Below are 56,117 nucleotides of genomic sequence, written 5' to 3'. Positions count from 1 at the left end.
ACCTGCTTCGGTTTTTGAGTCCGGTCGCAGATCATACCCCACAAGGGTTGGACAAGAATGGCCACGATGGGTGCCACAGACATGAGCATGCCAATCTGTCCCCCGCTGAGACCCACTGCTTCAAAATGAAGCCCCAGCATGGGAAACAGAGCTCCAAAACCAAAAAAGACGAATAAAAAATAGAAGCTGATATGAACTGCGTACATAACAACCCGCTTTCTATTGATGATGTTTAATTAACTTTCCACGCGAGGCCTGGTCGGATCACATACGGTCTTCTGCACGTTGTCCGGATCCACCTCATGTAATTTAAGCAAATAATAGCACTCTTCCCTGGCCATATGATCGGCCATGAGCGGCATCAAAGTGCCCAGCCGGCGGCAATCCAAACGCATCTCTTTTAACTCTTCCAAGAAATTATAGAATAAGGTGATTTCAAGGGATGTCTCCTTGTTAAAGGCTTGCAGTGAGGGAAAAAGATCCTGCCGGGCTCTGATAAAACCAGCCATTTCCTGCGCTTTGATATAAAAATCCTTAAACGTTTTCTCAAACTTCTCTGCTGTTTTCACCCATTTGGACTCCACCGGGTCCAGCTCACCTTTCACCCCGGCGGCATGACCCGCAGCATCCAGGAGCCAAAGCCGATGATGATGAACAGGATGCAGCTTTGGTGGAACCTCTCCCCGCATCAGATGAGACAAGATGCGTATATATTCCTCCAGTTCATTGACCATATGGTTGATAAAACTAGGTGGAAGCGCAATCTTGACCTGACAATCCAAATGTCTGCTAATCAAATCCAGTTTATAATTTCGAAATTGCTCCGTCAATGGATAAACACGATAGGCCAAATGCTGCCACTGATTGGCCGACTGTTCCCCCATCTGCTGTGCTTCTGCTAATAGAGAGTCAAAAGCATGGATAAAAGACTGAGCCTGCTTGATAAGCTCAGATTCTCCCGGAGACAACGTGTCAAAGATGAAACGGGCATGATCTCCAAGCACCTGTAACCAGAAACGGTGTTCAAACACACTTTGATGAGCATAGTTCAACACAGTCACCTTCCTTCATTGATTCGATGTTAGCTTATGTGCCTTAGCCCAGAAGTGTGACATGTGCTGAACTTTTGGTCAGCCGAACTTCAGACAACCAGTTTATCCCCCAACATGTTTTCAATGACATGAGCCACCCCATCTTCGTTGTTGGTCCGGGTAACGACATCGGCCAGCTGCTTCACTTCACGAGGAGCGTTGCCCATCGCAACCCCTGTCCCGGCCAGTTGTAACATTTCCAGATCATTGTAATAATTACCAAAAGCCAGCACCTCATCAGCACTAATTCTAAATTGCTGTAAAAGGTAACGCAATGCATTGGCTTTGGTGGCCTGGGGATGAATGACATCAATAAACGTTTCCCCGCTGCGGATAATACTCCAGTCTGGGAAGCGGGGCATGATCTCCTTCATCACCTGATCTAGCCGGTACGGCTGATCAGTAAGTGTCAGCTTTACGATAGGGTCAGTCAAGGAACAAATATCATCCACAACCACCGGCTCCACAAAAAACTGTTTGTAAAGCGGAAGAAACTCTTCTCTTAACTGTTCAACATACATATCAAAGGCCGTATTGATATCAAAATGAACGTTCCGGCTCCGGCAATAACTGACAATAGGCAAAAGCTCTTTAGCCTTAAAGCCCACTTGTTGCTCTGCAGTGTTGTGGACAGGATTATAAATGACAGCCCCGTTATGGGTAATAATAGGGTCCGTTAGCTGTAATACTTCAATTAAAGGATCACAGGAGCGGGGCCCCCGTCCAGTGGCTAGAACCACTTTGACTCCTTTTTCTTTTATCTTAAAAATGGCTTCTTGTGTACGTTCACTTAACCCATGATCATCGTGCAGCAAGGTGCCGTCCACATCAATGGCCAGTAATTTAATTTTCATAGAACCTCCGCCTTTCTCCACTCCATCTTTTTCCCTAAAAAATCATTATACCATAAAAAAGGGAGCGTCATCTTGTTCGCTCCCTTGACAACTTCCTTTTGATCCAGTATTGCTTCCGTTCTTCCCCTCTTTACCCGTAAAATGGACGGGGACCGCGCGGACCGCAGTTCACATTCACATTATGATAGCAGTCCTGATAACTCTCGCTGAAAGTGTCACAGCAATAATGCTCGCAAACATGGTGGGTCACATGATGCACATGAGTAGGATAAACATGCTTGATGGGATAACGAATCACGCGATGCCGTTCAAGATAACGCGTCGGATGCACCACACGCCGGGTCGGTGCTACACGTGTCGGAACGCCAGGAGGATAAGGTGCCATGTACGGACCCATCCTTCCAGCTCCTGGTCCTGGCGCAAACATTGAAGGACTCATGAACCCTGCCATATGGGGCCGCATGCTCTTTGGGGGGTGGTACCCTTTTTTGGGCAGTTTCTCCATAGTGACCATGTACCTCCTTTAAATGTGTGATCACTATAGTTGTATGTTAGCCCCTCACCCTTTGTCCTAGTCAATCATACAACTTGGGTTGTACACCCAAAAATTAGATAAACAACCAGCTGCAAGTGCCTATGCCTCGTCTTTGTTCAGCCATTCATCTGTCTGACGGAGCACGTCACCCACCTTGCCCTCAATCAACAGATCAGCCTGAGGGTCTAATAACGTGTCATGCAGATTAACAATGGCCAGCTTCGCTCCCGCGTCTTTTGCTTCCATGGGCAGCATATTAGCCGGAGACACCTGCAGGCTGGAACCAAGCACAATAAACAACTCCGCTTGGCGCGCCTCGTCAAATGCTGCTTCAATCGCCTGTGTGTCCAGCATTTCACCAAACAAGACAATATCAGGTCTTAAAAATCCGCCACATCGGGGGCAAACTTCTCCCTTGTCCTGCAAGTAACGTTTGGCATCGGTTCTGTGCCCGCAGTCCATGCAATATAATTCGCGCAACGAGCCGTGCAGTTCAATCACATCGTGGCTGGCTGCCTGGTGGTGGAAGCCATCCACATTTTGAGTGATAATCCGCTGCACAAATCCTTGGCGCTGCCAACGTGTCAACACATGATGCCCGGCATGGGGCTGGTACTTATCCACCTCTTTAATCCTCCAGCGATAAAAATCAACAAAATCTTCCCGGTTATGTCTGATGGCATGAACACTGGCAATCTCCTGTGGATCACGCCCGTACCACAGCCCTTGGTTGGAACGAAAATCCGGCAATCCTGATTCCGTGCTCATGCCGGCTCCCGTTAAAACTACAGTGTGCTGTGCCTCTTGCAGCCATTCAACCAAGGTCTGAATTAAATGCTGTGCCATACTTTCATCACCCCTGTAAAAGCTGAACTTCCTCCTCAGTTAATTCACGGTACTCCCCCGGCTCTAAATGTGCATCCAGTGCTAAGGGACCCATCTTGGTCCGTTTGAGATAAATCACACGTTTGCCCACAGCCTCAAACATGCGCTTAACCTGATGAAACTTGCCTTCCACAATGGTCAGCTCCACCCTGGATTGTTCACCGCTGTCGATAATATGCAATTCAGCCGGCAGCGTATGGTACCCGTCGTCGAGGGTCACACCCGATTTGAAAGCGTCCACGTCTTCATCCGTCACTATGCCCTCTATCTCGGCATAATACACTTTAGGCACGTGACGTCTGGGAGATAACAGGGCATGGCTTAACTTGCCGTCATTGGTCAAGAGCAGCAGTCCCTCCGTATCCTTGTCCAACCGCCCGACCGGAAACAGATCATAAATCAAATATTCCGGGTCTAAAAGATCCAGCACAGTGGTATGGGACGCATCTTCCGTGGCGGAGATGACGCCTTGGGGTTTGTTGAGCATTAAGTAGATATACGGCCGGTATTCCACCGTGACCCCTTGGAACTGAACATGATCAGTGTCTGGATCAACCTGTGTTTTGCCATCTTGCACCACGCTGCCGTTAACGGTGACAACACCGGCTTTCAGCCATTTTTTGACCTCTTTTCGGCTGCCATAGCCCATATTGGCCAGCAATTTATCCAACCGCATGTTTTCACCTCCTAGGTCAACCAGCGCCAGGCTGGAGGATAAGCATTTTTCAGAATGCCCTGAACCTGCTTGCCCCAGCCCAGCGGAAAACGGTCCACACAAACCAGTTTCCAACCCTTCTCTCCCTGTAAGGAGAGTGTCTCACCTTTCAAATAGCGCAGCAAGGTTTCATCCTCCACAGATAAGGACACTGTTTTAATCACATCCGCCATTTCTAAGCCCATCGCCAAAGCCTGGCTGGGGACAAAGCGGTTCTTCTTTATTTCACCCAAGTACCAGCCCGATTTGACCACTCTTAATCCTTGCAGGGAAGGCAGCCCTTCAGGTTTGACATACAAATGCTGTTTAAAAGAGACCAGCCTGCCGTCCATCATCTCTTCAAATGGCCTCACACATACATCCTTTTCAAACTGCCTGAAATCCTGCAATACCTTTTCTGGAACAGGGGTTGCTTGCTCAGATTGATACATTTCTGGCTCCCCGTCCGTTTTGCGCAATAAGGCCAAAAAGTGCCCTTCTCCCCGCACATGATGGGGCCACAATCTGGCCGTTCTTGCCAGCTGCTCTTTGATATTCCCGGGTAATTCGTCTTGACTGACCCACTCCGGTCTTCCTGGTTGAAAACCGGAGACCATGGTCAAATCCTCCACTTCAAACTGGGGATAGCGGGAGAGAAAACGGCCGATCTGAGCCTCATTTTCTTCCGGGGCAAAGGTGCAAGTAGAATACAGCATTAAGCCGCCTGGCTTCAGCATGCGGGCCGCCTGGTACAAAATGTCCCGTTGCATAACCGCACAGGATTCAATGTTATGAGTTTCCCAGCTTTTCACCATTTCCGGGTTCTTACGGAACATGCCTTCCCCGGAACAGGGCGCATCTATGATAATCTTGTCAAAATAGGCACCAAACACATCAGCCAGACGTTCCGGGGTTTCATTTGTCACTATGGCATTACGAACCCCAAACAGTTCCAGATTTTTAACCAGCGCTTTAATCCGTTCTGCACTGATGTCATTGCTGACCAAAATCCCCTGTCCGGCCAGGCGGGCAGCAATCTGAGTGGACTTCCCGCCAGGAGCCGCACACAAATCAAGCACTCTGTCACCCGGTTCGATGGGAATCATTGCCGCCGGAGCCATGGCACTCGGCTCCTGAATGTAGTACAATCCCGCATGATAATAAGGATGTTTGGCCGGCCTCTCTTGCTCTCTGTAATAAAAACCCTCTGGCACCCAAGGAATGGGGGTCAGGTGAAAAGGTAAGGCCTGCCGGGCTTCCTCAACCGTCCATTTTAACGTATTGATACGCAACCCGTAATGTCGTTCCTGTTCATACGACTGAAAAAACGCCTCCGCTTCCCTACCCAAAAAATGCTGCATCCGCTGCTTAAACAAAGGAGGTAATGCCATACCGTGTTCCCTCTTTCCAGTGCTGTTCTATATTCGGTCTGCTTCATGCTTCTTTCACTAGTATACTCTATTTTGGAAACAGAAAAAAAGCTGAATCCCTGAGGATTCAGCCCCTGAACAGGAACAGCGTCAGTATGAAGACGACTAGCTGTAAACACGTGTTTCTGCCCCGTCTCTAGTGTTTAAGCCGGCTGGCAAGCCATGCTCCGGCTGATCGTTGTAGTCAAAATGGTATTCATCAATGACATCATTGTCATATTGCATCGTAATGGTGACTGTGTCAAAATAGGCTTCTTCTTCCAGTTCATCAATCAGGTGATAAGCGATTTGTTCCCGCAGACGCCTGTCCCTTGGGTTGTCAAACTCAACCAAAACGGTGACTTCGTCATTGCTAAGATCTGCCGTGGCCGTCCCCAGACAGATACTCTCCCCCTCCGTTTCCTCATAAATATCATAGATCAACAGATCGTTATCTTCCCTGATCAGGTCAAAAGTGAGTGCATAGTCCTCAACATGGTCAATGTCGAGGTAAACCTCCTCTTCTTCCATCCCTTCCTCAATCAGATCCTCACGGGTCAGCTCGATAGCGGCAATCTCTTCCCCATCCACATACATCACAAAAGCAAAGCTTTCCACCTCTTCGGGATCAAAGTCGGACACAATCAGCCGGGCCACTGTATCAATCTCGGTATCCGTCGGTTCATAGTCCCACAGCACTTCTCCGGTCACATGATCCCGTGACATATAGACCACGGCTTCGGCAGCCAAGTCATGATTTTCGTCATGAATCTGATACTCGACACGATGGCGGGTTTCACGCATCACACTCAAATGAAACTCCTGTGCTTGCTCTGCTTCTTCGACCCATTCTTCCTCATCCAATACCTCTTCCACAATATCATCAGTGGAGATGACATAATCAAAATCACTGTAGGTGGAGGTGATCATGCATTCCTCGACCTGCAGGGCTTCAATCAAATCCTCAATATGCTCATGCATGAACAGGTCGATTTCTCCTTTTTCATCCGGTTCCAGCATCTCTTCATCCAGCTGGATCATGCCCCACAAGGCATCATTCTCGCGATATACCATGATAAATGAACCCACATAGCAGTCATCCAGCATAATGCTGGCAGCCTGGCCGCCAGGTGTCATCAGCTCAGGTCTCAATGTAATGCGTCCCATCATTGTCCCTCCTTATCATTAAAAGAACTATCCTTCCCAGTTTTGGCACACTAACTATGTTTGATGTATAGTAAAATTGCCCTGTTCCCATCAAAGCCGTCATGCTTGGCTTTGTTATTTTTTGCATTAAGCGTACCTAAATGTTTAAATAAGACATAGCATTGTCATCCTGTAAAAAAGCGAAGGAGGGACAACATGAGATTAATTGTCAAGCTGTTAGCGGGGATTATCGGTGGGATGCTGATTGGTTTGTATGCGCCGGAGTTTTTGTCCAGAATGTTTGTTACTTTTAAGGTTATTTTTGGCCAATTTATTGGCTTTATCATCCCGCTTATCATTGTCTTCTTTATTGCCAGCGGTATATCTGGACTGGGAAAACAATCAGGGAAAATGTTGGGTCTCACGTCAGGACTTGCCTATTCGTCCACCCTATTGGCAGGGATTTTGGCTTTCGTGGTGGCCATGACTGTTATCCCTCTGTTGACAGGTTCAGGGGGACAGCATGGTGAGGAGGGTGCAGGCCTTGAACCCTTGTTTGAACTGACGATTGAGCCAATTGTAGGTGTCATGACCGCCTTGATTACCGCTTTTGTATTTGGCATTGGCATGACCAGAGTAGAAAGCCCTGTTCTTAAACAGTTTTTCGATCAAGGAAAAAATATCGTCGAACTGCTGATTAAACGCATCATTATCCCCCTGCTTCCGCTGTACATTGCCGGGGTGTTTGTTGATCTGGCAGCGGAAGGATCCGTTTTCCACACATTACGGGCATTCGGCATTGTGTTGCTGCTGGCTGTCCTCACCCACTGGGTCTGGCTGCTGATTCTGTATACAGTAGCAGGGACACTGACTGGCCGGAATCCTTTCCGCGCTCTCAAAACCATGCTTCCTGCTTATTTTACGGCCATTGGAACCATGTCCAGTGCGGCGACGATCCCAGTGACGTTGCGTCAGGCCAAGGAAAACAAAGTAAAAGAACATGTGGCTGACTTTGCTATTCCGTTATCTGCCACGATCCATTTATCTGGCAGCACCATTACTCTTGTCCTTTGTTCAGTCGCTGTGATGATGCTGTCAAGTGGTCTGGGCTTGCCCACTCTGGGCACCATGCTGCCTTTTATTATGATGCTTGGGGTGATCATGATCGCAGCCCCCGGTGTTCCCGGCGGGGCCGTGATGGCTGCACTGGGCCTGTTAAGTACCATGCTGGGCTTTGACGAAGCTGCCTTGGGATTGATGATCGCCTTATATATGGCCCAGGACAGCTTTGGTACGGCTTGCAATGTGACGGGTGATGGCGCTTTGGCGCTTGTGGTGGATAAATATTCACTGTAAGCGCAACAGGCAGATAAAACTGGAAATTAGCACAAAAAAATGGGGGGAGCCTTCTGCCCCCCTTTAGTCGTCTACCCATTTTAAATGATTATCAAGGTTGATCAGGATAGACGTCCAAACCAATTGTGGTATATCACCATAGACTGATGTCGAATACACATTCACACATTGGAGGAGATACCATGCATCGTCCGTTTCCTGGCCATCCCCACGCTCATGGAGAGGAGATCCGCCAACAGCAACCCCCTGTCGGTCAGCAACCACAATTTTTTCCTGGTATTCCCGGAGTCCCCTGGGTCCCCGACGGTGACCTTCCCCGGCGTGTACGCCGGCTTGAATCAGAAGTTGACCGTCTGATGCGCAGAGTTGACAGTTTGGACCGCCGGGTCAGACGTTTGGAAGGCGTCTACTCTCCCTGGGGAGAATAATTAATTTGCAAGGGCGTAAAAAGCTCCCGGTTCATTGGGAGCTTTTTCTCATACCAAAAACTAGGCGCTGTCAATGACTTACTCAAACTTGTTGGGATCACCGTCAAACGGTTGTTCAGCTACTTTAATGGAGTCAGTCGGGCAGCCTTCGAAAGCATCTTCCAGATCTTCTTCTAATACATCGGGAATTTCAACCGTTCCTGTGTTTTCATCAAGGATGTTTTCGGCCAATCCTTCATCGTCATAGTCGAAGATATCCGGCGCAGCCGCTCCGCAGGCCCCACAGGCAATACATGTCTCTTTGTCTACAATCGTATATTTTGGCATGAAAAACCCCTCCTCCAATATAACATACGTTTAAATACCACAATCTTATCTTAACGATAAGAAAGAGTGCGATCTAAATTTTATTGTAGTGCATTTTTTTCCTGATGGCAAATATTAATTTGTCCTTTTAACCGGGAAATACACAGATTTTCGGCTGATCCAGAACCTTCCACATTCACGCTTTCCCCCTTGCCTCGCGCATAAATGCAAAGAGAGCAGCCATATTAAAAAGTAAACTGCAAACAAGAAAGGGGATTGCAATGGAACCGGTCTGGATGAACGCCTATCATTGCTTGTATGACCGTTCGTTTGAACAATATGTGGATCAATTGCCAGCTGCCGAGCAGTTGCATGACGAACTGCAACAGCGCAACTACATGTTTTACTGGCTTCACTATCCGGTGCAGGAAGAAGTAATGTTAAAGGCAGGCGAAAGTCACCTGCTTGAATTGGTCGGTGCTTGCTACACCAAAGAAAATGGCAATCCCATTCAAATAGCCCGTTTTTACCGACACACCCATACTGGAGACAACGACTTTATCATGGTAACCGAGAACGGCAAGGTGAAGGACGGACTCACTTTTGAACAGATGATTGAAGCTGGAAGCAGCTTCAGCCCCATTCAGGATGATTTAAAATAGACATTTTATTCCACTCGGTTGGTTAGGGTACCTATAGGCTCTATGGTAATGGATACCTCATCTCCTGCTTTAAGTAATTTGGGAGGGTTAAATCCCTTGCCGACACCGCTTGGAGTTCCGGTAGCAATCACGTCCCCCGGCTCAAGGGTCATGCCGGCCGAAATCGATTCAATCAGCTCAGCAACCGGGAAAATCATATCCTGAGTTGAACTGTTTTGACGCACTTCCCCATTTACAATGGTTGTGATGTTCAGCTGCTGCGGGTCTTCGATCAGTGATTTGTGGACAATGACAGGCCCAAAGGGTGCAAAGGTATCCAAAGACTTGCCTTTAAAGAATTGCTTATGCCTGCTTTGTAAATCCCGGGCTGTGATATCGTTTAAAATAGAATAGCCAAAAACATACTCCAAAGCTTCGGACGCTGGTATATTTTTGCCCCATTTTCCTATCACAACCGCCAATTCGCCTTCGTAATCGAGCTGTTCGGTAATGTGAGGATGGGAATCAATACTAGACCCTTGTCCGATTAATGAAGTATGTGGTTTGGTAAAAAACACAGGATATTTTGGAATGGCACCAGGGTCCTGATTGGACATCTCCAAAGCGTGTTCAGCATAATTTTTGCCTACACAGATCACATTTTTAGGCGGTTTTATGGGTGGTAAGATCTTCACCTCATCCCATGCATACGTCTTGGCATCCCCTTGTTTAAACCATTCCTTCACTTCTGCTAAGGCTGGATCTCCCCCTCGGATGACATCCAACAGCCGGGCATAACCGCTTCCTGTTCCGTCCACAACGGTGTCACTGTTATGCACAATTCCCCATTTTTGCTCGTTGTCAGTGGTCAGAAAAGTAATAAATTTCATCTCATGGCACTCCTTTCAGCTACCTCTCTTCTAATTCTGTACACGAACCAATTATATTGTACAATATGATGAAGGAAAGGAGTTGTCTTGATGTCACAATCCCATACTCTGACCACAACACATCATCACAATACGAGCAACGAAACTCCCCGCCTGTGGGGAGATAAGCGTTATCATACATGGAACTATCACCTGCGCCAAACGTTTGGACAAAAGGTGTTTAAAGTATCTTTGGATGCCGGCTTTACCTGTCCCAACCGGGACGGCAAAGTAGCCACTGGCGGCTGTACGTTCTGCAGTGCCCGTGGTTCTGGTGATTTTGCCGGTGACCGCCGGGACGATCTGCTCACCCAATTTGAAAAGGTGAAGACCAATATGCACAAAAAATGGCCAGAAGCTAAATATATCGGCTACTTTCAAGCCTACACCAATACCTACGCTCCTGCCGAAGAACTAAGAGACATGTATGAGGCCATCTTGGAACAGGATGGGGTGGTAGGCTTGTCCATTGCCACCCGGCCGGACTGTTTGCCCGATGATGTGGTGGCACTTTTGGCTGAATTGAATGAACGTACCTACCTGTGGGTTGAACTGGGCTTGCAAACCGTGCACAACAAGACCGGTGAGCTCATTAACCGGGGGCATGATTACAAATGTTATGTGGAAGGTGTGGAGAAACTGCGCCAACACAACATCCGGGTATGCTGCCACATTATTTACGGTTTGCCCCAGGAAACCGATGAAATGATGCTGGAGACCGCCCGGGAAGTGTCCAAGCTGGATATCCAGGGATTGAAAATTCACCTGCTGCATGTGCTGAAGTTTACGCCGATGGTCCGCCAATATGAGCAAGGACTGCTCCAATTCCTGGAAAAGGACCAATATGTTAACCTGGTGGTTAAAACGTTGGAAATGATGCCCCCGGAACTCATTATTCACCGTGTTACCGGAGATGGGCCAGGTGATCTGTTAATCGGCCCCATGTGGAGTGTGAATAAGTGGGATGTGCTTAATAGCATCGATCGGGAATTGAAGAATCGTAACACCTGGCAAGGCAAGTTATGGAACCCGGCTATCCGCCTGGAGCAGAAGAAGGTGGTACAAAAATGAACATCCCAAGTATCTTACCTTTTACCCATACCCTGATTGAACAGGTGGCGGGGCCGGGGGATCTGGTGGTCGATGCCACCATGGGCAATGGCCATGATACACTATTCTTGGCCCGGCTTGTGGGTTCCACAGGAAAAGTGCTCGCTTATGACGTGCAACAAGAAGCGCTGGAAAACACCAGAAAACGCTTGAAAGAGGCTCACTGCCTCTCTCAAGTCCAGCTTTTACATAAAGGGCACGAAACTGTGGAAGAAGAACTGAACTGCCATGATCAGCCGCTGAGCGCAGCCATGTTCAATCTAGGCTACCTCCCTGGCAGTGACAAAACAGTGGTCACCAAGCCGGAAACGACACTGACTGCTTTGCATACTTTAGCCCGTTATCTTAAGCCCGGGGGCTTGATCACCCTCGTCATCTACAGCGGCCATGCTGAAGGTAAATTAGAACGGGATATTTTGCTTGCCGAACTTGGCCAGTGGGACCAGAAGCAGTACCATGTCCTAAAGTACCAGTTTATTAACCAGCAAAATAATCCCCCGTTCTTAGTAGCTATTGAAAAGCGATGATGTGCTTAAGATCCTTTCAGCAACCATATTTTATGTTACTTCGTTCCTCTAGTTTTTATTTCGCCAACGAAAAGGCCCATTCTCGGAATGGTTCTTTCAACTGGGACTACAGGCGGCAGGTTGGTCGACTGCGGCAATATTAGTCTCACTAAGAGATGAGAAGATGTATCCTGATCTTCATAAAATATTTGTCCCTACTTTAATTTAAATAATAGGTATAGATTTTTTGTGTAAGTTTACCTTACACATTTTTTTATTTATTCTTAATCCACTTGCTTCAGCGGGGTTTTGTGACAAAGTTTTTGTTAGATTTTCTGACAAAAATAGTACGTCCTCCCTCCTTTTTTTGCTATCATAAACATAAACTGAAATAGAGCTGATTCAGAGGTGAGACAACATGTCCTATAAAACAAAAAAAGTGATGCCCATTGGCATCGTCAGTGAATTAACAGGGTTATCCCCCCGCCAAATTCGTTATTATGAAGAAAGGAAACTGATCTTCCCCGAGCGGTCGGCGGGTGGGACACGCAAGTATTCGTTTCTCGACGTGGAACGTTTGATGGATATTGCAGAAAAAATGGAAGATGGTTTGCAGACCTATGAGATTCGCCGCATGGAAAAACAGAAAAATCAAGAAGAATTGCGCCGGGAAATGTTAAGGGGGCAACTTAATGCTGCTTTCAGACAGAGGAAGTGAGGGCATAGTCCTTATTTTTTAAAGCGGCTGGCCATCCGTTGCTTCAAATGTTTTACCTTTTCCTGGATCCTTGTTCCTATTTTCTCGGTCTCTTCCTTATCTGTTTTTAAACTGATCACCTCTTGCTGAGCACTCAAAGTGGCAATCACCCATTCCCCCTCTTGCAGTTCCCCAGGCACCTGCTCCAGGGGAACGTGCAGTTCTTTCTCCTCTTCACCCATCAGTAAAACTACATACCTGTCCTCAATGCGGTCCACAACTGCTTTTACCTTATGGTCGTCCATCAAATCACCTCCTCTCATAGTCGACACTGAACTCAGCACCATCAGTGATAACCCAGATGGTGCCATGTTCCGCCGTTCCGTACAAGGGGATATTCAATGAAGAGATGAGTTGAACCACTTCCCTGTGTGGATGCCCATAAGAATTATCTTGTCCCGCCGAATAAATGGCCACCTTGGGCTTTACCGCCTGCAGAAATTCTTCCCCATTGGAAGTGCTGGAGCCGTGGTGGCCAAGCTGAAAAATATCAGCCTGAAGTTGATGCCCTCTGGCGATCATCTCCTGCTCTGATGCTTGTCCGGCATCACCGGTAAACAGAAGGGCCACCTCGCCATAGACCGCCCGAATACTGATCGATCCCTCGTCCAAGTCGCCCGTCAATGTTTCAGGATGAACCACTTCAATCCGGAGTGAGCCGATCTCAAATGTTTCCCCCGCACGGGGCTCATAGTAAGTCGCATCTGACTGTAAAATAGCTTCCACTGCCCGCTCAAATGTCCGTGTGCTGTGCGTATCCCCACTCATCCATACTTCCTGAACGGGAAATTCAGCCAGTACCCGGTCCAACTGGCCAATGTGGTCGGCATGTGGATGGGTGCCGATTATCAAATCAATATACTCCACTCCCACAGATTTTAAATATGGGACAACGTCATCCCGGTCATGACGCCCGGCATCAATCAGCACAGTAAAATCAGGCCCCTCTAACAAAGTTGCGTCACCCTGATCCACATCGATAAAATGGGCGATCATGTTACCTTCAAACCGTTCAAGAACCGGATCCGTGTCATGATCCACCAGCATGACCACTAAGCCAGCAAGAACAAGGACAAACAAATATGTATAACGCTTCATTTTCTGCTTCATAACTAACATCCTCCCGAATCTATGAATCTTTTATCATTTTATCACACTGTTTCATTTTACTGGATTTACCGTAGGGCTGTGGATTCATTTTTGCTGAAGACGTCAAGCTTCCTGATATTTTTCTCGAAGGATGTATAGGCAGCACCAAATCTAGCATCATTTAAGGGAGGTTTTAAAAGATTCACCATGAGACTCATCGTGTCTGCATTCTTGGCCACGGCCCTTGTCTTGGTAGCCATACCTGTGACAAGTCATGCTTCGTTCGGAAATCAGACCTTGCAGAAGGGTATGTGGCACGAGGATGTAAAAAAAGTTCAAGAGTACCTGATGACCAAGGGGCTTTTCCCTTACCATACCCCAACCGGCTATTTTGGTTCCATCACAGAAGATGCGGTCATCGAATTTCAGGAAAAGTACCGTCTACAAGTGGATGGCATCGTAGGGTCTGAAACAAAACGGTCCTTGCAAGTGATCCGCCCCGGTGATATGGGCAAACATGTTTCCTACATTCAGCACCAATTGAAAGATTTAGGCTATTACAGGCAAGCGGTTGATGGCATCTACGGATCGGGGACTGCCAGTTCAGTCCGAGAGTTCCAACAGGATAACGGACTGGCTGTCGATGGGATTGCCGGTCCCAAAACCAGGACTGCCCTGAATAAACAATCTGATCCTAAAACCCATGCAGGTAAAACATTGACGGTGGAAAGTACCGCTTATACAGCCGACTGTCAAGGTTGTTCAGGCATCACCCGCATGGGTATCAATCTTAACAAATACAAAGATGCCAAAGTTATTGCTGTCGATCCCCGTGTGATTCCTTTGGGCTCTGTCGTCGAAGTGGAAGGCTATGGACGAGCCATTGCCGCAGACACCGGCGGTGCGGTCAAGGGTGAGCTGATAGATGTCTTCATCCCTGATGAAGGTGAGGCCCGCCAATGGGGACGTCAGAAAGTGCAAGTGAGGATCATAGAGTAATTAGGAATAAATTTAACAGTTGCAGCAACAGAGACAGCTACGTGCAATAAAAGAGCTGCTGCTGAGCAGCAATGTGGCCCTGTCCCGGTGCTCATCACCTGAACAGGGCCGCCATTCTAGTTAAGGAGCTGCTCTGTTTATACTTGATCTTTTTTCCCCACTTCAAAGGGCTTGATCTTCTCCCCTTGTCCCGGACGGCCGGGAATCCCTTCAAACTCAATGTCCCCTTCCAGATCATTCGTAAAAGCGGGGTGTTCCATCTCATCCACCCTCATTTGCTGTGTCCTTTTCCGCTTTTGGTCTCCTTTTTTGCCACCCATGTGCCCCCTCCTTTCACAGGCCGGACTCAGCACCAGCCGTTTTTCTTCAGTTTTTGCTGTGCGTGATAAAGTATACCTCCCATATGCATTAAAGGGGACGGCCAGCCGACTGAAGCAGCCCCCTGCTACGATTTCTAGCAAGTAATGATTCATCATATATGTCGGGCCAAAACCTCCATGTGTACGGCGGCATCATCGTCAACGGTCAAATGAGACCGATAGACTGCAGAAAAATAATCACCAAGGCCACCGGAATGACATAGCGGATGAGCATTCGCCACAGCGGAAATACTTGAAAGCGAACACCCTCCTGCTCCACTTCTGCTTTGACTTGTTCCGGTTTCCAGCCCCAGCCCAAAAACAACGCCAACAGCAGACCCGCAAAAGGCAACAATACAGACGCAGCCAAGAAATCGAACCAGTCAAAAACAGTTCGGTCAAGGAGTGTAGCATCGGCCCAAGGACCGAAGGACAGCGCACATGGCAAACCAACCAGGAGAACGACCAGCCCTGCTAGCCATGTGGCTGTCACGCGCCGCAATGCCCAACGTTCATGGACATAAGCCACAACCACCTCTAGAAGTGAAATGGCAGAGGTGAGTGCAGCCAGGAAAACACAGAAGAAAAACAGAGCAGCAAACAATCCCCCCAGGGGCATATTGGAAAAAATAGCTGGAAAAGTGACAAACACCAAATCCGGTCCCCGTCCCGGGTCAATCCCAAAATGAAAAACTGCTGGAAAGATAATGAGACCAGCGATTACTGCAACAAGTACATCAAGGAAAACAATTCCCCCGGCATTCGCCGGAATATGAGTATTGGTCCGGCAGTAACTTCCATAGGTGACATAGAGCCCTGTTGCCAAGCTTAGACTGAAAAAGGCTTGTCCCAGGGCAGCCAAAACAACAGTAGACGTCACACTGGAAAAGTCAGGTCTTAAGAAGAAAGCCAGCCCTTCTCCACCTCCAGATAAAGTCAAACTGCGTACAGCCAGGACAAGGAGCAACACAAACAAAACAGGCATTAAAATATTATTCCACCGTTCAATTCCTTGTTTAACGCCTTTAGCCACAATCAAGCTGACAATGATCATCAGTAATGACTGCCAAATAACTGGGGCAAATGGATGGGAGATAAACGAGCCAAATGCTTCCCCATAATTGGATTTTGTACTCGTTAATAACCGGCCCGTAGCGGCCAGAATAAAGTAATATAATGTCCATCCTGCAACCACTGAATAAAAACACAGGATCATAAAATTACTGACAATACCCAACAACCCTGTAACATGCCATGGCTGTTCGGGGCGAATGGCCCTATAACTATCCATGGCATTGGCCCTCCCCTTGCGTCCAATGGCAATTTCCCCAATCATCAGAGGCAAGCCAATGAGCAATACAAATCCTAAATAAATAAGGACGAAGGCGGCTCCTCCTCCCTCACCCGCCACAAACGGGAAGCGCCAAATATTCCCTAAACCGATGGCCGATCCCGCTGCAGCCAGCATAAACCCAAGTCGAGTTCCCCATTCTTCTCTGGTGTTAATCATGCTGTAAACTCTCCCTCATTAATAATTTTACTTTAGTACTATAAAGCGTATAAGCATTAAAGCGGATGTGTATAATCTTATCACATTAACTCCCTCTGCAAAAGAACTATTTTTTAATGAGAATTTATTTTTACTTTACTACGCTGATAAGCATAAAAAGGAAGGCTATCAGGAAAACTAAACCAAAGAATAGACTTGATGATGAGGGAGGAAAAATTAGGAATGCCATTCTATCGTTGTCCTTCTTGTCAGGCTCGGAGCCGATTTAATGTGATCGAGCAGGTTGTTACACCAATTAAGGTGGACTTAGAGACAGGTCAAGCACATGAATTGAACGAGCTTGATCCCTTTCATCTGCCTTATCAGGGGCCAGACAAACGCATCCAATGTGCCAGTTGCGGACTAATTGAAGACGAACTGCAGTTTATCAAGAGAGCGGTAGCAAATATCAAATAGACAGGGTGGATAAGCTCAACCCTGTAGTTTTTTCATAAAATAATACTTTAAAAATGATTAAAGACTGTGCTATACTTGTAGACAATATTATTTAATTTTTTTGACAATAACTTAGAGTAGAGAGAATGTTTAGGAGTGGGAGGTATAGCATTGGCTGAGCGAGTTTATCTCTATGATACAACCTTACGGGACGGGACACAGGGTGAGGGAATCAGCCTGTCCGTAGAAGATAAGTTAAAAATCGTACGTAAACTGGATGAGCTGGGGATTGATTACATCGAAGGCGGATGGCCGGGAAGTAACCCCAAAGATATGGCCTTTTTTGAAGCAGTCAAAAATGTGAACCTGTCTCATGCCAAAATCACTGCCTTTGGCAGCACGCGCAGGCCAGGTATTGCTGCAGCTGATGATGCCAATTTGAAAAAAATATTAGAAAGCGGCGCACAGACGGTTGCTATTTTTGGAAAAACGTGGGATTTTCATGTGACGGAAGCTTTGCAGACCACCCTGGATGAAAACCTTTTCATGATTTCTGAATCGGTCCAATTTTTAAAAGGAAACGGACTGGAAGTGATTTTTGATGCTGAACATTTCTTTGACGGTTTTAAACGAAACCCTGATTATGCCCTCAAAACGCTGCAAGCTGCGGCAGCGGCTGGGGCCGATTGTGTCACTCTGTGTGACACCAACGGAGGTTCATTACCCCATGAGATCGAAGCCATTGTCCGGGAGGTGGCCAGTCACTTATTAGTACCCATTGGTATCCACTGTCACAATGACGGAGAACTGGCGGTAGCCAACACATTAGCCGCTGTCCGGGCCGGGGCTCGTCACGTGCAGGGCACCATTAACGGTTATGGAGAACGGTGCGGCAATGCCAATTTGATCTCAGTTATTCCCAATTTGCAGCTGAAACTGGGATATGACTGTATTCCGGAAGAACATCTGAACACCTTGACCTCCATTTCCAATTATGTTCATGAAGTGGCCAACCAAGTGCCCCCAAGCCACCAACCTTTTGTTGGTAAAAGCGCTTTTGCCCATAAAGGTGGCATTCATGTCAGTGCCGTACTGAAGCATCCGGAAACCTATGAGCATATTCCCCCAGAGTCGGTCGGCAACAGACGGCGAGTACTTGTCTCTGAACTTTCCGGCCAGAGCAATGTTCTGTATAAGGCTAAAGAGTGGAACTATGACTTTGACAAGCACCGCAACCGGTCCAGAGAGATTATTAACACGATCAAGGAAAAGGAACACCAGGGCTATCAATATGAAGCTGCCGAAGCCTCGTTAGAACTCCTGGTCAAACAAGCAGTGGGAGAACTGAAGGATTACTTTACACTTGATCACTTCAAAGTATTCGTCGAGAAAACAGGAAGTGAAACGTTGACCACTGAAGCGGTGATCAAACTCCTTGTCAACGGCCAAGTGGTGCATACCGCCGCTGAGGGAAACGGACCGGTCAATGCCTTGGACCATGCCCTGCGTAAAGCATTGGAAGAGTTTTTCCCCATAATAAAAAATATGTACCTGTCCGATTACAAAGTGCGGGTCTTAGACGAAGCAGATGCCACCGCCTCCAAAGTACGGGTGCTGATTGAGTCCTCTGATGGCAAGGAAAAATGGAGCACCATTGGAGTCTCCACCAACATTATTGAAGCCAGTTGGTACGCCTTGATCGACAGTGTCCGTTACTACTTCATGAAACATGAAGATGCATTGAAAGACTGTCCCGCCTATCAACTGCACACCGTAAAATCCTGACGATCAAAAACCTGGAAATCATTATCAGCGAAAGGCACGGTCATCAAAAACAGACCGTGCCTTCTTGCTTGGCACCGTGTTACAATACGATTGATGACACCATCTGAAAAGGAGCACAGAGATGACATACGATGTAATCATTATTGGCGGAGGCCCCTCTGGTCTGATGGCCAGCATTGCCGCCAGCGAAGCAGGAGCCAACGTGTTGCTGGTAGATAAAGGAAGCAAATTGGGGCGTAAGCTGGCCATTTCAGGAGGAGGACGCTGCAATGTGACCAACGCAGGTGATATAGAGGAGATTATCAAAAACATCCCTGGCAACGGCCGCTTTTTGTACAGCTGTTTGGCCACGTTCAATAACCGGGACATTATCCGTTTCTTTGAAGGCCTGGGTATTAAATTGAAAGAGGAAGACCGCGGACGCATGTTTCCTGTCTCAGATAAGGCCAAAGACGTGGTCAATGCCTTGGTCCGTCAAGTGCGCAAACAAGGGGTTGAGATACGGGTGAATGCCCCTGTCAAGCGAGTGTTATATCAAGGGGATCATGTCAAGGGTGTTGAATTGAAAAATGGAGAGATCATTGGAGCCTCCACCGTTATTATCGCCACAGGCGGAAAATCGGTTCCTTACACCGGTTCAACAGGAGATGGCTACGCCTGGGCACAAGAAGCCGGCCACACCATCACGGACCTGTATCCCACCGAAGTGCCCATTACATCAGAGGAGCCTTTTATCCGCAACAAAGAGCTTCAAGGCCTGTCTTTGCACAATATTACCCTTAGCGTGTGGAACCCCAAGGGCAAAAAAGTGATTGAGCATGAGGGGGATATGATCTTCACCCATTTCGGCTTGTCCGGACCGGCTGCTCTGCGGTGCAGTCAATTCGTTGTTAAATTGTTAAAGAAAGAAACAATCCATACGGTCCTGTTAACCATTGATCTGTTTCCGGACAAACCTGCCTCTCTAGTTGCGGAAGAGATACTCAAGTTGGCTGCAAAACAGCCGAAAAAAGCCATCAAAAACGTATTAAAAGGCAATATCCCCGAGCGGATGATTCCGCTCCTGCTGCGAAAAGGGGATCTTGAAGAGGATCTAACGTATGCCCATTTGCCCAAAAAGAAGCTCACTGAGCTGGCTCAGTTGATCAAACGGTTTCCGGTGCAGGCCAACGGCACACTCTCTATCGAAGAAGCTTTTGTGACAGGCGGAGGGGTCAATCTGAAAGAGGTCGACCCTAAGACCATGCAGTCTAAGTTGATGAACGGCTTGTTCTTTTGCGGGGAGATACTGGACATTCATGGTTACACAGGCGGGTACAACATTACGGCCGCTTTTACCACAGGGTATAATGCCGGCTTGAATGCAGCCCGGCAGGCCATTCGGGTGGACCGGGATGTTGTTTCTCAATAAGATTGTCCGCGTCCTTCCCACTTTCTTTTTCTTATGTTGAATTTCATTGTGATCATGCTAATTGGCAAACAAAACCCCTTAGCAGAAAATGGAATCAACTAATCCTCACTTGACAACTTGGAATAATATGATAAATTATCTTAGTGATATTTTTACAGATGGAGGATAGGAATATGACATCATTATTTGTTATATTAAATGTTGTTATAATGATAGCTCTTATTTTTGCACTATATCTGATGCAAAGCAAAAGGGTTTCATTTTCCAAACGTGTTTTTGCCAGTCTTGTTCTGGGCCTTATCTTTGGCTTTGGCCTCCAGTATGTATATGGGCCGCAGTCAGAGATCATCGCTACATCAACGGACTGGTTTAATATTGTGGGAACTGGCTATATTCGCCTGTTGCAAATGATCGTCATGCCTTTAATTTTCATATCTATTTTGATGGCCTTTACCAAACTGAAACTATCCAATCATTTAGGCAAAATTAGCACCTTGGTGATCGGCATTCTGGTTGGAACCACCGCCATCGCCGCCGCTATCGGTATCGCTGCAGCTGTCGTTTTTGACCTGGAAGCAATTCAAATTGAACAGGGTGAGTCAGAAGCCCAGCGGGGGGCTCAGCTGGAAGAAACTTATGCCGAGATTGAAGGACAGACGCTTCCTCAACAAATTGTTGCCCTCATCCCATCCAATCCGTTTTTGGACTTGACCGGGACCCGTCCTACATCCACCATTGCGGTTGTAATTTTTAGCATCATTTTGGGTATTTCATATCTAGGCTTGAAACGGAATCAGCCGGAGCACGCTGATCTGTTTGCCACAGCCGTCGAGGTGCTCTATTCCCTCATCATGGGTGTCGTGAAGATGGTGATCCGCTTGACACCATACGGTGTATTGGCCATTATGACACGAACGGTGGCTACGAGTGACTTAAGTGCGATCCTCAGCTTAGGCAAGTTTGTCACTGCATCTTATGTGGCATTGATTGCTATGTTCCTTGTTCATCTGTTGCTGCTTTTAGTGAATGGTTTAAATCCCGTCACCTATGTCAAAAAAGCATTTCCGGTCCTTGCCTTTGCCTTTACGTCACGGACCAGCGCAGGCGCATTGCCCCTGAATATCAGCACCCAAAAGCGCTTGGGCGTATCGGACGGGATTGCCAATTTAGCAGGTTCATTTGGACTTTCTATCGGCCAAAACGGATGCGCCGGCATCTATCCGGCCATGCTCGCCGTCATGATTGCCCCGACAGTGGGTATTGATGCCTTAACTCCGTCATTTTTGCTGATGCTGATTGTTGTGGTGGCCATCAGTTCCTTTGGTGTGGCTGGAGTGGGAGGCGGCGCCACTTTTGCAGCGATTATCGTTTTATCGGTGATGGATTTGCCGGTAGCCCTGGCCGGTCTGATGATCTCAATTGAGCCGCTGATTGACATGGGCCGGACTGCAGTTAATGTAAGCGGAAGCATGACATCCGGCATTCTGACCAGCAAGCTGACCGGGGATCTAGATACTAACATGTATCATGACCATAACCAAACACTGGAAGTGCAAGCCTAAAAACCCGCATGTCCTCCGCTGTGACAACTTCAGATTTATTCTATGCATCACTGGTTACCCTGCTTCTCTAGCGGGGTTTCACTTTTACTATTTCCAGGCTTTTGCTATACTAGTTTCAACCTGTTGATAGACCTACCATTCTGCACGGGGAGAGGAGAGACATCATGCTGAAAGCCATCTTTTTTGATTTAGACGACACGTTGCTGTGGGACGCCAAATGCGTGCAGGAAGCCTTTGAGGCCACTTGTCAGGAAGCTGCTGAAAAATACGGGATTAATCCAAAGGAATTAGAAGAGGCTGTCCGGAAACAGGCACGCCAACTTTACGCCTCATATGAAACATATCCCTTTACCCAAATGATCGGCATTAACCCTTTTGAGGGACTGTGGGGGGATTTCAAAGCAGGAGAATTGGAAGGTTTTAAAAAGCTGCGTGACATTGCCCCTGTCTACCGGAAACAAGCTTGGACTGCAGGCTTAAGAGCGCTGGGTATCGATGATCCGGACTATGGCCACTATCTGGCTGAGCGCTTTCCGGCTGAACGGCGCAAACGTTCCATCGTTTATGACGAAACGTTTGAGGTACTGGACGAGCTGAAAGACAACTATAGATTGCTGCTTTTAACCAACGGTTCACCTGACTTGCAGCGTGAGAAACTGTCTGCCCTTCCCGACCTGACCCCATACTTTGAACACATTGTCATTTCCGGTGACTTCGGCAAAGGAAAGCCTGACCCCTCTATTTTTAAGCATGCTCTTGATTTGATGGCCTTAGAAAGTCATGAAGCCGTCATGGTCGGGGACAACCTGATGACAGATATCCTCGGATCCTCGCGGGCAGGAATGAAAAACGTGTGGCTAAACAGGAAGGGCAAAGAAACCCACCCTGAAGTAGTCTCAGACTTTGAAATCAAAAGTTTAATCGAGCTTCCGCCACTGGTCCAAAAGTTGTCTTCATAAATGAATGATTAGTCTCAACAAAGTCTTACATGTTAATTCAATAAAAATTATCAGTGGTGAAGGCTGAGCTGTTAGAAGTTAAAACGGATGTTAAAAGGCCGGATGAAGAGACCTCCCATGTACCTCTAAACATGGGAGGACTTTTTTTTGACTGGGAAATCTATGAACTTTTCACCAGCCATAGTGAATATCATGGATATGTGAATCATTTTACAGTTATATAGAAAAATGTATTGAAATCGATTTGTACAAAATTCCCTCAGGAGAGATCAAAAATGCGAGATTTATCACATGTTGCTTGGGCTGATATCAAAGGAGGTCCTCTTGCTCCAAACATTAAAGGGATTGTCACCTTTAAATCGGTTCCGGGGGGCACCAATGTTTCCGTTGAAGTGTCAGGATTACCCCCTTATCGTCCAGGAGGGAAAAAACATCCCCCCATTGGCCCCCATGGATTCCACATCCATGAATTTGGAACATGTGAAATTGGAAATCCCAAGAATCCATTCCTGGAGGCAGGTCAACACTGGAATCCAACCAGACAGCCGCATGGAAACCATGCCGGTGACTTCCCTGTATTGTTTTCTAATAACGGGTATGCGAAAATGTGTTTCTTTACGAACAAATTCAAAGTGCCTCAGGTCATAGGCAAGTCCGTTATTATCCATCAAAATCCAGATGATTATCGTACCCAACCCGCTGGGGATTCCGGCAAACGCTTGGCCTGTGGTGTTATCGTTGCTGGCTGGCCCAACTCATTTTAACTGATTTTATTTTTACTATTCTGATCTCTATACCATTTTATCGTCTCTCTGACCGCTTGTTCGTGAGGGGTGACCTGCTCACCAAACCGGGTTTTGTACTTGTTGTGGTTAACCACAAAGGGACGCTCAAATTGGTAATATATTTCTTTTAACTCCCTCATCTCTTGGTTGAACAGGCCTAGTGCATGTAAAATCAACCTGTTTGCGATACGGTATGAAGGAGAATTGCCAAGTTCTTGGCAAATTTTTTCTATCATTGCTCTCGTTGTCATCGTTTCTGCACTGGGAATATGCCAAATCTCACCTAGGGATTCTGTTCTTGTCCCTAATGTCACTAATCCTGCTGCAAAGTCATGAATGTATATGTATGTGTGAGGAGTATCAATATTACCAAATATATCGACAGACTTATCTTTAAGAAGATGCTCAAAAACCCTGTATCCTAACGCTGAATTGCGAACCCGGGGGCCATAAAAGTCGGAACCCCTGCCAATCGCAGCCCTGATATTCCCCTTGTTGTGCTCCTCGATCACGAATGTGGCAATGTCTGCTCTTATTCTGGTTTTTTTCCCAACCGGACGATAAAGCAGGGTTTCCACGAGTTTACCATGAGACGGTCCGTAGGCGTATAAGTTGTCAGCATAAACCAATATGGTGTCACTGTTACGAAGCGCCTGTATCACATTGTTCATAATGGTCTTTAATTTTCCCCACTGCGGGTAGGGCAACCCAATACAATGATAGACCACATCCACTTTTTTAATGATCTCAAGGGGGATTGTTTCTTTTACCAAATCACACTTGATCACTTGCACCTGCTCCGGCACATCCGCCTGGCCACTCTGGTTGACCATCATCACCTGCTGACCTTCAAGTAATAATCTCTCCATAACCGACATCCCTAATGGCCCTGTGCCAAGGACGAGATTGGTCTTCCCTTTTTCCCCAGTCATCTTTACAGCCTCCTTGTTAGATGTTAAGTTTTTCTATATCATGTTGATACCGCTCTAGTAAACGCTGTAGTACTTGGCAACAAAATCTCTTGCCATACATCCAGAAACCGTTCTTTATCCCCAAGTTTCCAACTCCCCCCATCACAGGCTGAACAGTTAGAACAATTGACACAGTCCCACACTAGTTTAATGACAGACATTAAAGCTGATGGTTTCGTCCATCAAGCCATTATGGATCAATTGACCTTTCAAAATAAACCGATTCGTCACTTATCCAGAAAGTTAAAAGAGTACGAAACGTTATACCAAGATTTACTCGGCCAGCAGGACGAACAAGCAGAACTGAGCAAGGAGATTACAGAAAGATTGTCCCTGCAGGAAGCCTTCCACGAAACCATTATGAAACAGTTGGACGAACAAAAAACAAAGAACCAAAACATTCTGGACCAGATCGATCAGTTAAGGTCATCTTTAGGTGAGAAAGTGACCGACATCTGTGAAAAGCTTGAATCCATCTATCAGCTCATCTCAAACAATGTCATCGGTAACATTATAAAAGTTTTTCTTTGCTTGGATAGTAAGGATAATCCATTTGTCTCTGAACCCGTTGAACAGCTTCATGTCCAGCCAGTTCCTCCAGCATGTACAGGCCTAAATCAATAGATGTGGCCACTCCGCCCCCTGTTATAATGTTACCGTCCTTTACAATTCTCTTTTCTACAACTTGAGCACAATAAGGACTTAACAAAGTATAGGCGTTGGGATGAGTGGTCGCCTTCTTTCCTTTTAAGAAACCAGCTGCCCCCAGCAACAGGGAGCCGGTACATACCGAAACCTTTGTGTGTACATCCCTTGCTGTCTTTAACCAGTTAATAAATACGCTATCATCCTTCAGCTGTCTCGTGCCCATACCGCCAGGAACAAAGATCATATCATAATCGCCCAGGTCAGGTCTCACCCTGTCCACTTTGATCCTGACTCCCAATTCATCTGCAACTTGTTCCTTTAAGGCACACAGATCCCATTTCACCTCGGGCTTAATCGCCATGGTTTTTAACCTTGTGATCACATCATAAAAACCTATAAAATCAAGAACCGTTAAACGATCAAACAAAATAAACGCAATCTTCATCGGTTATCCTCCATTCTCATCCGTATTCAGAATGATGTTATCAACTAAACTCTTGAAACTCCGATTGCATATTTCCAATTAATTTTGAAAAAAATTTTAATCTTTAATTTCAATCCGGTTGCCTTCCGGATCAATGATGACTCCAATTTTTCCCCACTCAAATTGTAAAACCTCTACGTTGACCCCGCGTTCTCTTAACTCCTCGATTGTATGTTCAAAATCATGGACATTTAACCTTAACACAGTAGGGTTTTGCGCACGTGTTTTTTCCCCTGAAGACGCAACGCCTCCCTTTTCAATCATCAGGTAACTGCTGCCAAATTCAAGAATGGATAAGGATTCCCCCTTTTTACGTAATGGTAAACCAAGTTTTTGTGTATAAAATGCCAAGGCTTCCTGATAATGTTCCACAAACAGAATAATCCCCGTTTCCCTCAACTCCATGGCTTAAATCCCCCTAAGACTGAAAATACAATAACGCACCAACTAGGCATCCTGCGTTCAGAATCACCAGAAAAGGTATCCCTGCTTTAAACCTTAATTTCTGTGTTTTGTGCCGAAAGTGCCGCATTCCAACATATATACCAGCAGCACCACCGATAAGGGCAATCTGAAAGATCATCTTCTCTGACGTCCGCCAACTGTTCCGTTTGGCTGCCTTTTTATCTCTCCACATGATGATATAGCCAATTAGATTAATCATTGCAAAATATAATAGAATCCAAAGATACATATCACTCAGCCCTCTGATAAATTTTTCACAAATATTTATTCCGGTAATGACTAAGTGCCAGCAATGGCCAGAAATAACGATAGCTATGATAATAAACGTAAAAGCTGCCCGGCAATCCTCCTCCGGTTGGATAAGTTAACGCCCAGTCATCTTGATTCAGTTTGATTAAAGCGTGAACGCCCCTGTCTATGGCCGATGTGGGATTTTCATGTACGGCAGTAAGTGCATCCACCGCCCATGCGGTCTGCGATATCGTACTTTTAGGTAAAGCAACAAAGGTTTTTACCTGGTCACTCCGACACGATTCACCCCACCCCCCGTCTTCAAGCTGAATGCTGGTCAGCCAACGAACCGCTTCCTGGACAGCAGGATGTTCTGAGTTCACGCCAGCAGCCATTAATCCGGTTAAAGCTGCCCATGTCCCGTAAATATAACAAATTCCCCACCGTCCATACCATGATCCGTCTGCTTCCTGATTGTCCAGTAACCATTGAATGGCGTGCTGCACCTGGTCATCTTAAAGTGTTAAGCCAGCATGATTGCCTAGAAATTCAAGTGTTCTGCCCGTTAAATCAGCCGTTGAGGGATCAATTAAAAAATCTTTGGCATAGTCAACTGGAAGGAGAGCAAGCAGTGGATGTTCTGTATTTTTTTCAAAGGCCGGCCAGCCGCCATCATCATTTTGCATGGACAGCAGCCACCTTAAGCCCCGATTCCAAGCTTCCAAAAACCCCTCTTCTTCTGTTTCCCCGTCAATGGCCCTTAAGGCAGCAGTAGTATCATCTACGTCGGGATTGATTGTGTTAATGTCCGAAAAACCCCATCCGCCAGGCGGTACATGAGGATTTTTAAGAGCCCAGTCTCCGTATTGATCATGCTGGCGCGTTAATATATAGTGGTTAGCTTTATGCACGGCCGGGTGAGATACGGAAAGCCCTGCTGTTTGTAGAGCATGACTGATTAGGGCAGTATCCCAAACCGTAGAGGTTGAATTTTGCAGATGGTGTCCTTGAGCAGCAGAACAAACCAGGGTTTTCAGTCCCTGAACAGCCTTGGTGATGACCGGGTTGTCTTTACGGTAGCCTAGAGCCAACAGAGCAAAAATCATTAAAAATGTGGCACTGGCATAACTGTATAATGTGCCGTCTGCTTCTATCCGCTCCAGCATAAATCGCTCAGCTTTTTTCACAGCTTGCTGGTGCAGTTCTGCCATTGGTTCCCCCAATAATTGCAGCCATTGTCTGATCAAACGGGAATAGGCCTGCTGCTGACGATACAACGTTCGGGCCACTGAATCACGCTGTCGTTGACGCTCATTAACTATTAAGTGAGATAGATCCGGTGTGTGCTCATTTTGTAGAGTAAATGTTTGATCGGAGAGAATTAACATCGGCGCCAGATGTACTCTGGCATGCCCAGACAAATCAAAAAAATGGACGGGAGCCGCTGATGGGAGCAACATCACTTCAATGGGCACAGAAGGGAGGTGCTGCCACGGATACCGTCCAGCTAAAGCAAGCATCAGCTTTGCGATTATATCCGCTTGATCAACGCCGCCTCTGGATAAAATAAAGCCTTGGGCAGCCCGCATATGTTCATCTTCTTGATGATGACGCTTTGAATACAGCAGGCCAACATAAGCTTGTATGGTGGCTGAAAGATTGCCTCCTTCGTCATGATACAATGACCAGGCCCCATCTTCTTGTTGCAAACGGGCGATCCTTGCAGCCAAATTACTGATTAAAGACTCATCATTGATCTTCAATGACCGTAACAAAAAAATCATGAAGGCATCGGTTAAGGCACCACTCTCAAAACAATAACGCCACGAGCCGTCTGTCTGCTGACTGGTGACCAAGAGATTCACAATCCGCTCAATTTCTTGTTCTACAAGCTGCTTCATGCCTTATTGACCATCCTCTTCTTAAAAGATTGAAATAGGTTTTCCACATATTTGTCTTCATGTGACTATTTTCATTTTATGAGGCTGACAAATTCCAGGCAGCTTGTATAGTCAAGTATTCAGTTATTTCATTTCATTGATTTGTTAGTTGTTTTAATATTCAACAAATGTATTTAAGTTCCTCTCACTATATTCTAAAAGAACAAATATTACCAAGTCGAATCATTAAGAAGGATTTTTGTCCATCTGCTGCGAAGTTATTGTCCATGTATAAAGTTATTGTCCAAGTATTGAAAAACAACGTAACACATAATGGTGTGAGGGACGAACTATGAAACTGAAAACCAAGATGATATTATTGATCTCCAGTTTGCTGTTAATCGTGATGTTCCTTGTCGGGGGCATATTCTTATACATGTTAGAATCCATTTTGGAACAGCAGATAGGTGAAACAGCTTTAAATGTGGCTAAAACAGTGGCCACCATGCCCACAGTCATTGAGGCTTTTAAGCACCCCAATCCATCTCAAATACTTCAACCCATTGCTGAGGAAATCAGACAAAAAACCGGAGCCAGCTTCGTTGTGATCGGTAATAAGGATGGCATTCGCTACTCCCATCCCATACCTGAAAGAATTGGTCAATCGATGGTTGGGGGTGACAATCCCCCTGTATTGGAAGAAGGAAAGGCATATATTTCCAAGGCAACAGGATCTTTAGGGCCATCGATCAGAGGCAAAGTGCCTATTTTTGACGAAAACGGCAGTATTATTGGTGTGGTTTCGGTTGGCTTTTTGATTAACCAAATAGATGAAACGATTCATGCTTACCAAAAGAAAGCACTGCTCTTCATCAGTGGCGGCCTCCTTATTGGCATCATTGGTTCCTCATACATTGCGAATGGGATTAAAAAATCCATTCTTAACCTGGAACCTGACGAAATCGCCAGTCTGTTCCAGGAACGAAATGCCATTTTGGAATCGATCAGGGAAGGGATTATAGCCATTAATGAAAATGGACACATCACCTTGGCCAATCAGGCAGCGTGTAAGCTGATCGGAACTTCCTCAGCTGATGACCTCATTGGCAAACATATCCGTGAAGTTCTTCCCCAATCCCGTCTTCCTGAGGTACTGAAAACTGGAAAAAGTGAGTATGACGATGAATTTATCATCGGCCAGGAAGAGGTGATAGTTAACCGTGTGCCAATCTTTCACGGAAATAAAATTGTGGGAGCTGTTTCTTCTTTCCGCAAAAAGACAGAGATTGACCAATTAACCAAACAACTGTCCCAGGTCCAGGCGTATGCCGATGCCCTGCGTTCCCAGACGCATGAATATTCCAACAAACTGTATACCATCTCTGGCTTGATCCAACTGGGATCGTACCAGGAAGCGATTGAACTGATTAACAAAGAAACAGCAGATTATCAAGAGTTGGTCCAGTTTCTGATGTCTGCCGTACCAGATACCATCATTGCCGCTTTTCTGCTTGGGAAATATAACAGGGCCCATGAACTGAAAATTACCTTTGTTCTGGATAAACAGAGCACTCTTCGTGACCTGCCCGAACATATCAACCGGGAGAAACTGGTTACCATCTTAGGCAATTTGATAGACAATGCTTTTGAAGCAGTGTTAGAAAACAACAAACCGGAAAAAAAAGTCACCTTGTTTATGACTGATCTTGGCCATGATTTAATTTTTGAGATAGAGGACAACGGAAAAGGAATCCCAGACCCGCTGCTGGATTCCATTTTTAAGAAAGGCATAAGCACAAAAAAACAAGAGGGACGGGGGATCGGGTTATATCTGGTGCACAAAGCGGTTCAATCGTTGAACGGCTATGTCACGGTCACCCCTGGCCAAGAAGGGGGCGCATTATTTACAGTGGTCATACCAAAGCAGAAAGGGGAGAATCAACATGAGTCAAATTAGCGTGCTTATCGTTGAGGATGACGTGCCTATAGCCCAAATTAACCAGCGGTTTGTGGAAAAAGTGGAAGGGTTTAAGGTGACGGGCATCGCCACCAACCTGGACGATGCCCGCGAAATGCTGACTTTGCTGAAGCCTGACTTGGTCCTTTTGGATGTCTTTTTCCCAGATGCAAGCGGGGTTGATTTACTATGGTATATCCGGCAAAACCATCTCTCAACTGATGTGATCATGATCACAGCGGCTAAAGAGATTAACGCTGTTCAAGAAGCAATCCGCGGAGGGGCCATCGATTATATTATCAAACCCATTGTGTTTGAACGGTTTCAGCAATCGCTGCTCCGCTATAAAGCTTACCGGCAAAAAATCAATCAGGTTCAGCTTGTGGATCAGGAGGAAGTGGATCATCTGTTGGGAACTGTGGGTAAAGGGAGTGTTTCTTCCCAGTCAGAAGTACCTAAAGGCATTAACCCCTTGACTTTACAAAAGGTAGAAGAAGTCATTCGAGAAACGCAGACAAACAGCATCACCGCGGAGGAGCTGGGTCAGCAGATAGGTGTCAGCCGAACGACGGCACGCCGCTATCTGGAGTATTTGGTTTCAATTGGCAAAGTACGGGCTGACCTTGCCTACGGAGCAGTAGGAAGACCGGAAAGACGCTATTATCTTAAGTCCCCTGCTCAAAAAAATCAGGAATCTCTATCGTGAGCAATGGAACATGCTGCTGTGCTCCGTAAGTATCCCTCTCCCCTGCTGAACCGGATGGATGATGACGCCGTAAGGTAACTTTAATTCCCAGGGCTTGGTCAAAATATTCCAGACAAACCACGTCCTCTGCCCTCGCAGAATACAGTTGACAGATATGCTCACGGGTCAACACGCCACTCTCTTTGACCCGCCGGTAATAGCAGGCATTGTCAAAGAGAATGTCAAACGTAATTTCAAAGGGCCCCGCATTTTTGCTGCGGATCACGGCAGCCAGTTCGGCCAGCGTTTTCTTCTCCTTTTGACGGATCTCCTGACCCATTTTACTCACCTCTCAGCTCAACATATTTAACTGGAAAAAGGGAGAGCGGATCATCAATGGTCACGGCATGATAAACTGAAAATGAGAAAACCGGGCCGGCTGAAAATTCAGGCGGTGCAAAAGGAAGTGCCAAATTTCCGGCAGTGGACACTCTTCCCTTATAGTCAAAATGCATGAGTAGTGAACGGGTGTAAGCACAAATACTGTCGGCCATCTCCTGGGTTCCCGCCACAACTTCGGCAACAAGCCCTACTTCATGGCCAAGAGCTTCTCGCTCCGGCTCCCATGCTCCCATCACCCCGTCTCGCCCATAAACCTTAAAAAACAACTGAAAGGATGTCTGGTCAAAATAGGAACGAACCTCGTCTTGAACTTGGGCAAGCACTTCATCTAACTGTTGAAGTAAATAAGGATCCCTGATGCCACAAATTAATACGGTTCGAAATCCATCTTGTTTGACCCCCTCCACTTTAACGGTATATGACTCTGATGGGATAAAGCGGCTTCCCGATACTTTCACAGTCCGTTCATCGACCTGTTCAAAACGGCACTCTGACAGGTCAAGCATCCCACCAGGCCCGTGAAGGTAGTACGGATGAGATTTTTCATACATGGTATGAGCCGCGACCGATTGGGCGGTACATTTTCGCTCAGGATTTAATGGCTGGACCAAGAAATGGCCGTCGCGGAGAATGCCCAACATTCCGTCTTTGGCCGTTCCCGGTGTGGCGGCCAATGCTCCGCACTCCAGAATTTTGCCCAAATGGAAGGCCAGACCTGGATCCATACCGTTTAATATGGGCAGGGCTGCACTCATCACCGGATCGTATGTTCTTCCACCGATAATGATATCAGGTTTTTCCTTCAATGCTTCCAGATAAGGTTCCACACCCATCTGAGCCACCAGAGCCGTTGTTTCCTTGATACTCTCTGCTGACAAGGGCGGAGCAGAATCTACAGGATCGACTTTTCCTTCCTGCCAGCGTTGATACAGCCACTGTTTATCTATATCTGCATAAATAGCGGCTACCTTAAGCCTAAGGCCTTGCTCCTTGGCAATTTCCTTAACAATATCCAGCAGCCAGTCCACTCTTTTCCCGGCGCCGGACCCTCCGGCAGAGCCAATGATCAAAGGGATGTTCCTTTCCTTCGCGGCAAGAATTAATGGCTGCAGATCTTTTTTAGTAGCATAGCGGCTCACTCCCCCCATGCCCAGCCCCAGACGATGGGGGCCCCCGTCTGTGGAACCGGCATCAACCGCAATCACATCAGGGGAGGCTTGTAATCCTTCTTCAAAGGATGAAGAGGGATAGCCATAGCCCAGCATCCCCTGAGGGGAAAGGATCCTTATTTCTTTCATTATGCTTTCACCCCTTCCTGTTCGGATTTATTGTGACCTTTCTTGCGGATAAGCGGAAAAATCAAGGAGATGAGGGCCACTGCAAAAAGGGTAACAGAAACAGGGCTGGACCAGAAAATGGACAAACTGCCATTCGAGATGGTCAATGCCTGACGGAATGATTGTTCCATCATGCCTCCCAAAATAAAGGCCAGAATAAAAGGCGCAGCGGGAAATGAGAACAGGCGCATCAAAAAACCTAACACCCCGAATGCAATTAACAGATAGAGATCGAATGTATTAAAGCGGACCCCGTACACCCCCACCAGACAAAAAATAATAATCAAAGAGATTAACATGGGCCTGGGAATATACAATACCCGGGCAATAAATGGGATAAGGGGCAGGTTTAAAATAAGCAAGAAAATATTACCCACATACATACTGGCAATCACGCCCCAGAAAACATCCGGGTGATCTTGCAGCATCATCGGTCCAGGTTGAACACCCACCACAAGAAGCGCCCCCAACAAAACAGCGGTCGTGCCTGATCCCGGTATGCCAAGGGTAAGCAGAGGAATAAAGGATCCGCCACAAGCAGCATTATTGGCTGTTTCAGGTGCGGCCAGTCCCTTTAAAGAACCCCTGCCAAATTCCTCCGGCTTTTTGGAAATCCGCTTTTCGGTCAAATAAGCCATAAAAGAAGCAATCGTCGCTCCAGCACCAGGCAGAACTCCAAGGATAAAGCCCAGCACCGAATGACGGGCAATTGGGCCGGAAATCTCCTTCGCTTCCTGTTTTCTGATTTTCAGACTGCCTATTTTAGACGCTTTGCCCAATAGATTCTGTTTTCTTCCCATAATTAAGAAACACACTTCAGCTATGGCGAACAACCCCAGCGCAATGACCAGAAAATCGATGCCATCCATCAATTGGGAACTGCCAAAGGTAAAACGTGGTGTGCCCGTCTGGCCATCAATGCCTATGGTCGAGACCATCAAGCCCAGCACGGCGGCAATTAAAGCCTTGGTCGTTGAACCTTCAGATAAGCTGGCAATGGCAGTCAACCCCAAGAGCATGAGGGCAAAATATTCACTTGGGCCGAAAGCGGTGGCCACATCAGCCATGATAGGTGCCACCAACATCAGTGCCACAATACTAAATGTACCACCGCAAAAGGAAGCGATGGCAGCAATAGCCAGAGCTTTGCCAGCCTGCCCCTGTTTGGCCAGGGGATAACCATCAAAAGAAGTAGCCACAGTCCCGGCAATACCGGGGGCATTAAGCAGAATAGATGAGGTTGAGCCGCCAAACACGGCACCATAATAGACACCGGCCATGAGAATCAGAGCTGAAGCAGGGTTCATCCCGTAACTTAAAGGAATCATAATAGCAATGGCACTGATGGGCCCCAACCCCGGGAGCATGCCAATCATGGTCCCGCAAAACACGCCAATCAAAACAAAAAGAATATTCTGCCACGATAAAGCCACTTCAAATCCGTATAACATACTGCTCAGTATCTCCATAGACTCTCACCTTTTCTTAAAATGGGAGTATGCCTTGAGGCAGATAAATTTTTATCAGATAATTAAACGCATAATATAAACCTAAGGTAAACAGGACTGATACGAGAATGTTGACCCTCCAATTGGTATAGCCCAGCAAGCGGGTTGTCCCAATTAGGAACAAGATTGAAACAATGACAAATCCGAGCGTATCCAACAGGATGACATACAACAGGACAAGTACAAGCACCATCAACAACATGTTCCGGTCAGCTTTAGACAGCTGGCGCTTTTTCCTTTGCCCTTCTGTTTCTGTTTTACTTTCCACAAACAAGATGATAGCAAGAACAAGCAGCAGATATCCCAATCCTTTTGGTAACACGTCAGAATCCATAATGGCATAGGGAAATTCCGGCAGTTGATAACTTAAAATTAAATAAACCAGGGCTAAGATAAACAGCATCACCGCAATTTTGCGGTCTGTGGTCATGTTCACCTGCACACCTCCCTGTTTTTAAAAGAAAGGAGAGGCGGACAGCGATTTAATCCATCCTTTCCTCTCCACGTTCATTCATGCCAAAACCGATAATGAATTTATTGGCCTAAGCCTATTTCTTGCATCAATTGTTTGAAAACCTCATATTCCTCATCCAGGAAGCTGGCAAATTCTTCGCTGCTCATATAATAATCGGTCCAGCCAAAATTATCTCTCTGTGTTTGCCATGTTTCCGTTTCCATCATTTGCTTAAAGGCCTGTTCATAGAACTTGACCGCTCTTGGATCCATATCCGGTGGCCCCATAAATCCGCGCCAAACAACAAATTCATCGTCAATGCCTTGTTCTTTCAGCGTCGGAAATTCTGAAATGGTCTCCCCTGTCAGACGTTCGGGGGCTGTAATAGCCAACACTTTGACTTTTCCGGCCCTGGCCTGTTCGGTCGCTTCAGCCAACCCTGTGGAGTACACATCCACTTTGCCGCCCAGCAGCATCGCCATGCCGCTTCCATCTTGGGCTGATACATATTTCAGTTGCTTCACATCAACGCCAGCCGCCTTAAGCGCTTTAACGAACTGCATATGATCCATGCTGCCAGGAGCGGAATCACCGACGACAGACACCGATTGGGGATCTTGTTTCATAGCTTCAACCAGATCATTCATGGTGTTAAATGGAGAATCTTTAGGAACGATAAAAGCCCCATAATCGGCGATAATAGCTGCAATGGGTGTAAAGTCCCGATGCCCTAGATCGGATTGTCCGTTTAACGGTACAAACATGATCGGAGGAGAGGTGACAAACATGGTGTGATTATCGCCGGCTTTGCCGGCAACGTAAGACCAGCCTACCGCTCCGCCCCCTCCAGGTTTATTGACCACAGCCATGCGCTGATCAATGATGCCTTCTTCTTCCATTACTTTGGCCACCGTGCGGGCCGTGGTGTCCCATCCGCCTCCTGGTCCGGCGGGAGCCACAATCTCAATGGGTTTTTCAGGCTTCCAATCTTCTGCTGTTTCACTTTGATTTCCTTCTATGTTCTGAGGTGTGCTGTCAGCGGGTTCATTTCCCCCGCAGGCAGTTAAAGACAACAGTAAAACAAGCGATAAAATCAAAAACCAGTCACTTTTTTTCTCTTTCCTCATTTGTATCCCCCTTTTGTTAACGTTTTCACCAACAGTATAAGGGGCAATTAAGCGAGAGTTAAGATTAGTCAAATAAATAAAATAAAGTTTTTTATATACGTTGTGTTCATTTTGTTCATGAGTGTATATTACACGCCCGTAAAAAAACTGCCTTGACGCTAGCAAGGCCGTTTTTTAAAAGACTGTGCAAACTTTCAATCCCTTCCTTGAGATCCTGTCCCTTTTAACAGACGCAAGCCGTTCAATATCACCAGCAACGTGCTGCCTTCGTGTCCGATAACACCGTACGGAAGGGTGAGGACCTGGAAAGCGTTGGCCAACACCAGCAGGATAATCACACTGACGGAAAAAACAATATTCTGCATAATGATGCGGTTCATGCGCCGGGCCAGTTCAACCGTGTGGGCTAATTGGAGAAGATTATTTTTAACCAGGACAATGTCTCCGGTCTCTATGGCCACATCGCTGCCCGCTCCCATGGTGATCCCGACCGATGCCGTAGCTAAGGCAGGCGCATCATTAATCCCGTCCCCCACCATGGCTACCTGTTTTCCTTCTGGGCCCCGCAGCCGGTGAATGTGCCTCACTTTATCTTCCGGCAAGCATTGAGCATAAAAGTGCCTAATCCCAACTTCTTGAGCAATCTTTTGAGCTGTATCATACGTATCTCCGGTAATCAAGACGGGTTCAATACCCAGTTTCTTGAAACGTGCAACAGCGCGCTTGGCCTCTTCCCTGACTGTATCTTTCAAAGCTATAACACCGATAACCTCTTCTCCGCAAGCCACGTAAACGACAGTTTTTCTTTCCTGCTCAAGCTTGTGAGCAATCCCGTTTTTAAAGGCATATCCCTTTTCTTTACCGACAAAATCCAATTTACCTATCTTCCATTCATGCCCTTCGATTTGAGCCTTCACCCCATGTCCAGGCACGTTTTCCACATATTCCGGCTGGAAAAGGGATATTCCCTTGTCTTTAACACAGCGGGTGATAGCATCAGCCAAAGGGTGGGAAGAGACCTGCTCCACCGACCCAACTGTTCTTAAAAACTGTTCAATATCCATGCCATCACACACATAAACGTCGGTGACGACTGGTTCGCCCTGGGTAATCGTCCCTGTTTTATCTAAACAGATCGCCTGAAGATTGGCCAGCGTTTCCAAATGAACACCGCTTTTGAGCAGCACTCCCCGGCGGGCACTGTTGGATATAGCCGACAACATAGCTGGACTGATCGAAGCCACAATTGCACAGGGAGAAGCAACAACTAGGAGGACAATAGCCCGGTAAATAGTCTCCGTCCATGACCAGCCAAAAAGATAATGGGGCAGGAACATCATGAGCAGCACCACAGCCAGCACCACTTTGACATAAATGGTTTCAAAGCGCTCAATAAATTGCTGGCCGGGGGACTTTTTGTTTTGGGCATCCTGAACCAGCTTAACGATTTTTTGAAAAACGGTATCGTGCGCTTCTTTCTGCACACAAACCACCAAAGTGCCCGGTCCGTTCATGGTGCCAGTAAACACCTCATCACCTGATCCTTTTTCCACTGGAATGGACTCCCCAGTTAAAATGGACTCATCAACCGTGGTTTGCCCTTTGACAATTTGACCATCTACCGGAATGCGTTCCCCAGGCTTTACCAGGATGTGTTGGCCAATTTGCAATTGTTCAACATGAACTTTCCGGAGAGCATCCCCATCGACCAGGGTGGCTTCTTCAGGCTGCAGCGTCATTAGGGCCGTTATCTCTTTGTTACTTTTATTGACGGCATATGTTTCCAGTGCCCCACTGAGGGCAAAGATGAAGATCAGGATCGCTCCTTCTGCCCAGTGCCCGATTAAAGCCGCACCTGCGGCAGCCAGCACCATCAGCAAATTGACCGTCACTTTTCTCTCTTTAAATAACTGCATCAATCCTTCTTTTCCCTGTACATATCCTCCAATGAGATAGGCGGTTAAGTAGAGCAATACAGAGACAGGCTCTTGGTCAACACGGGACAGCAGCCAGGCCAGCACAAGAAGCAATCCGCTGCCCAAGGCAGCAATGAGTTGCCCGTTCCGTTTGAAGAATGGGTACGATAACCACTTAACTTCCGAAACACTTGCCGCGTTCGTCTCTTTTTGTTGGGACAGAGGTACGGACATATCCTATCCTTCCTTTCTACCATTCACTTATTGATAAAAAATTTTCCTGGTTAAAAAAGAGAGTGAGAAAGAAAATCAAGCTCATAGTTGCCCTTTAAATGACAAAAGCTGCCATTTCGAATGGCAGCGCGTCAGTTTAGTAAAGTAAGCCAAGTGTTGATTAACTTTTTTATAATCATTATCACATTATAATTATTATTTTATGTTTGCTATTTATTATATGCCAAAAGGAAAGATTGTGCAAATGTTTTTTCACCATAATCTCTCATTACTCATTTTGAAATGCTTCTTGGAAAAAGTGGACCACTCTGGTTTTGTATTCTTCAGGATAGACGTTGTACGTCCGTACATGTCCTGCGCCCTCAGCAATCCACAGCAGGACATCATCCGGATGACCATTGGCATAAATGGCTTCACTGTTTGAATGGGGAATGGCCTCATCCCCGGTGCCATGGATTAAGAGAACGGGTACCTCAATCTCTTGAATGGCCTGTTGTGGACTGACCTCGGCCGGGTCAATGCCTATCAGGCGGGGGAGTATGCCCAAAATAACAGGTGTGAAGGGAAAATCGGGCAGATCCGACCAGTGGGACAAATTTTCTGCCAGATATGCCTTCAAATCACGAAACGGTGAATCGGCAACAACAGCTTCAATTAATGGTTCTTCTGCTGCTGCTTGCAAAGCGGTCGCAGCACCCATTGAAAATCCAATTACACCCAGAGGCAAGTCCAAATAGCGTACTTTCATGGATTGCACGACAGAAATAAGATCATCCTTTTCATATAAGCCTACAGTCGTCATGTTCCCTTCTGATTCCCCAGAATTGCGGAAGTCAAACATAACGACATGAAAGCCACTCTCTACCAGGTCACGGGCCAGGGCCAGGGCTGGCAACGGCTTTTCTAACCGGTTGCCACTGTATCCATGGGCAAACACGAGCACCCCTTGAGCTGGTCCAGGCGTTTCCATGATCCATCCCTTAAGCCTTATTCCATCCAACAAGCTCTCAACCTCAAATTCCTCAAATGTTAAGCCATAATCTTCCGGCCATTCATCCAAAGGTTTCTTTTCCGGATGAACCAGTTGCCAGCCCACATACATAGAAATGCCTACAATGATTAATAACGCCAACACAATAACGCCAACGCTTCCCCACAGCAGCCATCTTCTTTTTCTGCCCATACTTTCTCCCCTATAACTTTTTTTATAAGCAATATTCAATAATAATGTACAAATCCCCTGCTAGGATATGACAAAGGTACGTGATTGTGAAGCGGTTTAATGGCTTTCTTTGTCCGCGCCGGATTCGGTTTTGGAGCACGCTCTAGGCCCTATGCCATTGATCAACAACTCAACGATCCAGTCGATTTCTTCATCATCTCCCCCGGGGGCCATCAATTCAGGAATGACATGGCGGGCAAACAGGAAGGCCCCAATCTGTGACATGACCCCCCGTAAAATGACGTGATTGGGAAGATCAGCACGGATTTTGCCTTTTTGTTTCTGCTCCTCAATCTTTTCAAACACGAGAGGGATGATTCTTTTGGCAACATGGTTTTTCAGGGCTTCACGAATCTCGGGATGGAACAAACTCTCGACCAATATGATGCGTATTGTTTTCCAGTTCTTCTCCAGGAGTTCCTTCCGGTTGATGGCTACTTCCCTCAGAAGGGCTTCTACCGGCTTGTCCTGGTCGAGAATGTTAAGCACAGGCTGGGCGATGTAGGCGCTGGCCACCCGGGCAATGGCCGGGATGACCAAGCGTAACAGCAATCCTTTCTTGGTACGGTAATGTTTAAAAATGGTGGCTTCAGCCACGCCGGCCCGTTCGGCGATTTCGCTCGTCGAGGCGCCGCTGAAGCCCTTTTCCGCGAAAACATGAATGGCTGCTTCCAAAATCTTTTTCTGTTTTAATGTTTCTTTGCCCTCTTTCAGGTCTAAATCATATTGCTCAGCTATATACTGGACCCACTCGTCATCAACCCATTCATCCCAACTTTTCTTGGACATGTTCTCCTCCTCCTTGGCTGATTACATGCACAAATATGTCTGCCAGCGCTGGCCGCTCCGTGTCCAATTCGGCGGCGTACCGCTCTTTCAATTCATCCACTTTTCCCTGGGCCACGATCTTTCCTTGGTTCATGAGGGCCACTTGGTCACAGCGCTCGGCCTCATCCATGTAGTGCGTGGTCACCACAATGGTCATCCCTTGTTCGGTTAATTCATACAGCTGTTCCCAGAACAGGCGCCGGGTCAGGGGATCAACACCGCTCGTCGGCTCGTCAAGAAACAATAGCCGGGGTCTGTGCACGATTGCGGCAGCAAAAGCCACCCGCTGCCGGATACCGCCTCCGAGCGCCGCTACTGGCTTTTTGGACACATCTCGGAGTGAAAACTGCCCGGTCAGCTCCTCTGTCCTCTTTTTAATCTGCTCCACCCCATACAACCCCGCATAGAAGCGGATATTTTCCTCGACGGTCAAATCGGGATACAGGGAAAATTTTTGGGACATGTAGCCGATCCGCTCTTTAATCTGTGCCCGTTCTTTAACAATATCATACCCTAAAACCCGTCCCCTGCCGCTTGTCGGAGGCAAAATGCCGCACATGATCCGGATGAGGGTTGTTTTGCCGGCTCCGTTAGCACCGAGCAGTCCAAATACACTCCCTTCAGACACTGTTAATGATACCCGATTGACCGCCCGGAAGGTACCGAATTGTTTGGTGATCTGGTTAAGTTCGATCATGAGCGGGTCCCCCTTTCCCCATCAAATGGATAAACACATCTTCAAACGTGGGCTGAATGGGCTCTACTTGCCTCATAAGCCCTTTTTCTTTTATCCAGTCGCGCAAGGCCCCAACCGCTTCTTCCCGGCTGACGAGGAACACCCAATCTACCCCGCGCGGGAACGCATCGGCAACATAGGGAATGTCTTTTAACTTCGGCAATTCCCTCAGGGACATGTGGCGCAAATCGGGGATGCGGTACACCTTATAAGGAAACTCGTCGATCAGCACTCGTGGAGACGTTTTTTTCAGCAACTCTCCCTGATGCAAAAACAGCACCTCGTCGCAACGGGACACCTCATCCAGGTATTGGGTGGAGACAATGACACTGGCACCTTCACTTTTCACTTCCTTGATCAGCTGCCAAATCTCCTGCCGGGAAACCGGATCAACCCCATGTGTCGGCTCATCCAGAATCAGGCAAGACGGGCGGTGGAGAAGAGCGGAACTAATGGCCAGTTTCCGTTTCATCCCGCCGGAAAGGTGTCCCGCTAAACGGTCCTTGAACGGAGAAAGTTTCGTCCAGGCCAAAAGCTGTTCGCTCCGCTGTTTGGCCTCTTCCCTGGACAAACCGTATAACTGGCCGTAAAACAAGAGATTTTCCTCAATACTCATATCCTCATACAATCCAAAGTGCTCCGCCACAAATCCTGTTGAGCATGACTCGGCATATTGGATACGCCCTTTGTTCGGCTTCAGAAGCCCCACAAGCAATTTTAACAACGTTGATTTTCCGGCACCATCGGGACCGACGATCCCTGCGATTTCGTTGGCTCCGATATGGAAGGAAAGATTTTTCAGGACTTCCTCTTTGCCGTAACAAAATGAAACATTCTGAAAGGTGATCATTTTGCTTCCCCCCTTAAGCCAAGCTGCGTCTAAAGCGCATGGTGGCCACCAACAAGAACAACACGGCGAAGAAAGTGAGCATGGCCAATGCCAGCGGGTGATCCCAGGCACTCATGCCTTTGAGGAACACATCACGGCTGATGGGCAAGAAATAGGTGAGCGGCATGAAATAGGACAACCAGCGGATCCCCTCAGGCATCGCTTCCAGCGGAAAGACAAAACCAGAAAGAATAAACTGCGGCAGCAAGATCATCATGGCCAATTGCATCGCTTGTTGCTGATTTTGCGACACCGTGGAGATAAACAGGCCGAGGCCGAGTGAGGCAAACAAGAAAATAAGTGCCGTTAACAGATACGAAATCACATCGCCCGTGAACGGAACATCAAAGACCCAGATGCCGACCGCAAGCACCAAAAGGAAATCGAAGGTAGCGATGATCATGTAAGGAAGCAGTTTGCCCAAGATCAATTCCACCGAACGAAGCGGCGAAACGATCAGTTGCTCCAGGGTCCCCCTTTCCTTCTCCCGCACCACACCGAGCGCCGTCATGAAGGTGGTGATGAAGATCAGCACTAATCCCATCAAGCCAGGGATCATGTAATACACGCTCTTTAAATCCTCGTTGTACAAAACTTCTACCTCAGCGGCCATATACTCGGGGTCTGGAAACTGATCTTCCACTTCCTGTCTCTGTTCTTCCATTCGCTCTTCCATCACCGTTTGAATCTGAGATTGGATCTCGTTTTTCAAATTTGTGACCACAGTGGGCGGCAGCTGGGTCAATAGGGAATCAGCAGGAAGCTCCAACTTGACGTCCGGCGCTTCAGTGTCCTTCAAACGCGCTTCAATGTTTTGGCGTAGTTCTGTCATGTTGTTTTTTTGAATATCGCCCAACACCTCATTTATTTTGCGCACCGCCGATTGGGCCGTGAACAGGCGCCCTCCGTCTACCAAGATAGTCAGCTGCTGTTCCTTGCTTTTCGCGATAGACTCATATTCTGCAGGGAGCAAAAGGGCCACATCAGCCTTGCCGTACTTCAAAGCCTCACGCGCTTCCTGTTCTGATCCCCACTCAATAACTTCCATCTCTTCATGATCTTCCATTTTCTGAACCACTTCCTGGCTGTATTCGTTTTTCGCTTCGTCAACGATAAACACGCGGAAATGATTCACATCAAAATTAACGGCGTACCCAAACGCCACCAGCCAGATGACCGGCAGCATGATCATCATCGCCAGCGTGCGCCGGTCGCGTTTCAGTTGGATAAACTCCTTAATCATTAGCGCTCTAATCCGTTTCCCCATTATCGAGCCCTCCTATTTTGGTGAGTGATTACTTACTCACAGTATACAACAGGCCCGTTTTGGGGTCAATAAAAAAAGTGAGTACTTACTTTTTTATAAAGGGATTCTCAGTAAGACGTACAGATTTCTGTTTATGATAAATTCCACAATAAGCTAGTTACATGCATTAACCGCTTTCATCTATGAGTAAAGAAAAAAGACCATATTCGACCTGGTCTTTTTAAGGAACATACACCCCGTTCATTTTGCCCTTTTGAGCCTCAAGATTTCCAGCTTGTTTTCATGGTTCTCTCTGACCAGAATCTCAAGGCTAGCCTCAATGGCGTCAAACCTCTCATCCATTCTTTTTTCTAAACTATCAATTCTTTTTTCTAAACTATCCATTCTTGTTTCTAAACTTTCAATTCTGGTTTCTAAACTATCAATTCTTGTTTCTAAACTTTCAATTCTTGTTTCCAGACCGCCCATTCTCTTTTCTAGACTATCAACCTTGTGGTGAAGCGATTTCATTCCTGCCGACAATTCCCTTATGGCTTGTAAAATTTCCTTTTCCATCATTCAATCTCCTTTTCACCATTTTAGTAAAAGGCGACGAACTTGGATGACTGACGATCGTAACCATTTTATCTAACAACAAGTTTACCATACAGCCTGTTGAAAGTATAGAAAGGGGGAGACAAAGATACGGAGCCCTGTCTCCCCCTTAAATTGGAAGATGGTTTGCTTCTGAAATGTCTATGACCCTGCTTCTTCCTTCTTTTCTTGAGTCCACAGTTCTTTCTTCCATTCTGGATTAACGATACGGATGATTCCAATGATTAATAAGGGAATTGCATAGACAGCGATCATGCAGTAAGCCATTAAGGTGTATCCTTTGCAATAAGGTCAATAATGCCCACTTGAGCTAAAACAACTGAACCGACCAAAGCACCAACGGTAATCAACGCATTTTGTTTTCCGGAAAGGGGCTGTTTGCCAAACTCCTTCAGGTTGGCATTGATCCTGTTAATAAAGGCATGTATCATTCCCGTTGCGGTCTCAATCAAGGTCCATCCCACAACCCCCCCAAACAGGACAACAACCCAGTTTCCAAATCCTTCTAGCATCACAAGCCAAGGCACCCGGGCTCCTAACACTTCTTCATTTGGATAAAAGCCCAGAATCGCAAAATATGTTAAAAACCAAGGAAATGTCATTAAAACTCCGGCAATCACTCCGGACCAGAGCGAATGTTTTCTTGACTTTTGCCTTTTGACCGTAAACAACGCTGCTGGATACACCGCCAAATTGTAGCCGACATATAATATACCCGTCCAGATGACCAGCCCGATTCCAACGTCTCCGGGAATAAAACTGGTATCCCCTGTGGCCAGCACTTGTCTGGCCTCTCCCCAAGTCGATGAAATAACAAGAATGCTGAAAATGATGTAGCCGATCATTAAAGCTAAAGTACCTAAGGTTTTAAACCTTTCAATGAGCTTCTCACCATAAAAATTAAGTACGCCTACTAAAAGGGTAATGCCTATAATACCCACCCAAGGATTAAAACCCATGGTATAATTTAAAATTTCCCCAGTTGCAGCCGCCATAACCGCAATGATCAGCACCGCAAGGGAAAGATAGACGATATCATAGGCCACCCATAACTTGCCCACCAATTGTTTCAGCAAAGAACGATAGTCATAAGCCTGAAACATCCTTGCAACCTCAAACGTCAAAATAGCCATCACTGAAAAACCAATAAAGATTGCGATACCAGCTACCCACCCGTGCGCGCCAAATTTGGCCCCATACTCCACAATTTCACGCCCGGTGGCAAATCCTCCTCCAATTAATACAGATTGCAATATGATACCCGGGAGAATAATTTTACCAGACATACCATCAAAAAAGCGCAATGATTTCACTGGTCCCATAGAACACTACATCAAGCTATGCACTTTATTGAATGAAAATTGAACCTTACTTTGATGATGACCGCTTATACGTTTTAGTTTCCACCGTATACTTTTCCAATTGTCCACGGTCCACTTCATAGCCAATGCCCGGCTTGTCAGGCACCTTGATCGTGCCATTGTGAACTGTGACTTCTGGCTCAATAATATCCTTCTGCCAATACCGGGACGAAGCAGCCGTATCTCCAGGAAGGACAAATTGGCTTAATGTGGTCAAAGCAATGTTATGGGCCCGGCCAATTCCGGCTTCCAGCATGCCTCCGCACCACAGGGGGACATGTTTGGCCTGGCAGTAATCATGGATTTTTTTGGCTTCCGTTAAGCCGCCAACCCGGCCAATTTTAACGTTAATAATTTTACAGCTGCCCAGTTCGATGGCCTTTTTGGCATCTTCAAGGGAATGGATGCTCTCATCCAGGCAAATGGGTGTTTCAAGCTGGGCCTGCAGCTTGGCGTGATCCACAATATCATCATGGGCCAAAGGCTGTTCAATCATCATCAGGTTAAATTCATCCAATGCTTTTAAGTGTTCAGCATCTTCCAAACAGTAGGCTGAATTAGCGTCAGCCATCAACAGAGTATCGGGAAAGTGGCGGCGAATCTCCCTGATGACCTTCACATCCCAACCTGGCTTGATTTTCACTTTGATTCGTTTGTAACCTTCTTGAACATAACGGTCTATTTGTTTCAGCAAATCCTGCACCGTCTCCTGTATCCCCAGGCTGATACCCACCTCAATCTCTTGTTTTTCACCCCCCAGTGCATGGGCTAAGGGCAGCTGCTGTTTTTTGGCGTACATATCCCAAACCGCTCCTTCCAAGGCTGCTTTAGCCATGTTGTTACGCCGGATGGGGGCAAACCGCTCGGAAACTTCGTCGGGATGGCGAACCGGTTTTTCCAATAACAGGGGAATTAAGAAATCCTCTAGCATGTGTTCGTTTGTCTTGACCGTTTCCTCATTGTACCAGGGAGAGGTAAAGGCGACCGATTCTCCCCACCCGCTTTCTCCTTCCTCATCCTGCACCTCAATCACAAAAAATTCTTTTTCAGCAATGGTGCCAAAGCTGGTGGTAAAAGGCGCATTTAAGGCCATCCTTAAGCGATAGAGCGTTACACTGTGAATGTTGATTTCATGTGTCATTGAGCAACCACCTTCTTTCTATGCTTGGAACGTCATGCTACAATGCTAAACGATGTTGAGGCACAAACAGATAATAATGCACACCCTGATCCGTTTTAAGCAACCGTACCGCCACGTAGCCTAATGCCAGCATATGGGTAATAATCTTGCGGGTTTTGAGGCGCCAATCCAAGGCCAAAGCATGGTCCTGTTTCTTTAGCGTTTGAAAATTGTCCGGGATCGGCAGCCAAAATCCTTGCTTATCCGAATGATGATCAAGCTTAGCCTGACCGTCATAGTCGGATGCAGTTGTTGTCATCTTTTCCAAGGAAATATGATCACTCAATTGAGGAAGCTGGTCAGACCTGAGCTGGTATTGGACTAAAACGTGATCGTCCCGGAGCGGAAGTTGATCAATCCAGACTGTTTCCCCATTGACATATTCACTGGCAATATGCCAATGGACTTGGAAACGGTCGCTGGGCAGGCCCTTGTTCAAGGCATCATTCATTTCTCCGTAACAGTTTTCAACATACTCTGCCCCAATTGCCCGCAGTTTGGACAGGTTAAGATAGGCATTTAAACTTTCTAAGGGATCATATGTCCATTTGATCAGGGAATAGCCTTGCTGCAAAGCCATTTCTTTTTGTTTTTGTTTAAGCAGCTCCCCTATTCCTTGCCTTCTGTACGCATGAGCAATGCCCATCATGTGTGAGCAGAGATACACTTCATCATCCTTAAACCCGGCAAACCCATAGTTAAAACCAACCAGTTTGTCGCCATCAAAGGCTCCAAGCACCAATCCGCCATTTTTCACCGCTGTTAATGTTTGATGAACCGGAACAGGGTCCATCTGCCACACGTCTCGTTCCAATTCCTGAACCTGCTCCAGCTCCTCAATGGTTGTTAAAGGCTTAATGATGATGGGCTCTGCCACTCATGATCCCCCTTTCGCCTTATCAAAGGTTAAACAGACGGCCCTGGCCAAAATTTCAATGCCGTCCAGCAGCGCCTCTCGTTCAAAGGTCATGTGTGGATGGTGCAGTCCCGGCTTTAAATCACACCCCAAGCCCAACATGGTTGCTTTGAGATGGGGCTTTTTGATGGTGTAAAAATGAAAATCTTCCCCACCTGTGGTGACGATGGGAGACACCAAGTTTTCTGCCCCTAATGTCTGAGTAATCGCTTCGGCCATGATTGCTTCGGCTTCAGGGTCCACCTCGGCAGCTGCAGTGCGCGCCCCATGTTCAAGCTCAATGTGAACCCCATGGAGCTTCTGCAGCATCTCTACTGCTTTTTCCACCCGCCCCGCCAATTCATCCATGGCCTTGTTTGTTTGTGCCCTTAGATCCAAACTAAACTGGGCGCTGCCCGGAATAATATTGGCACTTTCCCCTCCAGCGCTAAAACGGGTCATTTTAACGGAATATGGGAGCATGGGATCTAAATGTATTCCTTTTAAGATGTGAACCAGCTCGGCGCCAATCTCAATGGCATTGGTGCCTAAGTGCGGCCTGGCCCCATGGGCATCTGTACCTTTGATTTCACCTGTGATAAACTGGGCGGCACCATGCAGAATGGCCGGTGCAGCTTTGCCCTTCCCTAGTTCTTGCACAGGTCTTAAGTGTACACTGAACAGGTAGTCCACATCATCGACGACCCCCTTTTCAACCATTTTCAAAGCACCTGTTCCTTTTTCCTCAGCTGGCTGGAAAATGAATTTGATGGTACCCGGTGGTTTAAAGTCCTGCTTATTGAATGCCAGAAACACGCCCAAGGCAATGGTCATGTGTCCATCGTGCCCGCAGGAATGATTCGCTTGGAACTTTCCGTCCACTTCCTGCCATAAAGCATCCATATCCGCCCGTAAGGCGACAACCGGTTTTCCTTGCCCCATTTCTGCCACCACACCGGTGCAGTCGTCAAAGGTAGTAATCTGACATTCATACCGCCGTAGATAGTCAGTAATATACCTGGTGGTTTCAACCTCTTGCCAGCTCACCTCAGGATGGTGGTGCAAGTGGTTAAAAATGGCCATGATCTCTTCACGCAACTCATGAATGATGGTTTTCAGGGTCGATCGTCCTCTCTATGTCAAATCCTCTCGGTAAAAAAAGTGATCAAGCTGATGGGTCTCATACGCTGCTTTCCGCCGTTCAAAGCGTTCCCGGTCATAGATCGTGATGCCGGCAATAATGGCGTTCAACACCGCCATCACCGCAGGGGCCGCATCAATGGTGGATTTAACTGGAATGGAAACAGGGATAACGAGATCTGCATATCCGGTAACTGGCGCCACTTCCGAATCGGTGATCCCAATAACAAACACCCCTTTTTCTTTCAAGGCCTGGGCCAGCTTAATAGTCTCTCGGGCATAGCGGTGGAAGGATAGGGCCACATATGTGCTTTTCTCACTCATTTGCGACAACAGCAGCAACAGGTCATCGCTTCCCGGCTGATATAATCTGGCATTACCCCGCACCAGGTTTAGTGTGAAGACCAGCCAGTGGGCCACAGCGAAGGAAGAGCGCATCCCTGCCACTAATATTTGATCAGTTTCAATCAGCCTCTGTACCGCCTGATGAAGATCCACTTCCCGCAACTGACTGATCACGCTGTGAATATGACCTTGATGCTGTTTCAACACATTGATATAGAAATGGGTGTTGTCAGCCAATTTTTCTTTTTCCGCCTGAAATTCATGCAAGCTGCTTGGCACATTCATCAGGTGTTCTCTGACTTCTTGTTGCAGTTCACTAAAGCCGCTGTAACCCAGAGCGTAACAAAAACGGATCACCGTGGCGTCACTCACCCCAATCTCCTTGGCCACCTTGCCAGCAGCTTGCATGGCAAACGAGTGGGGATTGTCCAACAGGTGCTTGGCTACTTTTTTCAGCCCTGCCGATAAGTTATGAAAGTTTTCCTGGATTTTTTGTTTGTACTTAACCATCAGCCAGCTCCTAACTGTATAGGAGTATGAAACAAAACCTTATTATGTTAGGAAATGTTCGCTACATTTTTTAGTGTTATGTAGTGTTTACAATATAGTATCATTGATTTATAATTTTGGTCAAGTTTAAAATTGAAATACAATTTATTCGCCCAGCTGTTTAATACGTGTAGACAAAAAAACGGCGCAGTCCACAGTGGGGCTTACGCCTTTCAAGTGTAGCTATAAGGGAGAGGATTTTATCAGTATAGGCTAAGGGGTTCACATTACATGGCCGATTGATTGGTCGTATTTGACAAGAAATATCCTAATGTATCAACCGCTTCCTTGGCATCCTTTCCAAACGCAATAATTTCGTATTTTCCTTCTATTGTGGGCAAAACTGACAGTGCCAAAATGCTTTTGGCATTCACTTCGAAAGTCTCTTTTTTGATCACAATGTAACTGGCGAAACGGTTAGCGATTGAAGACAGTTGAATTAATTGTTGATAGTTTAGTTTTTTCACGGGGGAAATCTCTGTGACCACTTCCATTTTCATTCACCTCCTAGGAATGATTGGCATGTAGGTGATGAAAATCAACATGATTAAACAATATGCACAAGAAGCGGAAATATTAAACACAACAAGATCGCTGACGCCGTCATGCCCACGCTGCCCATGGCTCCTGCCTCTTCTCCCCATTTCATGGCCTTAGTGGCGCCCAAGACTTGAGCTGATGCTCCTAAGGCTAATCCCTTGGCAAGATTACTTTTAATGCCGCATAGCGATAATAATTTTGGGCCGCAAGTGATAGAAAATAGTGCGGAGGTTAAAACAAATAAAACAGTGAATGATGTAACACCACCTAATGCTTGAGACAATGACAGGGCGACAGGAATTGTGACAGACTTAGGAATAAGAGAGGTTAACAAGTGGTCATTCAGGTTAATCGTCTTGGCCAAGATTACTGCGGAAGCTATACCAACCCCATGGCCTAAAGAAATACTCAATACAATCTGGTTAAGATTCTTTCGAAGCAGTTGCCATTGCTTATAGAGGGGAATGGCCAGGGCAACAGTAGCGGTATTTAAAAGGAAAGTAAAAACGCGTGTCCCTTCAGCAAACATGTGGTAGTCGATCTTCAACACAGATAGTAGCACTACCATAAACAATGTGGCCGTGAATAGGGGATTGAGAAATGTTCTATTCAGCTGGCGAAACAACCTAAGTCCCAGAACATAACTTACACTCGTCACCAATGTGATCGTTAATGTTTGGAAAGCAAGGGTTCCCAATTTATCTCCTCCTCTTCCACTTATCAGCTAATTCAACCGTGTACGCCGTTCCTAGCAACACACACACTGCTAATCATGATCACCAACAACACCGTAATCCCCTGCCTTAGAAATACATCTGCAAAGTACACGATCCCCACAATGGGTGGTATAAAGAACAAGGTCATATGTTTCAGGTGCAGATCAGCTGCTTGTTCCACCCACTCCAGTTTCATCATTCCTGACCAAAGTGCCAGAAAAAGAAGCAGCATTCCCACCATACTTCCTGGCAGGCGGAGTTTAAAAATATGACCACCAAACTGCCCAACACGTACACGCCAACAATCAGCACAAACTGATAAATCACCCGGAGGATCACCATCATCTCCTTTAATAACCATGAACGAATGAGTAAATGTAATGTTTCGGTTATCTTTAGCATAAAAGAATTTTGCTAAAAAGTCTCAAATCTCGTAATAAAAGTTTACATCATGTTTAAATGACACCATCCTAACATCAAGTTATGTTATATAATCTTACAAAAAGTGTTTAAAACAGGTTTAGGCAAGCTAAGTATAAAGAGCCACTCCCTCAACGGAGTGGCTCCTCATGCTTTTCCTGTCTTTATTCCTTTACACCCAAAGCTATTTTCAATGTCTCCAAATTACGGTTCATACCGAACAATTCGTTTGATTATTTCCACCTCTTTTATCTTCACCTCTTCTTTCCATCTAGAACTGATGAGTTGCGGAAACCATCTCTTTCAATTGATGCCAAACCCGCTCCATCTGTTGTTTCAAGACCAATCCATCCGCTGCCAGCCAGCGGAAGTGCAGTCCATCTGCCTCTGTTCTGGTGACTCCTGCTTTCATGTCAGGTCTTTGGAGCTTTTCATGCCACAACCGCTCATCCATTTGCTTTGCAACTGGAGAAAAAAACCACATCGTACCCAAATAAAGACATCCGTCTAGCACACCAATGCCTTGTATATCCCCAGTATTCCGGTCCCATGAAAAGCTATCGTGGCTGATCCATTCCTCTGCGGAAGTCCCCTCTCTTTTCCAGACATCAAAGACTATTTTAACAAAATGGTAAGCAAAACGTTCCTGGTGCCGGAGACGGCCAGGGGCCAAAATCTCTGCCCAAAGCAAATAATGCCTTAAATAAGTCAACAAGGATTGGCGGTCACGAATGTCCCCATTCTGAATATAAGTTTCCATTCCAAATGTATGGGTGTACCCCCCTATGGGAAAGGCAGAGTCATGAATGTGCAGAAGATGCAGTAGAGTGTGTGTGGTAAGCGTGATGGTGCCCTCTGTATCTGAACGGTTCTGGAAAACGGTAAAACGTGTGCTCATAATGAACGCCTGCCTCTTGAAAAAGTAGCTCTAACGTGTAATCATAGCGGACCACAATACGATTCTCTTCAATGAGGGCGGGCGTGTGACGGTTGCCCAATTCAAAAGCCACCTTGCCCATCGCCTGCATATTGGCCGGATAGATGATATAGGCCTCTTCTTTTTGGGTTTCAACCACTATTTGCAAGTCTGTCTCCTCATATAAAACGGCACCGCGCCTCAGAGTGCCCTCTTCTAAAGCTAAACGGACCTCCCTGCCCCGATTGGTTTTCTTGCGCAATATTCTTTTGTTTAATTCCTCCCAGGTTAATTCTATGACCTCCCTCTGGGGATGTTGGGTTTTCCATTTGTTCATCCCGGGAGAGCTTGGTACGAAGCACATGCCATAAGCTTTTAGGCTGCTTCATGGCAATTTCAAGGTGCTCGATGACCCTTAAGGAAGGATAAATAGAAGGGGCCTGAAACTTCCTTCCCACCCCTAGACGGGCAATTTCAAATTCCGCCAGGCGATTCAAGTGATACTGACCTTTAAATATCACCTGTCCACCAACCGGCTTTACTTTACCGCAGATCACATCCAGCAATGTACTTTTTCCAGCCCCATTGGGCCCGATCAAAACATGAAGTTCTTTGTCTTTCACTTCAAAATCCAACGCATCAATCGCTTTAAACCCATCAAAATCAACGGTGACTTTCTGACACTGAAGGACTGTGTTGAGTGACATGCTTTTTTCCCCACCTTTCGCTTACTTTTTGATAAAGGCTCATCAACCCGCCAGGAAGGTACAGCACCACCACAATAAACAACCCGCCTAAAAAGAACAGCCATAAATCAGGGAACCGTTCGCTGAAAAAGGTTTTGGCCGAATTGGTGAACAACGTACCCAGCACCGCTCCATACAACGTGCCTCTCCCTCCCAGCGCCACCCACAGCGCCATTTCGATGGAGGGAATAATCCCCATGCTGGTTGGAGAGATATAGCGTTCTTGAAGGACAAACAACATGCCTGCCAGCCCTGCCAAAGCGGCGGAGAGAGCAAAAACAAATGTTTTCAATACGGCTGGATTATACCCGGAATAACGCAGCCGGTTTTCACTGTCCCGAATGGCGATCAACACTTTGCCATACCTGCTGTGGACCAGGCGATAACAGAGCAGAAATGATAATACAAAACAAATCAGGACAATATAATAGATCATTACTTGAGTCCGGGGGCTCGCCAACGGAAAACCCAAAATGGTACTGAATCCGGTCATGCCATTGGTTCCGCCTGTATAAGCCTGCTGACCGATAAACAGAGTAACACAAACAATTACCATGGCCTGGGTCAGGATCGTGAAATAAACGCCTCTAATGCGGTTTCTGAAAGTCAAATAGCCCAATAAAGCAGCTATGACAGCAGGCCCCAACACGGCCAGCACGACTGCCAACAGAAAGTTCTGAAAAGGAAGCCAGAACCAAGGGAGCTCTGTCAAGCCGCTCCAACTCATAAAGTCCGGAAGTTTTCCACCTGAGGCCTCCAATTTGAGATACATGGCCATTCCATAAGCCCCTAAGCCAAAGAAAACACCCTGTCCGAGGCTCAAAATACCCCCGTATCCCCACAGCAGATCCAGCCCCAATGCCAAGATGACAAAAGCTAAAAATTTACCTAGCAAACTCAGCCGAAAGTCTGACAAATAAAGAGGGGCCATGGCCAGAATGACAAACACCAGTGTCATGATCCACTTTTGTCGGGCAGAAGGGGAAGAGACCATAGTGAGCATCCTTTCACCTCGCTTCTTCATTAATTTTCATCACGAAAATTTTTCCAACCAAATATTAGGGAACACCGGCCAACTCTTTGATCATGCCATCCGCCTGAATTTCCCCAATACGCACTGTTTTCCATGTATGCTGGCTGTCACCATCGATGCGTACCAAACCTCCCGGGGCCTCAAATTCTAAGCCTGCAGCCGCCTCTCTGACAGCATCAATGTCTGTAGTCCCGGCCTTTTCCACGGCTTGTGCCCACAGATAGACGCCAAAATAACCGGCTTCAATGGGATCACTAGTCACCCTTTTATCCCCATAAGCGGCTTTATAATTAGCCACAAAAGCTTCATTTGCTTCTGAGTCTGTCGTCTGGTAGTAGTTCCAGCTGACCAGATGCCCGGCCAAGACACCTGCGCCAATCCCACGAATCTCTTCTTCCGCCACACTGACGGACAAAACGGTCACATCATCGGGTGTAAAGCCAGCATCACTTAACTGTTTGAAAAAGGCAACATTACTATCCCCGTTTAACGTATTAAAGATCACGTCAGGTTGAGTTTCCCTGATCCGGGATATGACGGTGTTATAATCGGTGTGACCAAGCGGTGTGTATTCTTCGCCTAAAACTTCTCCTCCTAAGTCTTCAAGCTGAGCCTTAATAATCTGATTGGATGTACGGGGAAAAACATAGTCAGATCCCAGTAAGAAAAAGCGTGTACCTTTGTTTTCCAACAACCACTCCACCGCAGGAACAATCTGCTGATTGGGAGCAGCTCCAGTGTAGAAGATATTCGGAGAGGCCTCCATCCCTTCATACTGCACAGGATAAAACAAAAGTCCGTTTAACTCTTCAACAACAGGAAGCATAGCTTTTCTGCTGGCCGAAGTCCAACCTCCGAAAATGACTGCCACTTCATCTTGCTGCAAAAGTTTGCGCACTTTTTCAGAAAAAATGGTAGGATCTGTGTTTTTGTTTCTACAATCTTGTAAACTTTCCTAACATATTTTTTGCTATATAAAAATCATCTGGTAGTCGACTCACCAGTCTTACTTTTGTTGCTTAAAAACCTTACCGGTTTGACCGATATAATATATAAAAGGTGTACAAAATCACAATTGAGTATGAAATGAATCATCGAAAGGAATGGAATATATTATGAGCTCTAAGTTATTCTCTATTACCAAACGCAATAAAGAAGATGCAGCACAAACAGAGTTTTCTTTGGCACGTGCCAGCGAAGGTTTACTCGACCAGGTTAAACTAGATCTGGGTCATAACCCTGAGTTCACAAAGCAACTGAAACTGATTAATTTAAACAAAGAGGATCTGGTCATCGCCAAAGCATTGCAACCAGTGATTGTCCAACATAGTCACAAGATCACCGATGCTTTTTATGGCGGCTTGACTGAAATACCGGAATTGTTGAACCTCATTGAACAGCACAGTTCTGTTGAGCGGCTAAAAGAAACATTGCGCGTTCATTTAACTGAACTTTTTGCAGGGCATATTGATGAAGCCTTTATGCAAAAAAGGATGCGAGTCGCCACGACCCATGTACAGATTGGACTGGAGCCAAAATGGTATATCGCTTCATTCCAACGCCTGTTTACCTCGATTACGAATACTCTTGAGGAAACACTATCCAGCCGTGAGGATTATACCAAAGCTATCCTGGTCGTTAGCAAGTTATTTAATTTAGAGCAACAGGTTGTGCTAACTTCATATGAACAACAACTTGAACAACTCCGCGTCCAAACTGAACAAGACAAACAAAACATGAAAGATTCGGTTCACAAAGCGGCAGAAGAACTGGCCACCATCTCACAGAATTTGACAGCCTCTTTAGAAGAATTAGCCGCTCAGTCGGAAGAGATTGTTAAAATGGCCAACCAAGGAAGTGTTCACAGCAGTCATGTTGAAGAAAAAGCGCAAGGCGGTCACAAACAATTGTCTGAGCAACAGGAATTGTTTACCCAGATTGAGCGGAGTGTGGAGGCCATTACCACAGAAATGGACCGCTTAGAGGAGACATCAAATGATATTCAGCAAGTAATTAATATTGTGACAGACATTGCTGATCAGACTAACCTACTAGCGCTGAACGCAGCCATTGAAGCAGCCAGAGCAGGGGAACATGGACGAGGCTTTGCAGTTGTTGCTGATGAAGTCCGGAAGTTGGCTGAACAGACCAAGCAATCTGTAGCCAGTGTAGCCGCAGCCATTCAGCAAACCAATCAACAAATCACTAAAGTGGTAGAGCTTAACACCACTATCGAGAAATTAATAAAACAAAGTAATACCGGCATGAAAGAGACCGGTCTGGCCTTTAAAGATATTTTGCTAGCGGTTGAAGAGAACAAAGCACAAATCGTGCATATACAAGGTGAGTTAGAAAACTTTGAACAAGTGATGTCTGAAATTGCGCAAGCATCAGAAAAGGTGGCCCTCTCCTCCGATCAGTTGAAAGATATGACCACCCAGATTTGATTGCCAGGACCAGAGGTAGCAAAGATAACAGATCATGCAAGCTAACTGATTAAAGCAAAGGATATTAAAGTGCAAAAGGCAATCCCTTGTAGAGGATTGCCTTACTGACATCAGCATAATAAGCCACGAACTTTGTGCAATTGATTTGAGCGCTTTCCATAGGATCTCTTTCAAAATGTTTCTGAACCCCTTATAAGCGATGAAGTGGTTCCAAAGGCTTATAGTTTCCAAATGTTGGTTTCGTTGTTGAAACAGGTGCAGCCCAACGGCAAGCATTTTCAATCACCTTAAGCACCTGCGGGTGATAGTAGGTGGGATATGTTTCATGCCCTGGTCTGAAGTAGAATATTCTGCCATTACCACGATAATATGTACAGCCACTGCGAAACACTTCCCCACCCTCAAACCAGCTGACAAAGATCAATTCGTCCGGTTGGGGAATATCAAAAAACT

61 protein-coding genes and 3 pseudogenes (2 of these 64 cut by a window edge) are annotated in these 56,117 nt (G+C 46.5%); 17 read left to right on the top strand and 47 right to left on the bottom strand.

All coding sequences use genetic code 11. The features are described 5' to 3' along the window. From J2S00_RS08190 to J2S00_RS08155, 8 genes are all read right to left on the bottom strand, one after another. On the bottom strand, window positions 1-206 hold the beginning of the coding sequence (locus J2S00_RS08190) for an MFS transporter (protein WP_307337965.1). 946 nt of this gene lie to the left of the window's left edge; the window shows 206 of its 1,152 coding nt (coding positions 1-206); its start codon is at window positions 204-206; its stop codon lies off the left edge, out of view. Between the two features lie 30 nt (window positions 207-236). After that, the gene (locus J2S00_RS08185) at window positions 237-1,055 is read right to left on the bottom strand and encodes a DUF2935 domain-containing protein (protein ID WP_307337962.1); all 819 of its coding nucleotides are present in this window, start codon (window positions 1,053-1,055) and stop codon (window positions 237-239) included. Between the two features lie 86 nt (window positions 1,056-1,141). After that, entirely contained in the window at window positions 1,142-1,945 is an 804-nt protein-coding gene (locus J2S00_RS08180; RefSeq protein ID WP_307337957.1) for a Cof-type HAD-IIB family hydrolase, read from the bottom strand. A gap of 130 nt (window positions 1,946-2,075) precedes the next feature. Next, the gene (locus tag J2S00_RS08175) at window positions 2,076-2,342 is read right to left on the bottom strand and encodes a CotD family spore coat protein (protein WP_307337955.1); all 267 of its coding nucleotides are present in this window, start codon (window positions 2,340-2,342) and stop codon (window positions 2,076-2,078) included. A gap of 237 nt (window positions 2,343-2,579) precedes the next feature. Beyond that, on the bottom strand, window positions 2,580-3,326 hold the full coding sequence (locus J2S00_RS08170; RefSeq protein ID WP_307337952.1) for an NAD-dependent deacylase: 747 nt from the start codon (window positions 3,324-3,326) through the stop codon (window positions 2,580-2,582). A 7-nt stretch (window positions 3,327-3,333) separates the two neighbouring features. Then, window positions 3,334-4,041, bottom strand: coding sequence for a pseudouridine synthase (locus tag J2S00_RS08165; RefSeq protein ID WP_307337949.1), 708 nt, complete (start codon window positions 4,039-4,041; stop codon window positions 3,334-3,336). 11 nt (window positions 4,042-4,052) lie between these two features. After that, a complete protein-coding gene (locus tag J2S00_RS08160) occupies window positions 4,053-5,450 on the bottom strand; it encodes an RsmF rRNA methyltransferase first C-terminal domain-containing protein (RefSeq protein ID WP_307337945.1) in 1,398 nt (465 codons plus the stop codon). Window positions 5,451-5,594: 144 nt separating this feature from the next. Further along, complete coding sequence (locus tag J2S00_RS08155; protein WP_307337942.1) at window positions 5,595-6,635, bottom strand: hypothetical protein; 1,041 nt, start codon at window positions 6,633-6,635, stop codon at window positions 5,595-5,597. A gap of 195 nt (window positions 6,636-6,830) precedes the next feature. Here J2S00_RS08155 and J2S00_RS08150 point away from each other — a divergent pair, with 195 nt between their 5' ends. Both J2S00_RS08150 and J2S00_RS08145 read left to right on the top strand, forming a co-directional pair. Beyond that, complete coding sequence (locus J2S00_RS08150; RefSeq protein WP_307337940.1) at window positions 6,831-7,970, top strand: dicarboxylate/amino acid:cation symporter; 1,140 nt, start codon at window positions 6,831-6,833, stop codon at window positions 7,968-7,970. A gap of 182 nt (window positions 7,971-8,152) precedes the next feature. Then, window positions 8,153-8,398, top strand: coding sequence for a hypothetical protein (locus tag J2S00_RS08145; protein WP_307337937.1), 246 nt, complete (start codon window positions 8,153-8,155; stop codon window positions 8,396-8,398). A gap of 78 nt (window positions 8,399-8,476) precedes the next feature. Here J2S00_RS08145 and J2S00_RS08140 read toward each other — a convergent pair whose 3' ends face one another. Next, a complete protein-coding gene (locus tag J2S00_RS08140; RefSeq protein ID WP_307337934.1) occupies window positions 8,477-8,725 on the bottom strand; it encodes a ferredoxin in 249 nt (82 codons plus the stop codon). Between the two features lie 260 nt (window positions 8,726-8,985). On the opposite strand from J2S00_RS08140, the gene J2S00_RS08135 reads away from it, so the two are divergent. After that, window positions 8,986-9,366, top strand: a complete 381-nt coding sequence (locus J2S00_RS08135; RefSeq protein ID WP_307337931.1) for a hypothetical protein — start codon at window positions 8,986-8,988, stop codon at window positions 9,364-9,366. A 5-nt stretch (window positions 9,367-9,371) separates the two neighbouring features. Here the strand turns inward: J2S00_RS08135 and J2S00_RS08130 are convergent, their stop codons facing one another. Further along, window positions 9,372-10,235, bottom strand: a complete 864-nt coding sequence (locus tag J2S00_RS08130; protein WP_307337929.1) for a fumarylacetoacetate hydrolase family protein — start codon at window positions 10,233-10,235, stop codon at window positions 9,372-9,374. A 90-nt stretch (window positions 10,236-10,325) separates the two neighbouring features. Between J2S00_RS08130 and mnmL the strand changes: the two genes are divergently transcribed. The 4 genes and pseudogenes from mnmL (at window position 10,326) to J2S00_RS08110 (ending at window position 12,608) form a co-directional block, all read left to right on the top strand. Beyond that, window positions 10,326-11,345 (top strand): tRNA modification radical SAM protein MnmL/YtqA, encoded by a 1,020-nt coding sequence (gene mnmL / locus J2S00_RS08125; RefSeq protein ID WP_307337926.1) that lies wholly within the window; start codon window positions 10,326-10,328, stop codon window positions 11,343-11,345. Further along, entirely contained in the window at window positions 11,342-11,911 is a 570-nt protein-coding gene (gene mnmM, locus J2S00_RS08120; protein WP_307337924.1) for a tRNA 5-(aminomethyl)-2-thiouridylate-methyltransferase MnmM, read from the top strand. Before mnmL ends, mnmM begins: the two co-directional genes overlap by 4 nt. Before the next feature lie 67 nt (window positions 11,912-11,978). Then, window positions 11,979-12,116: pseudogene (locus tag J2S00_RS08115) on the top strand (alpha/beta fold hydrolase); the annotation flags it as partial. A gap of 192 nt (window positions 12,117-12,308) precedes the next feature. Continuing rightward, a complete protein-coding gene (locus J2S00_RS08110) occupies window positions 12,309-12,608 on the top strand; it encodes a MerR family transcriptional regulator (protein WP_307337922.1) in 300 nt (99 codons plus the stop codon). Between the two features lie 11 nt (window positions 12,609-12,619). On the opposite strand, the gene J2S00_RS08105 is transcribed toward J2S00_RS08110, so the two are convergent. Together J2S00_RS08105 and J2S00_RS08100 are read right to left on the bottom strand one after the other, a co-directional pair. After that, a complete protein-coding gene (locus J2S00_RS08105) occupies window positions 12,620-12,892 on the bottom strand; it encodes a DUF3006 domain-containing protein (RefSeq protein ID WP_307337920.1) in 273 nt (90 codons plus the stop codon). 4 nt (window positions 12,893-12,896) lie between these two features. Continuing rightward, window positions 12,897-13,757, bottom strand: coding sequence for a ComEC/Rec2 family competence protein (locus J2S00_RS08100; protein WP_307337917.1), 861 nt, complete (start codon window positions 13,755-13,757; stop codon window positions 12,897-12,899). A gap of 198 nt (window positions 13,758-13,955) precedes the next feature. Between J2S00_RS08100 and J2S00_RS08095 the strand changes: the two genes are divergently transcribed. Next, on the top strand, window positions 13,956-14,735 hold the full coding sequence (locus tag J2S00_RS08095; protein ID WP_307337914.1) for a peptidoglycan-binding protein: 780 nt from the start codon (window positions 13,956-13,958) through the stop codon (window positions 14,733-14,735). A gap of 137 nt (window positions 14,736-14,872) precedes the next feature. Here J2S00_RS08095 and J2S00_RS08090 read toward each other — a convergent pair whose 3' ends face one another. Together J2S00_RS08090 and J2S00_RS08085 are read right to left on the bottom strand one after the other, a co-directional pair. Then, window positions 14,873-15,055: a hypothetical protein gene (locus J2S00_RS08090; RefSeq protein WP_307337911.1), complete on the bottom strand. Its 183-nt coding sequence runs from the start codon at window positions 15,053-15,055 to the stop codon at window positions 14,873-14,875. Window positions 15,056-15,260: 205 nt separating this feature from the next. Continuing rightward, window positions 15,261-16,604, bottom strand: coding sequence for a sodium-dependent transporter (locus tag J2S00_RS08085; protein WP_307337908.1), 1,344 nt, complete (start codon window positions 16,602-16,604; stop codon window positions 15,261-15,263). Between the two features lie 222 nt (window positions 16,605-16,826). Between J2S00_RS08085 and J2S00_RS08080 the strand changes: the two genes are divergently transcribed. From J2S00_RS08080 to J2S00_RS08055, 6 genes are all read left to right on the top strand, one after another. Next, on the top strand, window positions 16,827-17,060 hold the full coding sequence (locus tag J2S00_RS08080; protein ID WP_307337906.1) for a DNA alkylation repair protein: 234 nt from the start codon (window positions 16,827-16,829) through the stop codon (window positions 17,058-17,060). 150 nt (window positions 17,061-17,210) lie between these two features. Next, window positions 17,211-18,824 (top strand): citramalate synthase, encoded by a 1,614-nt coding sequence (cimA, locus tag J2S00_RS08075; protein ID WP_307337903.1) that lies wholly within the window; start codon window positions 17,211-17,213, stop codon window positions 18,822-18,824. A gap of 121 nt (window positions 18,825-18,945) precedes the next feature. Continuing rightward, entirely contained in the window at window positions 18,946-20,235 is a 1,290-nt protein-coding gene (locus J2S00_RS08070; protein WP_307337900.1) for a BaiN/RdsA family NAD(P)/FAD-dependent oxidoreductase, read from the top strand. 173 nt (window positions 20,236-20,408) lie between these two features. Next, window positions 20,409-21,797 (top strand): L-cystine transporter, encoded by a 1,389-nt coding sequence (locus tag J2S00_RS08065; RefSeq protein ID WP_307337898.1) that lies wholly within the window; start codon window positions 20,409-20,411, stop codon window positions 21,795-21,797. Between the two features lie 164 nt (window positions 21,798-21,961). Beyond that, a complete protein-coding gene (locus J2S00_RS08060) occupies window positions 21,962-22,756 on the top strand; it encodes an HAD family hydrolase (protein WP_307337895.1) in 795 nt (264 codons plus the stop codon). A gap of 275 nt (window positions 22,757-23,031) precedes the next feature. Beyond that, window positions 23,032-23,520: a superoxide dismutase family protein gene (locus tag J2S00_RS08055; protein ID WP_307337892.1), complete on the top strand. Its 489-nt coding sequence runs from the start codon at window positions 23,032-23,034 to the stop codon at window positions 23,518-23,520. Here J2S00_RS08055 and J2S00_RS08050 read toward each other — a convergent pair. The 5 genes and pseudogenes from J2S00_RS08050 to shc form a co-directional block, all read right to left on the bottom strand. Further along, window positions 23,517-24,473: an NAD-dependent epimerase/dehydratase family protein gene (locus J2S00_RS08050; protein ID WP_307337889.1), complete on the bottom strand. Its 957-nt coding sequence runs from the start codon at window positions 24,471-24,473 to the stop codon at window positions 23,517-23,519. The two genes, J2S00_RS08055 and J2S00_RS08050, sit on opposite strands and share 4 nt — an antisense overlap. A gap of 550 nt (window positions 24,474-25,023) precedes the next feature. Beyond that, window positions 25,024-25,605: a DJ-1/PfpI family protein gene (locus tag J2S00_RS08045; RefSeq protein WP_307337886.1), complete on the bottom strand. Its 582-nt coding sequence runs from the start codon at window positions 25,603-25,605 to the stop codon at window positions 25,024-25,026. A 96-nt stretch (window positions 25,606-25,701) separates the two neighbouring features. After that, entirely contained in the window at window positions 25,702-26,049 is a 348-nt protein-coding gene (locus tag J2S00_RS08040; protein WP_307337884.1) for a VOC family protein, read from the bottom strand. A 13-nt stretch (window positions 26,050-26,062) separates the two neighbouring features. Beyond that, complete coding sequence (locus tag J2S00_RS08035) at window positions 26,063-26,308, bottom strand: DUF1294 domain-containing protein (RefSeq protein ID WP_307337881.1); 246 nt, start codon at window positions 26,306-26,308, stop codon at window positions 26,063-26,065. 55 nt (window positions 26,309-26,363) lie between these two features. Next, window positions 26,364-28,241 (bottom strand): annotated as a pseudogene (gene shc, locus J2S00_RS08030) (squalene--hopene cyclase). 331 nt (window positions 28,242-28,572) lie between these two features. Between shc and J2S00_RS08025 the strand changes: the two are divergent. Further along, window positions 28,573-30,177 (top strand): ATP-binding protein, encoded by a 1,605-nt coding sequence (locus J2S00_RS08025; RefSeq protein WP_307337878.1) that lies wholly within the window; start codon window positions 28,573-28,575, stop codon window positions 30,175-30,177. Further along, window positions 30,164-30,883, top strand: a complete 720-nt coding sequence (locus J2S00_RS08020) for a response regulator (protein ID WP_307337876.1) — start codon at window positions 30,164-30,166, stop codon at window positions 30,881-30,883. Before J2S00_RS08025 ends, J2S00_RS08020 begins: the two co-directional genes overlap by 14 nt. On the opposite strand, the gene J2S00_RS08015 is transcribed toward J2S00_RS08020, so the two are convergent. From J2S00_RS08015 to J2S00_RS07885, 27 genes and pseudogenes are all read right to left on the bottom strand, one after another. Beyond that, complete coding sequence (locus tag J2S00_RS08015) at window positions 30,843-31,202, bottom strand: DUF4387 domain-containing protein (RefSeq protein ID WP_307337874.1); 360 nt, start codon at window positions 31,200-31,202, stop codon at window positions 30,843-30,845. The genes J2S00_RS08020 and J2S00_RS08015 overlap by 41 nt on opposite strands. Window position 31,203: 1 nt before the next feature. Continuing rightward, window positions 31,204-32,562, bottom strand: coding sequence for an acyclic terpene utilization AtuA family protein (locus J2S00_RS08010; RefSeq protein ID WP_307337872.1), 1,359 nt, complete (start codon window positions 32,560-32,562; stop codon window positions 31,204-31,206). Beyond that, on the bottom strand, window positions 32,562-34,070 hold the full coding sequence (locus tag J2S00_RS08005) for a tripartite tricarboxylate transporter permease (RefSeq protein WP_307337869.1): 1,509 nt from the start codon (window positions 34,068-34,070) through the stop codon (window positions 32,562-32,564). The genes J2S00_RS08010 and J2S00_RS08005 overlap by 1 nt, the downstream gene beginning before the upstream one ends. Before the next feature lie 16 nt (window positions 34,071-34,086). After that, a complete protein-coding gene (locus J2S00_RS08000; protein WP_307338369.1) occupies window positions 34,087-34,539 on the bottom strand; it encodes a tripartite tricarboxylate transporter TctB family protein in 453 nt (150 codons plus the stop codon). Window positions 34,540-34,643: 104 nt separating this feature from the next. Continuing rightward, the gene (locus J2S00_RS07995; protein ID WP_307337866.1) at window positions 34,644-35,690 is read right to left on the bottom strand and encodes a tripartite tricarboxylate transporter substrate binding protein; all 1,047 of its coding nucleotides are present in this window, start codon (window positions 35,688-35,690) and stop codon (window positions 34,644-34,646) included. Between the two features lie 194 nt (window positions 35,691-35,884). Next, complete coding sequence (locus J2S00_RS07990) at window positions 35,885-37,840, bottom strand: heavy metal translocating P-type ATPase (protein WP_307337863.1); 1,956 nt, start codon at window positions 37,838-37,840, stop codon at window positions 35,885-35,887. A 268-nt stretch (window positions 37,841-38,108) separates the two neighbouring features. Further along, window positions 38,109-39,023, bottom strand: coding sequence for an alpha/beta hydrolase (locus J2S00_RS07985; protein ID WP_307337860.1), 915 nt, complete (start codon window positions 39,021-39,023; stop codon window positions 38,109-38,111). A gap of 96 nt (window positions 39,024-39,119) precedes the next feature. Then, window positions 39,120-39,851 (bottom strand): TetR/AcrR family transcriptional regulator, encoded by a 732-nt coding sequence (locus J2S00_RS07980; RefSeq protein WP_307337858.1) that lies wholly within the window; start codon window positions 39,849-39,851, stop codon window positions 39,120-39,122. Then, entirely contained in the window at window positions 39,829-40,587 is a 759-nt protein-coding gene (locus tag J2S00_RS07975; protein WP_307337855.1) for an ABC transporter ATP-binding protein, read from the bottom strand. The genes J2S00_RS07980 and J2S00_RS07975 overlap by 23 nt, the downstream gene beginning before the upstream one ends. After that, window positions 40,574-41,476: an ABC transporter ATP-binding protein gene (locus J2S00_RS07970; protein ID WP_307337853.1), complete on the bottom strand. Its 903-nt coding sequence runs from the start codon at window positions 41,474-41,476 to the stop codon at window positions 40,574-40,576. The genes J2S00_RS07975 and J2S00_RS07970 overlap by 14 nt, the downstream gene beginning before the upstream one ends. Window positions 41,477-41,489: 13 nt before the next feature. Beyond that, window positions 41,490-42,782 (bottom strand): ABC transporter permease, encoded by a 1,293-nt coding sequence (locus tag J2S00_RS07965; protein WP_307337851.1) that lies wholly within the window; start codon window positions 42,780-42,782, stop codon window positions 41,490-41,492. Window positions 42,783-43,022: 240 nt separating this feature from the next. Further along, a complete protein-coding gene (fliD, locus tag J2S00_RS07960; RefSeq protein WP_307337848.1) occupies window positions 43,023-43,337 on the bottom strand; it encodes a flagellar filament capping protein FliD in 315 nt (104 codons plus the stop codon). A gap of 180 nt (window positions 43,338-43,517) precedes the next feature. Continuing rightward, on the bottom strand, window positions 43,518-43,643 hold the full coding sequence (locus J2S00_RS07955; RefSeq protein ID WP_307337845.1) for a hypothetical protein: 126 nt from the start codon (window positions 43,641-43,643) through the stop codon (window positions 43,518-43,520). Next, on the bottom strand, window positions 43,643-44,698 hold the full coding sequence (locus J2S00_RS07950) for a YkvI family membrane protein (RefSeq protein WP_307337843.1): 1,056 nt from the start codon (window positions 44,696-44,698) through the stop codon (window positions 43,643-43,645). Before J2S00_RS07950 ends, J2S00_RS07955 begins: the two co-directional genes overlap by 1 nt. A 46-nt stretch (window positions 44,699-44,744) precedes the next feature. Further along, window positions 44,745-45,878 carry an o-succinylbenzoate synthase gene (menC, locus tag J2S00_RS07945; protein WP_307337840.1) on the bottom strand — a complete coding sequence of 378 codons (1,134 nt, stop codon included), beginning with the start codon at window positions 45,876-45,878 and terminating at the stop codon, window positions 44,745-44,747. A 37-nt stretch (window positions 45,879-45,915) separates the two neighbouring features. After that, window positions 45,916-46,794 (bottom strand): GNAT family N-acetyltransferase, encoded by an 879-nt coding sequence (locus J2S00_RS07940; RefSeq protein ID WP_307337838.1) that lies wholly within the window; start codon window positions 46,792-46,794, stop codon window positions 45,916-45,918. Further along, window positions 46,795-47,931 (bottom strand): M20 peptidase aminoacylase family protein, encoded by a 1,137-nt coding sequence (locus tag J2S00_RS07935; protein ID WP_307338366.1) that lies wholly within the window; start codon window positions 47,929-47,931, stop codon window positions 46,795-46,797. Between the two features lie 15 nt (window positions 47,932-47,946). Next, the gene (locus J2S00_RS07930; protein WP_307337835.1) at window positions 47,947-48,807 is read right to left on the bottom strand and encodes a MurR/RpiR family transcriptional regulator; all 861 of its coding nucleotides are present in this window, start codon (window positions 48,805-48,807) and stop codon (window positions 47,947-47,949) included. A 266-nt stretch (window positions 48,808-49,073) separates the two neighbouring features. Further along, window positions 49,074-49,340, bottom strand: a complete 267-nt coding sequence (locus J2S00_RS07925; RefSeq protein WP_307337833.1) for an HPr family phosphocarrier protein — start codon at window positions 49,338-49,340, stop codon at window positions 49,074-49,076. A gap of 53 nt (window positions 49,341-49,393) precedes the next feature. Continuing rightward, on the bottom strand, window positions 49,394-50,083 hold the full coding sequence (locus J2S00_RS07920; RefSeq protein ID WP_307337830.1) for an LrgB family protein: 690 nt from the start codon (window positions 50,081-50,083) through the stop codon (window positions 49,394-49,396). Window positions 50,084-50,115: 32 nt separating this feature from the next. Further along, window positions 50,116-50,334: a CidA/LrgA family protein gene (locus tag J2S00_RS07915; protein ID WP_307337828.1), complete on the bottom strand. Its 219-nt coding sequence runs from the start codon at window positions 50,332-50,334 to the stop codon at window positions 50,116-50,118. After that, the gene (locus tag J2S00_RS07910) at window positions 50,298-50,504 is read right to left on the bottom strand and encodes a hypothetical protein (RefSeq protein WP_307337825.1); all 207 of its coding nucleotides are present in this window, start codon (window positions 50,502-50,504) and stop codon (window positions 50,298-50,300) included. The genes J2S00_RS07915 and J2S00_RS07910 overlap by 37 nt, the downstream gene beginning before the upstream one ends. 289 nt (window positions 50,505-50,793) lie before the next feature. After that, window positions 50,794-51,282, bottom strand: a complete 489-nt coding sequence (locus J2S00_RS07905; protein WP_307337823.1) for an urease accessory protein UreD — start codon at window positions 51,280-51,282, stop codon at window positions 50,794-50,796. A 40-nt stretch (window positions 51,283-51,322) separates the two neighbouring features. Continuing rightward, window positions 51,323-51,700 carry an urease accessory protein UreE gene (locus J2S00_RS07900; RefSeq protein ID WP_307337820.1) on the bottom strand — a complete coding sequence of 126 codons (378 nt, stop codon included), beginning with the start codon at window positions 51,698-51,700 and terminating at the stop codon, window positions 51,323-51,325. Further along, a complete protein-coding gene (locus J2S00_RS07895) occupies window positions 51,618-52,145 on the bottom strand; it encodes an ATP-binding cassette domain-containing protein (protein WP_307337818.1) in 528 nt (175 codons plus the stop codon). The genes J2S00_RS07900 and J2S00_RS07895 overlap by 83 nt, the downstream gene beginning before the upstream one ends. Then, a complete protein-coding gene (gene urtC, locus J2S00_RS07890; RefSeq protein ID WP_307337815.1) occupies window positions 52,102-53,208 on the bottom strand; it encodes an urea ABC transporter permease subunit UrtC in 1,107 nt (368 codons plus the stop codon). Before urtC ends, J2S00_RS07895 begins: the two co-directional genes overlap by 44 nt. 49 nt (window positions 53,209-53,257) lie before the next feature. Continuing rightward, window positions 53,258-54,142 (bottom strand): annotated as a pseudogene (locus J2S00_RS07885) (transporter substrate-binding protein); the annotation flags it as partial. Between the two features lie 190 nt (window positions 54,143-54,332). Here J2S00_RS07885 and J2S00_RS07880 point away from each other — a divergent pair. Then, window positions 54,333-55,664, top strand: a complete 1,332-nt coding sequence (locus J2S00_RS07880; protein ID WP_307337812.1) for a globin-coupled sensor protein — start codon at window positions 54,333-54,335, stop codon at window positions 55,662-55,664. A 190-nt stretch (window positions 55,665-55,854) separates the two neighbouring features. On the opposite strand, the gene J2S00_RS07875 is transcribed toward J2S00_RS07880, so the two are convergent. Continuing rightward, a protein-coding gene (locus tag J2S00_RS07875) for a ThuA domain-containing protein (protein ID WP_307337808.1) crosses the window boundary here: on the bottom strand, window positions 55,855-56,117 show its end. The gene runs 469 nt beyond the window's last position; the window shows 263 of its 732 coding nt (coding positions 470-732); its start codon lies off the right edge, out of view; its stop codon occupies window positions 55,855-55,857.

The organism is Caldalkalibacillus uzonensis (assembly GCF_030814135.1).
Lineage (GTDB): Bacteria > Bacillota > Bacilli > Caldalkalibacillales > Caldalkalibacillaceae > Caldalkalibacillus > Caldalkalibacillus uzonensis.
Note: the sequence above shows the minus strand (reverse complement) of the source record. Positions and strands in the feature narration are given on the sequence as shown.

What these genes read in the sequence shown, in the direction of transcription:
- J2S00_RS08135 (WP_307337931.1), top strand. Translation starts at nt 8,986, where the DNA reads ATGGAACCGGTCTGGATGAACGCCTATCATTGCTTGTATGACCGTTCG.
- J2S00_RS07950 (WP_307337843.1), bottom strand. Translation starts at nt 44,698, where the DNA reads ATGGGACCAGTGAAATCATTGCGCTTTTTTGATGGTATGTCTGGTAAA.
- J2S00_RS08045 (WP_307337886.1), bottom strand. Translation starts at nt 25,605, where the DNA reads ATGAAGATTGCGTTTATTTTGTTTGATCGTTTAACGGTTCTTGATTTT.
- J2S00_RS08105 (WP_307337920.1), bottom strand. Translation starts at nt 12,892, where the DNA reads ATGGACGACCATAAGGTAAAAGCAGTTGTGGACCGCATTGAGGACAGG.
- J2S00_RS08165 (WP_307337949.1), bottom strand. Translation starts at nt 4,041, where the DNA reads ATGCGGTTGGATAAATTGCTGGCCAATATGGGCTATGGCAGCCGAAAA.
- mnmL (WP_307337926.1), top strand. Translation starts at nt 10,326, where the DNA reads ATGTCACAATCCCATACTCTGACCACAACACATCATCACAATACGAGC.
- J2S00_RS08170 (WP_307337952.1), bottom strand. Translation starts at nt 3,326, where the DNA reads ATGGCACAGCATTTAATTCAGACCTTGGTTGAATGGCTGCAAGAGGCA.
- J2S00_RS08150 (WP_307337940.1), top strand. Translation starts at nt 6,831, where the DNA reads ATGAGATTAATTGTCAAGCTGTTAGCGGGGATTATCGGTGGGATGCTG.
- mnmM (WP_307337924.1), top strand. Translation starts at nt 11,342, where the DNA reads ATGAACATCCCAAGTATCTTACCTTTTACCCATACCCTGATTGAACAG.
- J2S00_RS07975 (WP_307337855.1), bottom strand. Translation starts at nt 40,587, where the DNA reads ATGATCGAACTTAACCAGATCACCAAACAATTCGGTACCTTCCGGGCG.
- J2S00_RS07930 (WP_307337835.1), bottom strand. Translation starts at nt 48,807, where the DNA reads ATGGTTAAGTACAAACAAAAAATCCAGGAAAACTTTCATAACTTATCG.
- J2S00_RS08100 (WP_307337917.1), bottom strand. Translation starts at nt 13,757, where the DNA reads ATGAAGCAGAAAATGAAGCGTTATACATATTTGTTTGTCCTTGTTCTT.
- J2S00_RS08145 (WP_307337937.1), top strand. Translation starts at nt 8,153, where the DNA reads ATGCATCGTCCGTTTCCTGGCCATCCCCACGCTCATGGAGAGGAGATC.
- J2S00_RS07910 (WP_307337825.1), bottom strand. Translation starts at nt 50,504, where the DNA reads ATGCTAAAGATAACCGAAACATTACATTTACTCATTCGTTCATGGTTA.
- J2S00_RS07995 (WP_307337866.1), bottom strand. Translation starts at nt 35,690, where the DNA reads ATGAGGAAAGAGAAAAAAAGTGACTGGTTTTTGATTTTATCGCTTGTT.
- J2S00_RS08070 (WP_307337900.1), top strand. Translation starts at nt 18,946, where the DNA reads ATGACATACGATGTAATCATTATTGGCGGAGGCCCCTCTGGTCTGATG.
- J2S00_RS08090 (WP_307337911.1), bottom strand. Translation starts at nt 15,055, where the DNA reads ATGGGTGGCAAAAAAGGAGACCAAAAGCGGAAAAGGACACAGCAAATG.
- J2S00_RS07980 (WP_307337858.1), bottom strand. Translation starts at nt 39,851, where the DNA reads ATGTCCAAGAAAAGTTGGGATGAATGGGTTGATGACGAGTGGGTCCAG.
- J2S00_RS08015 (WP_307337874.1), bottom strand. Translation starts at nt 31,202, where the DNA reads ATGGGTCAGGAGATCCGTCAAAAGGAGAAGAAAACGCTGGCCGAACTG.
- J2S00_RS08020 (WP_307337876.1), top strand. Translation starts at nt 30,164, where the DNA reads ATGAGTCAAATTAGCGTGCTTATCGTTGAGGATGACGTGCCTATAGCC.
- J2S00_RS08160 (WP_307337945.1), bottom strand. Translation starts at nt 5,450, where the DNA reads ATGGCATTACCTCCTTTGTTTAAGCAGCGGATGCAGCATTTTTTGGGT.
- J2S00_RS07880 (WP_307337812.1), top strand. Translation starts at nt 54,333, where the DNA reads ATGAGCTCTAAGTTATTCTCTATTACCAAACGCAATAAAGAAGATGCA.
- J2S00_RS08175 (WP_307337955.1), bottom strand. Translation starts at nt 2,342, where the DNA reads ATGGGTCCGTACATGGCACCTTATCCTCCTGGCGTTCCGACACGTGTA.
- J2S00_RS07970 (WP_307337853.1), bottom strand. Translation starts at nt 41,476, where the DNA reads ATGATCACCTTTCAGAATGTTTCATTTTGTTACGGCAAAGAGGAAGTC.
- J2S00_RS08035 (WP_307337881.1), bottom strand. Translation starts at nt 26,308, where the DNA reads ATGATTAATCTAATTGGCTATATCATCATGTGGAGAGATAAAAAGGCA.
- J2S00_RS07955 (WP_307337845.1), bottom strand. Translation starts at nt 43,643, where the DNA reads ATGGCTTACTGCATGATCGCTGTCTATGCAATTCCCTTATTAATCATT.
- J2S00_RS08050 (WP_307337889.1), bottom strand. Translation starts at nt 24,473, where the DNA reads ATGACTGGGGAAAAAGGGAAGACCAATCTCGTCCTTGGCACAGGGCCA.
- J2S00_RS08010 (WP_307337872.1), bottom strand. Translation starts at nt 32,562, where the DNA reads ATGAAAGAAATAAGGATCCTTTCCCCTCAGGGGATGCTGGGCTATGGC.
- J2S00_RS07990 (WP_307337863.1), bottom strand. Translation starts at nt 37,840, where the DNA reads ATGTCCGTACCTCTGTCCCAACAAAAAGAGACGAACGCGGCAAGTGTT.
- J2S00_RS08005 (WP_307337869.1), bottom strand. Translation starts at nt 34,070, where the DNA reads ATGGAGATACTGAGCAGTATGTTATACGGATTTGAAGTGGCTTTATCG.
- J2S00_RS08025 (WP_307337878.1), top strand. Translation starts at nt 28,573, where the DNA reads ATGAAACTGAAAACCAAGATGATATTATTGATCTCCAGTTTGCTGTTA.
- J2S00_RS07905 (WP_307337823.1), bottom strand. Translation starts at nt 51,282, where the DNA reads ATGGAAACTTATATTCAGAATGGGGACATTCGTGACCGCCAATCCTTG.
- J2S00_RS08140 (WP_307337934.1), bottom strand. Translation starts at nt 8,725, where the DNA reads ATGCCAAAATATACGATTGTAGACAAAGAGACATGTATTGCCTGTGGG.
- fliD (WP_307337848.1), bottom strand. Translation starts at nt 43,337, where the DNA reads ATGGAAAAGGAAATTTTACAAGCCATAAGGGAATTGTCGGCAGGAATG.
- J2S00_RS08055 (WP_307337892.1), top strand. Translation starts at nt 23,032, where the DNA reads ATGCGAGATTTATCACATGTTGCTTGGGCTGATATCAAAGGAGGTCCT.
- J2S00_RS07985 (WP_307337860.1), bottom strand. Translation starts at nt 39,023, where the DNA reads ATGGGCAGAAAAAGAAGATGGCTGCTGTGGGGAAGCGTTGGCGTTATT.
- J2S00_RS08180 (WP_307337957.1), bottom strand. Translation starts at nt 1,945, where the DNA reads ATGAAAATTAAATTACTGGCCATTGATGTGGACGGCACCTTGCTGCAC.
- J2S00_RS08040 (WP_307337884.1), bottom strand. Translation starts at nt 26,049, where the DNA reads ATGGAGTTGAGGGAAACGGGGATTATTCTGTTTGTGGAACATTATCAG.
- J2S00_RS07925 (WP_307337833.1), bottom strand. Translation starts at nt 49,340, where the DNA reads ATGGAAGTGGTCACAGAGATTTCCCCCGTGAAAAAACTAAACTATCAA.
- J2S00_RS08080 (WP_307337906.1), top strand. Translation starts at nt 16,827, where the DNA reads ATGCCATTCTATCGTTGTCCTTCTTGTCAGGCTCGGAGCCGATTTAAT.
- urtC (WP_307337815.1), bottom strand. Translation starts at nt 53,208, where the DNA reads ATGAAGAAGCGAGGTGAAAGGATGCTCACTATGGTCTCTTCCCCTTCT.
- J2S00_RS08155 (WP_307337942.1), bottom strand. Translation starts at nt 6,635, where the DNA reads ATGGGACGCATTACATTGAGACCTGAGCTGATGACACCTGGCGGCCAG.
- J2S00_RS07965 (WP_307337851.1), bottom strand. Translation starts at nt 42,782, where the DNA reads ATGGGGAAACGGATTAGAGCGCTAATGATTAAGGAGTTTATCCAACTG.
- J2S00_RS07895 (WP_307337818.1), bottom strand. Translation starts at nt 52,145, where the DNA reads ATGTCACTCAACACAGTCCTTCAGTGTCAGAAAGTCACCGTTGATTTT.
- J2S00_RS08110 (WP_307337922.1), top strand. Translation starts at nt 12,309, where the DNA reads ATGTCCTATAAAACAAAAAAAGTGATGCCCATTGGCATCGTCAGTGAA.
- J2S00_RS08060 (WP_307337895.1), top strand. Translation starts at nt 21,962, where the DNA reads ATGCTGAAAGCCATCTTTTTTGATTTAGACGACACGTTGCTGTGGGAC.
- J2S00_RS08000 (WP_307338369.1), bottom strand. Translation starts at nt 34,539, where the DNA reads ATGACCACAGACCGCAAAATTGCGGTGATGCTGTTTATCTTAGCCCTG.
- J2S00_RS08065 (WP_307337898.1), top strand. Translation starts at nt 20,409, where the DNA reads ATGACATCATTATTTGTTATATTAAATGTTGTTATAATGATAGCTCTT.
- J2S00_RS08130 (WP_307337929.1), bottom strand. Translation starts at nt 10,235, where the DNA reads ATGAAATTTATTACTTTTCTGACCACTGACAACGAGCAAAAATGGGGA.
- menC (WP_307337840.1), bottom strand. Translation starts at nt 45,878, where the DNA reads ATGACACATGAAATCAACATTCACAGTGTAACGCTCTATCGCTTAAGG.
- J2S00_RS07915 (WP_307337828.1), bottom strand. Translation starts at nt 50,334, where the DNA reads ATGCTGCTTCTTTTTCTGGCACTTTGGTCAGGAATGATGAAACTGGAG.
- J2S00_RS08085 (WP_307337908.1), bottom strand. Translation starts at nt 16,604, where the DNA reads ATGATTAACACCAGAGAAGAATGGGGAACTCGACTTGGGTTTATGCTG.